At 46.6% G+C, this 57,671-nt stretch carries 51 protein-coding genes, 3 rRNA genes and 1 riboswitch (2 of these 55 cut by a window edge); of the genes, 24 read left to right on the top strand and 30 right to left on the bottom strand.

Annotated features, from left to right (window positions below; genetic code table 11):
- The 6 genes from AC3ITG_RS04580 to AC3ITG_RS04555 form a co-directional block, all read right to left on the bottom strand.
- Positions 1-528: the beginning of an outer membrane protein assembly factor BamB family protein gene (locus AC3ITG_RS04580; RefSeq protein WP_489252947.1), read on the bottom strand. 1,761 nt of this gene lie to the left of the window's left edge; the window shows 528 of its 2,289 coding nt (coding positions 1-528); the start codon lies at positions 526-528; its stop codon lies beyond the left edge, outside the window.
- A gap of 109 nt (positions 529-637) precedes the next feature.
- Complete coding sequence (locus AC3ITG_RS04575) at positions 638-1,432, bottom strand: energy-coupling factor transporter transmembrane component T family protein (protein WP_489252946.1); 795 nt, start codon at positions 1,430-1,432, stop codon at positions 638-640.
- Positions 1,407-2,915, bottom strand: a complete 1,509-nt coding sequence (locus tag AC3ITG_RS04570) for an ABC transporter ATP-binding protein (RefSeq protein ID WP_489252945.1) — start codon at positions 2,913-2,915, stop codon at positions 1,407-1,409. Before AC3ITG_RS04570 ends, AC3ITG_RS04575 begins: the two co-directional genes overlap by 26 nt.
- Positions 2,916-3,509 (bottom strand): ECF transporter S component, encoded by a 594-nt coding sequence (locus AC3ITG_RS04565; RefSeq protein ID WP_053784146.1) that lies wholly within the window; start codon positions 3,507-3,509, stop codon positions 2,916-2,918.
- A gap of 595 nt (positions 3,510-4,104) precedes the next feature.
- Entirely contained in the window at positions 4,105-4,773 is a 669-nt protein-coding gene (locus AC3ITG_RS04560) for a pectate lyase (protein ID WP_489252944.1), read from the bottom strand.
- Positions 4,774-5,135: 362 nt separating this feature from the next.
- Positions 5,136-6,011 carry a radical SAM/SPASM domain-containing protein gene (locus AC3ITG_RS04555; protein ID WP_413375436.1) on the bottom strand — a complete coding sequence of 292 codons (876 nt, stop codon included), beginning with the start codon at positions 6,009-6,011 and terminating at the stop codon, positions 5,136-5,138.
- A 293-nt stretch (positions 6,012-6,304) separates the two neighbouring features.
- Here AC3ITG_RS04555 and AC3ITG_RS04550 point away from each other — a divergent pair, with 293 nt between their 5' ends.
- The 12 genes from AC3ITG_RS04550 to AC3ITG_RS04495 all read left to right on the top strand — a co-directional run bounded on the left by AC3ITG_RS04550 (position 6,305) and on the right by AC3ITG_RS04495 (position 17,596).
- Positions 6,305-7,447 carry an iron-containing alcohol dehydrogenase family protein gene (locus AC3ITG_RS04550; RefSeq protein WP_489252943.1) on the top strand — a complete coding sequence of 381 codons (1,143 nt, stop codon included), beginning with the start codon at positions 6,305-6,307 and terminating at the stop codon, positions 7,445-7,447.
- Entirely contained in the window at positions 7,444-8,499 is a 1,056-nt protein-coding gene (locus tag AC3ITG_RS04545) for an ABC transporter substrate-binding protein (protein WP_413375432.1), read from the top strand. The genes AC3ITG_RS04550 and AC3ITG_RS04545 overlap by 4 nt, the downstream gene beginning before the upstream one ends.
- A 27-nt stretch (positions 8,500-8,526) precedes the next feature.
- The gene (locus AC3ITG_RS04540) at positions 8,527-9,312 is read left to right on the top strand and encodes an ABC transporter permease subunit (RefSeq protein WP_379449086.1); all 786 of its coding nucleotides are present in this window, start codon (positions 8,527-8,529) and stop codon (positions 9,310-9,312) included.
- 23 nt (positions 9,313-9,335) lie between these two features.
- Positions 9,336-10,112 (top strand): ATP-binding cassette domain-containing protein, encoded by a 777-nt coding sequence (locus tag AC3ITG_RS04535; protein WP_489252942.1) that lies wholly within the window; start codon positions 9,336-9,338, stop codon positions 10,110-10,112.
- Between the two features lie 24 nt (positions 10,113-10,136).
- Complete coding sequence (gene hisC / locus AC3ITG_RS04530; RefSeq protein ID WP_489252941.1) at positions 10,137-11,258, top strand: histidinol-phosphate transaminase; 1,122 nt, start codon at positions 10,137-10,139, stop codon at positions 11,256-11,258.
- 105 nt (positions 11,259-11,363) lie between these two features.
- A riboswitch (TPP riboswitch) is annotated at positions 11,364-11,466 on the top strand.
- Between the two features lie 176 nt (positions 11,467-11,642).
- Positions 11,643-12,410 carry an ABC transporter ATP-binding protein gene (locus AC3ITG_RS04525; protein WP_413375425.1) on the top strand — a complete coding sequence of 256 codons (768 nt, stop codon included), beginning with the start codon at positions 11,643-11,645 and terminating at the stop codon, positions 12,408-12,410.
- The gene (locus AC3ITG_RS04520) at positions 12,397-13,209 is read left to right on the top strand and encodes an ABC transporter permease (protein ID WP_413375423.1); all 813 of its coding nucleotides are present in this window, start codon (positions 12,397-12,399) and stop codon (positions 13,207-13,209) included. Before AC3ITG_RS04525 ends, AC3ITG_RS04520 begins: the two co-directional genes overlap by 14 nt.
- A 48-nt stretch (positions 13,210-13,257) precedes the next feature.
- Complete coding sequence (locus AC3ITG_RS04515) at positions 13,258-14,325, top strand: ABC transporter substrate-binding protein (protein WP_489252940.1); 1,068 nt, start codon at positions 13,258-13,260, stop codon at positions 14,323-14,325.
- 77 nt (positions 14,326-14,402) lie between these two features.
- Positions 14,403-15,212 carry a hydroxyethylthiazole kinase gene (thiM, locus tag AC3ITG_RS04510; protein ID WP_489252939.1) on the top strand — a complete coding sequence of 270 codons (810 nt, stop codon included), beginning with the start codon at positions 14,403-14,405 and terminating at the stop codon, positions 15,210-15,212.
- On the top strand, positions 15,212-16,024 hold the full coding sequence (gene thiD, locus AC3ITG_RS04505) for a bifunctional hydroxymethylpyrimidine kinase/phosphomethylpyrimidine kinase (RefSeq protein WP_489252938.1): 813 nt from the start codon (positions 15,212-15,214) through the stop codon (positions 16,022-16,024). The genes thiM and thiD overlap by 1 nt, the downstream gene beginning before the upstream one ends.
- Positions 16,024-16,689 (top strand): thiamine phosphate synthase, encoded by a 666-nt coding sequence (gene thiE, locus AC3ITG_RS04500; RefSeq protein WP_489252937.1) that lies wholly within the window; start codon positions 16,024-16,026, stop codon positions 16,687-16,689. Before thiD ends, thiE begins: the two co-directional genes overlap by 1 nt.
- 163 nt (positions 16,690-16,852) lie before the next feature.
- Positions 16,853-17,596: a MerR family transcriptional regulator gene (locus AC3ITG_RS04495; protein WP_489252936.1), complete on the top strand. Its 744-nt coding sequence runs from the start codon at positions 16,853-16,855 to the stop codon at positions 17,594-17,596.
- 281 nt (positions 17,597-17,877) lie between these two features.
- Here the strand turns inward: AC3ITG_RS04495 and AC3ITG_RS04490 are convergent, their stop codons facing one another.
- The 5 genes from AC3ITG_RS04490 to AC3ITG_RS04470 form a co-directional block, all read right to left on the bottom strand.
- The gene (locus tag AC3ITG_RS04490; RefSeq protein ID WP_489252935.1) at positions 17,878-18,534 is read right to left on the bottom strand and encodes a deoxynucleoside kinase; all 657 of its coding nucleotides are present in this window, start codon (positions 18,532-18,534) and stop codon (positions 17,878-17,880) included.
- Positions 18,531-19,154, bottom strand: coding sequence for a deoxynucleoside kinase (locus AC3ITG_RS04485; RefSeq protein WP_413375410.1), 624 nt, complete (start codon positions 19,152-19,154; stop codon positions 18,531-18,533). Before AC3ITG_RS04485 ends, AC3ITG_RS04490 begins: the two co-directional genes overlap by 4 nt.
- A 224-nt stretch (positions 19,155-19,378) precedes the next feature.
- A 5S ribosomal RNA gene (rrf, locus tag AC3ITG_RS04480) occupies positions 19,379-19,495 on the bottom strand.
- Between the two features lie 80 nt (positions 19,496-19,575).
- Positions 19,576-22,501, bottom strand: a 23S ribosomal RNA gene (locus tag AC3ITG_RS04475).
- Between the two features lie 307 nt (positions 22,502-22,808).
- Positions 22,809-24,360 (bottom strand): 16S ribosomal RNA (locus AC3ITG_RS04470).
- The 16S, 23S and 5S rRNA genes sit together here, the layout of an rRNA operon.
- 1,009 nt (positions 24,361-25,369) lie before the next feature.
- Between AC3ITG_RS04470 and AC3ITG_RS04465 the strand changes: the two genes are divergently transcribed.
- Positions 25,370-27,136 (top strand): methyl-accepting chemotaxis protein, encoded by a 1,767-nt coding sequence (locus tag AC3ITG_RS04465; RefSeq protein WP_489252934.1) that lies wholly within the window; start codon positions 25,370-25,372, stop codon positions 27,134-27,136.
- A 176-nt stretch (positions 27,137-27,312) separates the two neighbouring features.
- On the opposite strand, the gene AC3ITG_RS04460 is transcribed toward AC3ITG_RS04465, so the two are convergent.
- Positions 27,313-27,480 carry a DUF3934 family protein gene (locus AC3ITG_RS04460; protein ID WP_064642109.1) on the bottom strand — a complete coding sequence of 56 codons (168 nt, stop codon included), beginning with the start codon at positions 27,478-27,480 and terminating at the stop codon, positions 27,313-27,315.
- 311 nt (positions 27,481-27,791) lie between these two features.
- On the opposite strand from AC3ITG_RS04460, the gene licT reads away from it, so the two are divergent.
- From licT to AC3ITG_RS04445, 3 genes are all read left to right on the top strand, one after another.
- Positions 27,792-28,652 carry a BglG family transcription antiterminator LicT gene (gene licT / locus AC3ITG_RS04455; RefSeq protein ID WP_413375405.1) on the top strand — a complete coding sequence of 287 codons (861 nt, stop codon included), beginning with the start codon at positions 27,792-27,794 and terminating at the stop codon, positions 28,650-28,652.
- Between the two features lie 184 nt (positions 28,653-28,836).
- The gene (locus tag AC3ITG_RS04450) at positions 28,837-30,738 is read left to right on the top strand and encodes a beta-glucoside-specific PTS transporter subunit IIABC (RefSeq protein ID WP_489252933.1); all 1,902 of its coding nucleotides are present in this window, start codon (positions 28,837-28,839) and stop codon (positions 30,736-30,738) included.
- A 53-nt stretch (positions 30,739-30,791) separates the two neighbouring features.
- Positions 30,792-32,201 (top strand): glycoside hydrolase family 1 protein, encoded by a 1,410-nt coding sequence (locus tag AC3ITG_RS04445; protein WP_489252932.1) that lies wholly within the window; start codon positions 30,792-30,794, stop codon positions 32,199-32,201.
- 97 nt (positions 32,202-32,298) lie between these two features.
- On the opposite strand, the gene AC3ITG_RS04440 is transcribed toward AC3ITG_RS04445, so the two are convergent.
- The 5 genes from AC3ITG_RS04440 to AC3ITG_RS04420 form a co-directional block, all read right to left on the bottom strand.
- Positions 32,299-33,519, bottom strand: coding sequence for an MFS transporter (locus AC3ITG_RS04440; protein ID WP_413375399.1), 1,221 nt, complete (start codon positions 33,517-33,519; stop codon positions 32,299-32,301).
- 33 nt (positions 33,520-33,552) lie between these two features.
- Positions 33,553-34,152, bottom strand: a complete 600-nt coding sequence (locus tag AC3ITG_RS04435; RefSeq protein ID WP_063567182.1) for a TetR/AcrR family transcriptional regulator — start codon at positions 34,150-34,152, stop codon at positions 33,553-33,555.
- 120 nt (positions 34,153-34,272) lie between these two features.
- Entirely contained in the window at positions 34,273-35,424 is a 1,152-nt protein-coding gene (locus AC3ITG_RS04430) for a S1C family serine protease (RefSeq protein WP_489252931.1), read from the bottom strand.
- Between the two features lie 14 nt (positions 35,425-35,438).
- Positions 35,439-36,683, bottom strand: coding sequence for an FxLYD domain-containing protein (locus tag AC3ITG_RS04425; RefSeq protein ID WP_489252930.1), 1,245 nt, complete (start codon positions 36,681-36,683; stop codon positions 35,439-35,441).
- A gap of 159 nt (positions 36,684-36,842) precedes the next feature.
- Entirely contained in the window at positions 36,843-37,262 is a 420-nt protein-coding gene (locus tag AC3ITG_RS04420) for a VOC family protein (protein ID WP_413379438.1), read from the bottom strand.
- Between the two features lie 273 nt (positions 37,263-37,535).
- Here AC3ITG_RS04420 and AC3ITG_RS04415 point away from each other — a divergent pair, with 273 nt between their 5' ends.
- Positions 37,536-38,291, top strand: a complete 756-nt coding sequence (locus AC3ITG_RS04415) for a class I SAM-dependent methyltransferase (RefSeq protein WP_489252929.1) — start codon at positions 37,536-37,538, stop codon at positions 38,289-38,291.
- Positions 38,292-38,385: 94 nt separating this feature from the next.
- Here AC3ITG_RS04415 and AC3ITG_RS04410 read toward each other — a convergent pair whose 3' ends face one another.
- From AC3ITG_RS04410 to pbp4, 3 genes are read right to left on the bottom strand one after another with little or no spacing between them, the layout of a single operon-like run.
- Entirely contained in the window at positions 38,386-38,985 is a 600-nt protein-coding gene (locus AC3ITG_RS04410) for an ATPase (RefSeq protein ID WP_489252928.1), read from the bottom strand.
- Positions 38,986-39,165, bottom strand: coding sequence for a hypothetical protein (locus AC3ITG_RS04405; RefSeq protein ID WP_489252927.1), 180 nt, complete (start codon positions 39,163-39,165; stop codon positions 38,986-38,988). It abuts the gene before it with no gap.
- Positions 39,166-39,225: 60 nt separating this feature from the next.
- On the bottom strand, positions 39,226-41,316 hold the full coding sequence (gene pbp4, locus AC3ITG_RS04400; protein WP_489252926.1) for a penicillin-binding protein PBP4(5): 2,091 nt from the start codon (positions 41,314-41,316) through the stop codon (positions 39,226-39,228).
- A 147-nt stretch (positions 41,317-41,463) separates the two neighbouring features.
- On the opposite strand from pbp4, the gene AC3ITG_RS04395 reads away from it, so the two are divergent.
- From AC3ITG_RS04395 to AC3ITG_RS04375, 5 genes are all read left to right on the top strand, one after another.
- Positions 41,464-41,868, top strand: coding sequence for a CBS domain-containing protein (locus tag AC3ITG_RS04395; RefSeq protein WP_024631266.1), 405 nt, complete (start codon positions 41,464-41,466; stop codon positions 41,866-41,868).
- A 387-nt stretch (positions 41,869-42,255) separates the two neighbouring features.
- Entirely contained in the window at positions 42,256-44,535 is a 2,280-nt protein-coding gene (locus AC3ITG_RS04390; protein ID WP_489252925.1) for a glycosyltransferase, read from the top strand.
- Positions 44,536-44,552: 17 nt separating this feature from the next.
- The gene (locus AC3ITG_RS04385) at positions 44,553-45,704 is read left to right on the top strand and encodes a CIA30 family protein (protein WP_489252924.1); all 1,152 of its coding nucleotides are present in this window, start codon (positions 44,553-44,555) and stop codon (positions 45,702-45,704) included.
- Positions 45,705-45,821: 117 nt separating this feature from the next.
- Positions 45,822-47,243: an MBOAT family O-acyltransferase gene (locus AC3ITG_RS04380; protein WP_489252923.1), complete on the top strand. Its 1,422-nt coding sequence runs from the start codon at positions 45,822-45,824 to the stop codon at positions 47,241-47,243.
- A 14-nt stretch (positions 47,244-47,257) separates the two neighbouring features.
- Positions 47,258-48,469, top strand: a complete 1,212-nt coding sequence (locus AC3ITG_RS04375) for an alginate O-acetyltransferase AlgX-related protein (RefSeq protein ID WP_489252922.1) — start codon at positions 47,258-47,260, stop codon at positions 48,467-48,469.
- 285 nt (positions 48,470-48,754) lie between these two features.
- On the opposite strand, the gene AC3ITG_RS04370 is transcribed toward AC3ITG_RS04375, so the two are convergent.
- From AC3ITG_RS04370 to AC3ITG_RS04340, 7 genes are all read right to left on the bottom strand, one after another.
- Positions 48,755-49,201, bottom strand: coding sequence for a hypothetical protein (locus AC3ITG_RS04370; protein WP_489252921.1), 447 nt, complete (start codon positions 49,199-49,201; stop codon positions 48,755-48,757).
- The gene (locus tag AC3ITG_RS04365; protein ID WP_489252920.1) at positions 49,198-49,647 is read right to left on the bottom strand and encodes a hypothetical protein; all 450 of its coding nucleotides are present in this window, start codon (positions 49,645-49,647) and stop codon (positions 49,198-49,200) included. The genes AC3ITG_RS04370 and AC3ITG_RS04365 overlap by 4 nt, the downstream gene beginning before the upstream one ends.
- A gap of 109 nt (positions 49,648-49,756) precedes the next feature.
- Positions 49,757-50,905, bottom strand: a complete 1,149-nt coding sequence (locus AC3ITG_RS04360; protein ID WP_489252919.1) for an effector binding domain-containing protein — start codon at positions 50,903-50,905, stop codon at positions 49,757-49,759.
- A 147-nt stretch (positions 50,906-51,052) separates the two neighbouring features.
- Positions 51,053-52,120, bottom strand: a complete 1,068-nt coding sequence (locus AC3ITG_RS04355) for a hypothetical protein (RefSeq protein ID WP_489252918.1) — start codon at positions 52,118-52,120, stop codon at positions 51,053-51,055.
- Complete coding sequence (locus tag AC3ITG_RS04350; protein ID WP_489252917.1) at positions 52,117-52,992, bottom strand: ABC transporter ATP-binding protein; 876 nt, start codon at positions 52,990-52,992, stop codon at positions 52,117-52,119. Before AC3ITG_RS04350 ends, AC3ITG_RS04355 begins: the two co-directional genes overlap by 4 nt.
- Positions 52,973-53,818 carry a hypothetical protein gene (locus AC3ITG_RS04345; protein WP_489252916.1) on the bottom strand — a complete coding sequence of 282 codons (846 nt, stop codon included), beginning with the start codon at positions 53,816-53,818 and terminating at the stop codon, positions 52,973-52,975. Before AC3ITG_RS04345 ends, AC3ITG_RS04350 begins: the two co-directional genes overlap by 20 nt.
- Positions 53,793-54,365 carry an RNA polymerase sigma factor gene (locus tag AC3ITG_RS04340; protein ID WP_240343070.1) on the bottom strand — a complete coding sequence of 191 codons (573 nt, stop codon included), beginning with the start codon at positions 54,363-54,365 and terminating at the stop codon, positions 53,793-53,795. Before AC3ITG_RS04340 ends, AC3ITG_RS04345 begins: the two co-directional genes overlap by 26 nt.
- A 314-nt stretch (positions 54,366-54,679) precedes the next feature.
- On the opposite strand from AC3ITG_RS04340, the gene AC3ITG_RS04335 reads away from it, so the two are divergent.
- Positions 54,680-55,285: a hypothetical protein gene (locus AC3ITG_RS04335; protein ID WP_489252915.1), complete on the top strand. Its 606-nt coding sequence runs from the start codon at positions 54,680-54,682 to the stop codon at positions 55,283-55,285.
- Positions 55,286-55,406: 121 nt separating this feature from the next.
- Complete coding sequence (locus AC3ITG_RS04330; protein WP_064642138.1) at positions 55,407-55,619, top strand: DUF6366 family protein; 213 nt, start codon at positions 55,407-55,409, stop codon at positions 55,617-55,619.
- A 104-nt stretch (positions 55,620-55,723) separates the two neighbouring features.
- On the opposite strand, the gene AC3ITG_RS04325 is transcribed toward AC3ITG_RS04330, so the two are convergent.
- From AC3ITG_RS04325 to AC3ITG_RS04315, 3 genes are all read right to left on the bottom strand, one after another.
- Positions 55,724-56,227, bottom strand: coding sequence for an MgtC/SapB family protein (locus AC3ITG_RS04325; protein WP_489252914.1), 504 nt, complete (start codon positions 56,225-56,227; stop codon positions 55,724-55,726).
- Positions 56,228-56,260: 33 nt separating this feature from the next.
- Positions 56,261-57,292, bottom strand: coding sequence for a LacI family DNA-binding transcriptional regulator (locus AC3ITG_RS04320; RefSeq protein WP_489252913.1), 1,032 nt, complete (start codon positions 57,290-57,292; stop codon positions 56,261-56,263).
- An 87-nt stretch (positions 57,293-57,379) separates the two neighbouring features.
- Positions 57,380-57,671, bottom strand: the final stretch of a protein-coding gene (locus AC3ITG_RS04315; RefSeq protein WP_489252912.1) for an ABC transporter ATP-binding protein. Its footprint extends 755 nt past the window's final position; the window shows 292 of its 1,047 coding nt (coding positions 756-1,047); the start codon falls outside the window, past its right edge; it ends in the stop codon at positions 57,380-57,382.

Here is a 57,671-nt window from a genome sequence, read left to right as displayed (position 1 = left end):
ATCCTTCGTCGCTGCAACAATCAACGCCTGGTCTGTGAGCGTTGGGCTTGGAGTCCAACTTGTCGTACTTCCAGGAGCCAGATACAGCTTACTTCCAGGACGAAGACTGAACGTTTGGGGAGTTACAGTCTTTAGGCTTCGACTTTCTTTGGATGCGTACCAGCCGGGAATCCAGAGTTCACCTCTGCTGTAATCCTGGAATTTGATCCATTCGCCGCGAGCGGCTTGTACTTTAATTTTCTCATTGCTGGAAGTGTAGTACTGTATTCCCATCAGATCAACGGGCACTTTGTTACCTATTACTTGGGTGTACAGGGGCATACCTGCCTCCAAATTTAAAATATCTCCCGGTTTATAAGTCGTTTTTGCTTGTGCAGATAAGGCTTGAGTTGTCGAACCGGAGCCCTGTGCTGCCCTTGTTTCCGTATTCGTATCCAGCAGCATGAACCCCGTAAGCAGCACGGCCGATATTCCAGTTACAGTGATCCATAGGTACCCCGTCTTTTGCCACTTCGACCCTGTCTTCACACTCGTTCACCTCATCTATTTGAAGTTATTTCCATTAAAGACGTTTTGAACAAGGAAAAGTTACTGTTACTCCCAAATATATTTACAAGGTACAAAATAATTACAAGTCTCACCTTACATCCACTAGCATTGAATTATAAGGGAGTGTGGTTCCCAATATATAAGCAGCCGTCAACATGATGATAAAATAACCCATAAACCATACATCCGCTCGGGAATACCCGATTTGAATGTAATAGGTCCGGCTCCCGCCTTCCTTGAATCCTTTCGCTTCCATCGCCACCGCCATACGCTGCGCACGGCGAATACTCTGAGCAAGTAGTGGAATAGCATATCGTTTCAGTATGCCGTATACATTCCAGCGGGAACCGTGCTGCCTCGTTCCCCGAATGCGGATGGCATAACGCAGCGTCTGGAATTCATCCAGCAAAATCGGAATCATACGCATAGCCGCCAGAAAGCTATAGGCATACTTGGGTGGGAGCCTCCACTGCTGCATGAGGGAATAAAAGAGACGAACAGGCTTGGTCGTCAGGCCGAATAACAATCCAGCCGCCGCCATACTTAGCGAACGAAATCCCAGATGCAACCCACGATAGAAGCTCTCTTCGGTAATATGAATCAATCCCCACTGAAACCAGGTGGTCTCGCCTTTACCAAACATGATCATACCTGTGGAAGTTGATATAAATACCAGAATGAACGGAGACGCATACAGCAATAATCTGAGCCATGGGTGACCTGTCCAGCCCAGTAATAACAGCATGACGACTGCCACATTAGCCATAACATTCAGGTTGTGAACAAGAATGACGAAGACAAATAACATTGTCAGGAAAATCATTTTCAACCCCGGATTCACCGCGTGAAGCCATGTCTCACGATGAGGAAACGAGAGCTGCATCCGTTAGCCTCCCCTCATCCACCGTCCAAATCCTGGTGCAATAACGTTTCACGATTTCCCGGTCATGTGTAACCATTACAATGGCTGTCCCTTCACGCCGCAACCGCTCCAGCTGTGATAACATGGCAAAGGTATTCCGCGCATCCTGTCCAAAGGTAGGTTCATCCAGTAACAGAATACGCTGTTCCCGTACCAGAGCTGATGCTACACTCAGCCGTCGTTTCTGTCCCGTCGACAATTGGTATGGATGCCTACCGGACAGCTCACTCAGTCCGAATTGCTCCAGCATATGATCGGTTCGGATACCTCTTTCTTCGGCAGTTAGCTTTCCGCTCAGCAAGGAAAATCCCACTTCATCCCGAACCGTATTCGTCACGAATTGGAATTCAGGATTCTGGAATACAAAGGCGATGTGATCTGCAAGCTGCTCGGTTTTTCCGGCCGATTGTCCTTCCACAACATAATGACCTGTCGTTTTTAGAATATTCATCATGGACAGCAATAACGAACTTTTACCTGCTCCGTTAGCCCCGACAATCCCCACCCAATCTCCGTGCCATACCTCGGCCTGTTCCACCTGAATGAACGGTGTTTTTCCGCGCAATCCGGTGAATTGTTGCATTTCCAGGGCTGGTTGGGGCAGCGCAGAAGCTCGCCCCTCCTTGTTATCCATACTTTCAGTTTCTGTTGCCCCATAACGAATAAACTCTCCTGTGACCAACGTCTGTGCTTTCGTCTGCCCTCGTTCTTCCCAAACCCCTGGATACCAGATTCCGTATTCCCTGAGCATATTCCGCTCATCTGTAAACACTTGATTCGCCGGGCCATCTGCCACAATATTTCCTTCAGGCGACAATACGATGATTCGGTCTACCCACTCGACAATTTCATTAATTTTATGTTCTACGATAATGAGTGTTTTGTCCTGTGCAATCTGTTTCACCGTTTCCCACACCTGAGAGGTTCCTTCATCATCCAGCAGTGCCGTTGGTTCATCCAAAAAGAGTACGTCTGGCTCCATGGCCAGAATCGAAGCCATCGCAAGACGCTGCTTCATTCCCTGAGACATGGATTGAATGAGTGTTCGATTATGTTCAAAACATAACCCGACCTGTTCCAGGTATTGATGGATAAGAGCAGGCATCTGCTCGCGTGGAATATTCCGGTTCTCTAATACAAAAGCAATCTCTTCATCCGTATATGACATACAGAACTGGGTATCCGGATCTTGAAAAACAATGCCGGGTTGCTCAGGCACCTGAATATCATCACATTTCATCGGAATCTCCACAGATCGCGGAATCAGACCGCTCAGAATTTGCAGCAAGGTTGATTTGCCAGAGCCGCTTGGTCCAAGCAACAACACTTTCTCCCCTTGACGCACAGAGAGAGACAAGCCTTGAAACACCAAGGCCTTCTCTCCCGGGAACTTGCATCTTAGATTCGTAACACCTACCACCTGCGCATTCCCCACTTCATTCATCTAGTCCAGCGCCTCATAATCCTGCTTCGACACCGGTCTAAGAGATCGTGTTACACCTGTAAGCTCCAACGCTTTGGCAAGATAATAGGCGAATACACCCGCAATCAGAATACTGCCAATGAAGCGGAAACCGATAAACAGCGTGTAGTTCCAAGCCGAGAGGGAATCAATGTACCCGTACTGATAATCCAGTACAAGTGAAGCCGCCGCTGCACCAATAGCCGCAAGGCAGGTGACGAACAGATTGCTTTTCCGATACAGAAATGCGGCGAAGAAGATCTCTGCACCCAGCCCTTGCAACAGCCCATACACCAGTGTCGACATGCCCCACTCACTTCCGAGAAAAGCACTCACCGTTGATGCCGCAACTTCAGCCAGAATGGCTACACCCGGCTTACGAATGATTACAAAGGCAAAGGTTCCCGCCATGAACCACATGCCGTAAATCATCTGCTCCGCATGAACGCCGAATGGCTTCATCAGATCATATGTAGGTCCCCATATTTTGTAGATCACCCCAAATACCACTGCAATCACAATTGTTACCAAAATATCGGTTAACTTCAATCTGTTGCTGCCTACTGCTGTTGACATGTTCTCTACTTCCTTCCTCTGTTTCCCTTGAATTATAAAATAAACAATAAAACAAACAAAAAAAGCCTCCCCGGTTCACAGGCAGGCCATACGCACAGTTTACAATTCTCACGATGCTACGCATTAGGCAGTTATAGAGAAAGAAGAAAACAAACGACACCATCCCCGTCACATCAGAAAAAATCCCGTTGCATCCAAGAAACGCTGACATTTATTATCTATCCCTTATCGCTTACCATTGCTCATCGCAAATTCATGTTCTCTACGCTGGCATTACCCAGATCAGATATACGGTCAGCAGCACAAGGCCGCTCTCTCAGCCCAACTTCATTGAGCACCCGGTTCACTTATTTCATTGCTTCTACTGTACAACACATGGGTATTTGTGACAATCCCGATAAGGAAAAATCGGTTTAACCTAGAAGAAAGAGTGATTAACTATATGTTCAATTTGTGCGGGGTATGCCTCTTCTTCAAGCTGTATTTCTTGCAGTCCATATTTAGAACTACATGACCAAAAAGGCCTCCCGAAGGATACCTTTTGGTGTATTTCCGTATCAATGGAACATTCCATGCAAGCAGGTACGCTCCGCTTTTAATATTGTGTATTCCCGGATTGACTTGTTTTGCCCGATGCAAAGCCTTTAAACAAGGTCGGTACTTTCGAGTAACGGGTATTTGTAATTTTCCCTTGCGATGTACTGCTATCCGTACGCATAATGGAATCTTTGACATTGGAAATGTCCGAGTTGTCGAGCGTCATGTTCACGGCGAAGGTTGTTCCGCCATTCTGACGCACCAGCTTGCCAATGTCGTCTGCACGGAAATTTTTAATGTTGATCGTTCCGGCTGCATTCATTTGAAATACTTTATCATAGGCCTTGTAAGCTGCCCCGCCAGTAATGTTAACTGTTCCTGCTGATTTCAGAGTCAGAGCGTCCTCGCCGACATCCTCCCAAATCACATTTGATATCGTGCAGTTACCGTAACAATGAACACCGTCAGCTGCAGGTGAACCGATAATCACATTTTTGAGTGTCGCGCCTGCCTCCAACCGAAATACCGGCTTCTGATCTTCCGCTTGAGATCCATCTCCCAGTGTGGAAGGATTGGCTACATAGGTTTGGCCTTTGCCGTCAAAAGTTTCACCCTTAGTAACAATAATCGTTGAGTTCACAACAGTAGGTGCAGCAAAAGCTGGAATTGCACCGAATAATGAAGCGACCAGACCGGCGGACAGCAACAACGTCAACATTTTTTTCATAACTTAAATCCTCCCTTATTCTAATGAATTGGCGTACAAGCATAAGCTTGTCCCCAAGGAACCTATAGAGGTGCACCTCTGGTTCGGAACCTACCCTGATCCTACCAAAAAAGGAATGTTACGATAATAATCATTAGCTTAGATATAGATACGACAGCATTATGCCTGTGTCCTCGGCATTTTTTGCACGTACTCCATTGTGTAATGTGCCGATCTCAACTTCGGGTATGCTTCTTTTACAACTTGTAATCTATGGCTATATGCTCCTTTATCGTTCTAGAAAAAAACGAAAGACCACTTCATCTGTTTCCAGACAACGTGATCTCTATTATTTTGAATCTCATTTTATTTTAAATTACGCTTTAAGCGCCAAACCGCTGACGATATCCGCACTTCCGACATAATTCCTCCACTGCTTCCCGTTTGGAGAAACCATAGAACAGATTGTTGGCTCGTTCACCATCCACAATCTCCGAGAACGATTTTTCATGAACGTTGCCCAAGTTAATCACACCCTCACCATCGAGACAGCATGGAACCACAGTTCCATCGACAAGCACGGCTGCCTGACTACGAAGCGCATGGCAGAAGCCTTTGCCGTCATCTTCCGGTGCATCCAAACTCGGCCACTGAAATTCATGATCCTGATTCAGATACACATTCGGGGCAATTTTGACACCGCTACCCGGCATCACCTTTTCCTCAATGCGGAAATCCAGATTGAACTCCCGTTCAAGAACCTCCAGCGTCTCCCGGTTTCGGTTCATCTGGGCATTCGTGAAGTTATCCTGTGTCAGATTCCAGAGTCGGAATGAAATAATGACATTGTGCTTCACTGCTTCCCGGACAAATGACAATACATTGCCCAGATAGCCCTCACGGTCTGTGGACCCTTCGTGACCATCAAAGCTGTGCAGAGAGAAGTTCATTTGACGCAGTGCCGGTTTGCCGAGCAGTTTATGTTGAGTCTTGGGCAGTAGCGTACCGTTCGTCGTAATATTGACCTTAAATCCCTTTTCATGCGCTGAATCCAGTAACAGATCAATTTTAGGATGAAGCAACGGCTCACCTTTGACATGTAAATAAATATGTTTGGTATGGGGTTTGATCTGATCCAATATATTGTTGAAGACTTCAGGGTCAATGAAATTTTTGGCACGTTTGGTCTGTGGACAGAAGCTGCATGCCAGATTACATATACTTGTGATCTCAATATATACTTTCTTGAACGTTTTCAACTCGGGGTCCCCATTCTGCTAGAGGGAGAACAGTCCCACCCTCATTTGTGATCCGGCCCATATGTGCCACCACTATTATATCGGGTTCGGGAGCCGAGGTAAATCAAACAGCATGTTAATTCCCTTTTCTCCTCGAATCCATTAACTACGTCCACCTATAGATTCTTTCAATCGAAGTATAGGATCTATTGATTGTCCGGGTTATTGTGGTTGCTGAAACGCGATGCTAGAATCTAAAGAAATTAAAACCTAGTTAAAACGTAAGAATAATAAGCTATAAAGGGAGTGTATTCATGATTACTGTTAAGGCACCCGCAGTATATGTACACGAGGCTAACATTCTTGAGCAAAGTGGTTCGCGAATTGCACAGCTTGGGCAACATGTTCTGATCATCGCCGGTGAGTCTGCATTAAAAGCCGTAAAGCCTTACCTTCTTCCTTCACTGGAGGAGCATAAGATCAAGTTCCATGTGCAATTGTTTCACGGTGAGGTTACAACAGGCCAGATTGATACTTTTACGCAACAAGCTTTCGATCTGGATGTTGATCTGATTATCGGCGTCGGTGGCGGCAGAGTACTTGATCTGTCCAAAGCGGTGGCCGAGCAAGCCCAATTGCCCATTGTAACGGTCCCAACGATTGCCGCAACCTGCGCTGCCTGGTCCGCCTTAACCGTGCTCTATGATGAACAGGGCCAATCTGCAGGATATCGTCCCCTGCGCCGTTCGCCTAATCTCGTTCTGGCTGATCCTCATATTCTGGCGAGTGCACCAAGGCGGTATTTGGCCGCAGGGATCGGTGACACGCTCGTAAAATGGCATGAGTTCGCCGTTAATCTGAGTGGTAACGCCACCAGCCTCACTCTCCGAAACAGTGTCAGCACTGCCAAGCTTGCACTCGATATTCTTGAAGCGCACGCCATCGATGTCTATGAATCCACCGATACAACCGGTAGTACGCCTCAATTCCGTGATGTTGCCGATGCCATTATTGTGCTCGCAGGCCTTGTGGGCAGCATTAGCGATGGATCACTTCATGCCGCGATTGCTCATGGGCTACATGATAGCCTCACCAAATTACCCGAAACACACGCTTCACTACATGGAGAAAAGGTAGCTTTTGGACTGTTCACCCAGTGGATTCTTGAAGGCAAAGCAGGGGATGAGCTTCATGAGCTAACCACTCTGTTACATAAGTTAAATCTGCCTATCACTCTTGCCCAACTAGGCATACAACAACAGTCTAAGGAAGCTGCTGCGCGCATTGCAGCAGGACTACAGCTGCGGGAAGGCAGTGCGGCACATCTCTCCTTCGGAGTTAGCACGGCGCAGGTAACCGAAGCCATTCTTCAGGCAGACCGTATCGGCCAAACATTCATAGAATCCAGTCAGTCCAGTGAAAGCAGTACATACACCAAGGAGGTTTCCTCCCTATGATCCGTCCAAACCGCCATTACACTCTTCCCTTAACTGCCTTTCTGAGCGCGCTTCTGTTGTTGCTGATTTCCGGCTGCTCTGCCGGAGCTGACAATCAGGACGCGGGTACAGGCTCAACACCGACAGCGGCATCAGCTGCTTCGAATAATGACGTTACTATTCGTGTTGGTCAGACCGGATGGGGCAATCTCGAATTGGGGCTAAAAGCCGCCGGACTCGATGACACCCCCTATAAAGTCACTTATAACGTATTTCAGGGAGGTAACCTGATCCTCGAAGCCATGGCTGCAAATCAATTGGACTTTGGTGTTACCAGTGAAATTCCGCCCATTTTTGCATCTCAGGCTGCCAATGGTGGAAGCTTCAAAATTATTGCGGTACAACAAGGCAGCACATTAAATCAGGAGGTCGTTGTTCCTAAAGGTTCATCGATCAAATCAGTTGCTGACCTGAAAGGCAAGAAAGTTGCTTTCGTAAAAAATACAACGGCCCACTATTTCCTGCTCAAAATACTGGAGGAAGCCGGATTAACCTGGAGTGACATCAGTCCGGTCGAACTTTCAACAGCCGATGGACTCAGCGCCCTGATTAGCGGGAAAGTGGATGCCCTTGCCAGTTACGGCAATGCCATCATCTCCGCACATCTGAATGAAGCAACAACGCTCGCCAGCGCCAAAGATATCCTCTCAGGCAGCTTCCTTGTAGCCGCCTCCGATCAGGCTATTGCAAATGCGGAACAGAAAGAGGTCCTTGCCGATTATCTGGAGCGAATCAACAAATTCAATGATTGGGCTCGTGCCAATAAGGATGCGTGGGCTCAAATTACAGCAGACAACACCCACCAGCCGGTGGAACAAGCCCTTAAAACCTACACGGATGGAGAAGCACAACGCCCATCACGTATTGTTGCCATTTCTGACGAGGCCATCAAGTCCGAACAGGACGTAGCGGATACGTTTCAGCAAGCGGGAATTTTTGAGCAGGCAGTCGATGTGAGCACATTCTGGAGTGATGAACTTCAAGATCAACTTCCAGCTCCAGGTAGCCAATAACGAAGGAAGCAAGGAGGTAGGCATAACGTGCGGTCCAACACCTTTAACCGGGCATGGTTTAACCAATTCATTCCTTTTGTTGTCCCACTACTCATTCTGGCTTTGTGGCAATGGCTTACTGCATCTGGAGTTGTTGCAGCCAATATTTTGCCCCGTCCCGCTCAGGTACTGGAGGCCTTCATTCGTTTGCTTCGAAACGGTGAGTTATTGAACAATATCAGTATCAGCGCCAGGCGGGCTTTGGGAGGATTTCTCATTGGTGGGGGTCTGGGCTTCCTGCTGGGTGTGCTGAATGGCATCTCCTCCCTTGCGGAAAAGATCGCCGACTCCTCGGTGCAGATGATCCGCAACATTCCGCATCTGTCCTTGATCCCCCTCGTTATTGTGTGGTTCGGGATCGGTGAAGAAGCAAAATTATTCCTCGTTTCCCTAGGTGTATTCTTTCCGGTATATCTGAATACGTTTCACGGCATACGATCGGTCGATCCCGGTCTGATTGAAATGGGCAAAGTATATGGCCTCAGCCGTTGGTCCCTTTATAAGGACATTATCCTGCCTGGTGCACTGCCTTCCATTCTGGTGGGCATTCGTTATGCACTTGGCATTATGTGGCTGACACTTATCGTAGCCGAGACGGTTGCGGCGGATGCGGGGATTGGGTACATGGCGATGAACGCGCGGGAATTCATGCAGATGGACGTAATCGTCTTAAGCATTCTGCTATATGCCCTGCTGGGCAAGCTGTCCGATACCATCGCCAAATGGCTGGAAAGGCGCTGGCTGCGCTGGAACCCGGCTCTATCCCGCAAGTAAAGCAAAGGAGTGTGAATTAATCCATGAGCACAAGTCAGATCAGTCCTTTTCTTCAAGTAGATGGGGTTCAGAAATCGTATGATCAGCGGACGATTCTATCCGACATCAACGTCAATGTAAGACAAGGGGAATTTGTAGCCATCGTTGGACGAAGCGGCTGTGGCAAAAGTACTTTGCTGCGTCTGATCGCCGGGCTGGAACCCCCCTCTTCCGGGAGCATTATGCTGGGCAACAGAAAGCTTGGCAGTACAGCACCCGAGACACGATTTCTGTTTCAGGAAGCCCGGCTGCTGCCTTGGAAATCCGTGCTCGACAATGTACGACTGGGCATCCCCGACAAGAACAAGGAAGATGCACGCCAGTCGCTTCGCAATGTAGGACTTGGAGAGCGTGAAGGTGACTGGCCGGGGGTATTATCTGGCGGACAAAAACAACGTGTCGCCTTGGCACGGGCACTCGCAAGTCATCCACGCTTACTGCTGCTGGATGAACCGCTGGGTGCACTGGATGCATTAACCCAAATTGAGATGCAGCAATTAATCGAACGCTTGTGGGTAGAAGAAGGCCTGACCGTCATTCTGGTCACTCATGATGTCAGTGAGGCGGTTGCGCTGGCAGACAGGGTGCTGTTAATCGAAGATGGTCATATAACGATGGATACCCGAATTACGCTGGAGCGGCCACGCGTTCGGGATAGCGGGTTTGCTCATTTTGAAAACCTGATTCTGAATCGGTTGCTGACTCCTCAACAAGAGACAGCACAGCAGATTGCCCAGAAACAGATATCATTCTCGATCTAATTCCACTGGAAAGAAGGCATGATTATGCAATCCCTTTCACCCGTACCCTCTCCTCCTGTTAAAGACCTGTTAAATCAAATTCCGGCTTATACGCCTGCCAAATCCATGGAACAAATCCGGCGGGAGCTGGGACTGGAAAGTGTGGATCGACTTGCAGCGAACGAGAATCCGTTTGGTTCTTCTCCCCTGGCTGCGGATGCAGTCAGATCGCTGGGTTCCGATCTTTTGGCTCAATACCCCGACGGCTCCAGCCAATTGCTGCGTGACAAACTTGCGGAGCGACTGGGTGTGCGTACCTCCCAACTGGTATTTGGCAGTGGATCATTCGAACTCCTAACCCTTACCGCCCAAGCCTATCTTAATCCCGGCGAGGAATCACTCATTCCGGTGCCCTCCTTTAACTGGTATAAGGGCGCTACGCTGCTGGCAGGCGGGGTCATTCATGAAGTGCCTTTGGTCAACCATTCACTGGACCTGGAGCAATTCCGGCAACGGATCAATGCTTCTACCCGAATCATCTGGCTGTGCAATCCGAATAATCCGACCGGAACCATTTTCACGGCAGATGCCTTACTTGGTTTACTCGAACATGTTCCCTCCCATGTTGTGGTTGTCCTGGACGAAGCGTATTATGAATTTGCGGAAAGTGAAGATTACCCTGATACGGTTAAGCTGCTGGAGCAGTACAATAATCTGATTATTTTGCGGACCTTCTCCAAAATATATGGACTTGCCGGCCTGCGAATTGGATATGGCATCGGGAATGAAAGCATCATTGAAGGCATTAACCGGGTCAAGCTGCCCATCAGTCTGACAGCCACTTCCCAAACCGCTGCTTCGGCCAGCCTGGATGATCATGAATTTGTCTCTCATTGCCTGCACTACAATCGTCAGGGACGGGAAACTTTAATTCAGTCCTTTGATCAGTGGAAATTACCCTACATCCCTTCCGAAACGAATTTCATCATGGTTGATCTGTTACAGGATAGTGGCCCGATTACCAAAGAATTGTTGAACAGAGGCATCTCTGTCCGCGGCGGTGCCGAATTCGGTATGCCTACCTGGCTTCGGATTACGATTGGTACACCTGCGCAGATTGTCCGTCTGATCGGTGAGCTTGATTCACTGTTACATTCAAACGATTAGAATAGGTTACTTTCTCAAGTCACATTACGCACACTTCTTTTAAGCCGCCCTCTTTACATTCCACTTGCATGTGATATATGCTGAACACACAACTGCATATCTTAAACATTGCACTAGGGGAGCCTTGCGGCTGAGACGAATCGAACGATTCGGACCCTTTGAACCTGATCTGGATCATACCAGCGGAGGGAAGTGGAGCGGCCTCTCAGTAAGCGGATTTTTTCATGTTGATGATGAAATTTAATGTGAATTGAACTTACAGACCCACTCATTTCTCCGGAAATGGGTGGGTCTTTTTCGCGTTCTGCGAGCAGATCAGAAGGTGTAATTAAAGATCCCGCGGTTTGAAGTTGAATTATGAATAACAAGGGGGGACGGAACGAGATGGATAACGATATAACCATTCACAACATGAGCTACGCTTTCCCGGGAAAAAGGGATTCCCCCGTGCTCTCCAATGTGTCGATGCGTGTAGCCAAAGGCGAATTTGTCTCGCTCATCGGTTCCAGCGGCTCCGGTAAAAGTACCCTTTTCAAGCTGCTGGCAGGCTTGCTTGAGCCAACACACGGAACCATTGAAATTCCTTGGGTTCAAGAAGGAAAGCGACTGGGGCAGGTGGCCTACATGCCACAAAAGGACCTCCTGTTACCCTGGAGAACCGTCATGGAAAATTGCATGCTCCCCTCTGAACTTGCTGCAGGTCGGCAGGATAAGGTAAGGATTCGAGCAGATATCCTGGCTGGCCTCGACAGATTTGGCTTATCCGGCCACGCGCATGCTTACCCGGACGAGCTGTCAGGTGGCATGCGCCAGCGTGTCGCGCTGCTTCGTACTTTGCTGACAGGTGGCCAACTCATGCTGCTGGATGAACCATTCGGCGCACTCGATGCCCTGACCAAACGGGAGATGCATCGCTGGCTGCTGGAGCTATGGGAAGGCCTTGGCAAAACCGTGTTGTTCATCACACATGACATTGAAGAAGCCCTGCTGCTCAGTGATCGGATTATCCTGTTAACTCCGGGGGGCCAAGGTCAACAGCTGCAGGATCTGACGGTACCTTTGCCACGTCCAAGACATTCGGACATGATCTACGAACCGGCTCTCGTCCAGATGAGACGACTACTGGAGGAACAATTGCATGCGAGACGGTAACTTGAGAGACAGCATGAAGGATAGCGTAAGAGGTTGGCTTGCCCGTTATGGTCTGTTTCTTTTGCTCATGATCTTGCTGCTTGTCATCTGGGAGTGGATTGTGCGTATGGGATGGGTGCCTTCCTTCATCATTCCAGCCCCGACGGCGATTGCCAGTTCGCTGTATGAATATCGCCGCCTCCTGTTGGCTACACATCTGCCCGCTACCTTGATGGAGGTTATCGTTGGTTTTGGCTTGTCCATTGGTGCCGGAATTGTATTTGCAACTGGTATGCATATGAATCGGTCGATTGAAAAAGCGTTATATCCCTTCATCGTGATCAGTCAGACGATCCCACTGATTGCCCTGTCCCCCGTCTTCATCCTTTGGTTTGGCTACACCTTGTGGAGTAAAGTCGCGGTGGTATTCTTGATCGCATTTTTCCCAATTGTGGTGAGCACCTACGATGGCCTGCGCCAAGGTGATCCGGAGCAGCGTGAACTGCTGCTGACGATGGGGGCCAGCAAGTGGGATATTTTTCGCAAACTCCAGATTCCACTTGCCCTTCCCTCCTTCTTTTCGGGACTGAAAATGTCTGTGGTGTATTGTGTGGTCGGTGCAACGATCGGGGAATGGCTTGGCGGAAGCAAGGGTCTTGGTTATTTCAGCCGCAGAATGTCGAGCAATATGAACACGGATGCGATGTTCGCCGCCATTGTGCTGTTATCCCTGCTCGGTATCGCCCTGTTTGTACTCATTGCATGGATGGAGAGAAGATTCGGTACACCACGTCATGCAGGTAGAAGAAAAACTGGATAACTTTCGGATTTCAAAAACAGAAAACAAGGAAACGAGGAACTTTACGTTATGAATAAAAAGCATATATATTCCCTGATCCCCATTCTGCTCATAACCCTGTTGCTGATCATCAGCGGATGCGGAAATACGGGTACCACTACGCCTGCCACAGATTCAACTTCCAATGCAAAAGATACAGAATCATCTTCGGCCGAAAGGTTATCGGAATCCAAAGACAAGCTGTCCATCATGCTCGATTGGTACCCGAATGCAGTGCATTCCTTCATCTATGTTGCTCAGGAGAATGGTTACTTCGCGGATCAAGGTCTGGATGTCGATATCCAGATGCCTGCCGATACGAATGATGCACTCAAACTTGTTGCCGCCGGGAAAATCGATCTTGCACTAAGCTACCAGCCGCAAATTTTGCTCGCGCGTGGGGAGAACATTCCTGTACGTTCGATTGCAGCCGTCGTTCGTCATCCGCTCGTGCATCTGTTGACTGAAGCTGAAGGTAAAGTGAAGTCGCCAAAAGATCTTGAAGGGAGGACGGTCGGCTATTCCTCAATCCCTCTGTATGAAGCGATGGTGCGTACCATGATCAGCCAGGATGGCGGTAATCCCGATAAGATGAATCTGGTCGATGTAGGATTTGACCTGATCCCTTCCCTGGCCTCCGGACAGGCAGATGCCATTATGGGTGGTTTTATTAACCATGAACAATTGATTCTGGAAAAAGAAGGCCACGCCATGAAATCGATCAATCCCGTCGATTACGGCGTACCTGATTATTATGAACTGGTCCTCACTGCAAGTGATGCGGGCATTGAAGCGAAAAAAGATCAGCTTACCCGCCTCATCAAAGCGATGCAGGAAGGACAGAAATATGTGACAGAGCACCCCGAGGACGCACTGAACATTCTGCTTGCGCATGAGAACGAAACATCTCCACTTGACCCGGAGATCGAAACCAAAAGTCTGAATATTTTACTGCCACTGATGAATGAAAAAGGTCAGCCGTTTGGCAGGCAGGACGCCTCTTCTTGGGAAAACGTACGCGCATGGTTGGTTCAAAGTGAACTGATTCCGGATTCCGTGAAGGCTGAGGATGCTTTTATCAACTTGCAGGGTGAGTAAGTAAGGAAAATCGGTTGTTGGACGAGATCAAGGGAAATTTGAAAGTTGTCATTGCTTATTTATAAGGAGGAACTCATATGTCTTATCTGGAACGTGTTCGTACGCAAAATCCACTCGTTCATAACATTACTAATATTGTCGTCGCTCCGTTTACGGCCAACGGTTTGCTCGCACTAGGTGCATCTCCCTTTATGGCCTATGCGCATGAAGAAGTCGCTGATGTTGCCAAGATGTCGGGAGCGGTTGTACTGAACATTGGCACTCTGGACGAAAAGGTGGTTAAGGCGATCCGTTTGGCTGGTCAATCAGCTAATTCAAATAACGTACCTGTTGTACTCGATCCGGTTGGAGCCGGCGCAACCGCCTATCGTACGGAAACCGTTCAGATGCTCGTTCGTGAGCTTCGCCTCACGGTGTTGCGGGGCAATGTGGCAGAAGTCGCCAATGTCATCGGCGAGCGTTGGAGCATCAAAGGTGTAGATGCAGGTCACGGCGAAGGGGATCGAATCGGAATAGCGGAACGGGCAGCACAAAAACTCGGCTGTGTGGTCGTCATTACCGGAAGAGAGGATGTCATTACGGATGGGCAAACGACATTCCTGACGAGTAATGGACATGCCTTGCTTACCCAAGTGACTGGTGCAGGCTGCTTACTCAGCTCTGTGATTGGTGCTTTTGCAGCCATAGCGAAACCGGGAGACGACTTGCTGGGCAGTGTTGTGGAGGCACTCGCTTTCTATGGCGTTGCAGCAGAGATTGCGGCGGAACGTACCGCTGACCTGGGACCGGGCAGCTTCCAGATCGAACTGCTGAATCAACTGGCCCAAGTGACACCTGACGTTCTTGCACAGCGGGCACAGGTTCGCCAGTTTAATGGAGGTGCGTAATGAGTATTGCGCAGGCTTTGACGATTGCTGGTTCCGATAATGGTGGCGGCGCCGGAATTCAAGCTGATCTGAAGACCTTTCAGGAGCTTGGTGTGTACGGCATGACTATAATTACAGCTATCGCTGCCCAAAATACAACAGGTGTGCAGGGCGTCTTCCCTATTTCATATGAAGGTATTGCTCAACAGTTGGATTCGACCGGTGATGATTTTCAGCCTACAGCCGTGAAAACGGGCATGCTCTATAGTGCTGAGATAATTAAACTGGTTGCCGAGAAATGGCAGCAATATGGATGGTCCAATTTGGTCATCGATCCGGTTATGGTTGCCAAAGGTGGCGCTCCCCTGCTACAGCAGGAGGCCGTTCAAGCGTTAATTACAGAGCTGCTGCCTCATGCACTGATCACGACACCGAACATTCCGGAAGCAGAGCTTCTTACTGGAATGTCCATTTTGAATTTGAGTCAGCGCGAAGAAGCCGCAAGACGAATCGTGCAGATGGGCTCCACGTATGCTTTGGTAAAAGGCGGTCATGATGAGGGAAGTGGCATGATTGTCGATGTGCTTTATGATGGGCAATCTTTTCACTATCTGGAGAACGTTCGGGTAGTGACAAGGCATACCCATGGAACGGGATGTACGTATTCTGCAGCCATTACTGCCGAATTGGCGAAGGGCTCAACTGTACTGGCTGCCGTCACCACCGCGCGAGCATTCATTCAGGCAGCCATCGAAGATGAGCTGGGGATTGGGGCCGGACATGGGCCGACGAATCATTTTGCGTATCAGCGCAGACAGCGGGGTGAGCAGTGATGCGCCATCTGGATGCAGAAGCGATACGGCATGCGATGCAGGTGTATTTGGTAATGGGCAGCGTGAATACGACGCTTGACCCGGTGGAGGTGCTACGCCAAGCCATCGCTGGCGGCATTACGCTGTTCCAGTTCCGGGAAAAAGGAACTGGCGCTCTAGTTGGCGAAGCACGCATTACGCTTGCGATGCGGCTTCGCGAGGTGTGCAGCCAGCACGGGATACCGTTCATCGTGAACGATGATGTGGAGCTGGCTGTGGCGGTGGAGGCCGATGGCATACATGTCGGCCAGGATGATGCGGACGCGGCGCTGGTACGCGCCCGCATCGGAGAAGGGCGGATGCTTGGCGTATCCGCCCACTCCGCGCTGGAAGCCCGCCGTGCAGTGCAGGCGGGCGCCGACTATCTTGGCGTCGGGCCAATGTACCCGACGCGGTCCAAAGCGGATGCCCATGCTGTGCTGGGCCCCGCTGGGGTAGCCGAACTGCGCGCCGCAGGCATCGCAGTTCCGGTGGTGGGTATCGGCGGCATTACGCCCGATACCACGGCCGCCGTGATGGCGGCAGGAGCCGACGGCGTAGCCGTCATCTCCGCCATCGCTGGCGCGGCCGATGTGCGCGCAGCGGCTGCGCAGTTCGCTGCGTCGGTGCGCGGGATGCAGGCGTAGCCATGCGCTCCCTGCACCGCCAGCCCATGTGCTGCACCAGATAGATGGTGCAGCACATTCTCAAGATGCAGCTTCGGTGCCTGCATCTTATTTTATTATTTTCACTAGTTGACTCTCACGTAACGTGACGCTGTACAATCGGTGGTGTAAGGAGGTTTCCATCATGGCCATGAAAGTAAAAGAAGTGGCCGAACTTGTCGGGATCAGTGTGCGCACACTGCATCACTATGATGAGATCGGACTGTTAACACCGGACGAAGTGACTTCTGCCGGATATCGACTGTATTCAGATGCCAATCTGGAAATGCTTCAGCAGATTTTATTTTTTAAAGAACTCGATTTCTCTCTGAAAGATATCAAGGAGATTATAAACAATCCATCTTTCGATCGAAAAGAAGCCCTGAATATGCATCGCCGTATTTTGCTGGAGAAACGCCAGCGGTTGGACCAAATGATCGCCACCATTGATAAATCAGTTCAACACGTGAGAGGAGAAATTAAGATGACAGCCAAAGAACAATTTGAAGGGTTTAATTTCAGTCATAATCCGTATGAGCAGGAAGCGCGGGACCGTTGGGGAGACCAAGCGGTGGATCAGGCTAACCAAAAGATTCAGAACCAGTCTCCTGGGGAGCAAAAAGCTCTATCCGATCAAATGAATTCAATCTACACCCGTCTTGCAGCAATTCGTCACACGGACCCAAACTCTGCCGAAGCTCAAGCCGGAATCTCGGAATGGTACAGCTATCTGAACAACATAGGCAATTATTCTCCTGAAGTCTTCAGAGGGTTGGGCCAAATGTACGTGGACGACGAACGTTTCACACGTAATATTGATCAATTCGGTGAAGGCTTGGCTGTATTTATGAGGGATGCCATGGCTGTGTTTGCTGACCAAAACAGCTAATCAGGCGTTAAGTTAGATACCATTTTGTATCATCCAACGTCAACTGCCATTAAGTGTTCATATGCTTTCTTAAGCTATTAGGACATCACTCGAACCCACCTATTGCTATATGCATACTCCTTTTATTCAACAAATTTCTACTATCTTATAATCATTAAAATAGATTCTGTGCCCATGCTTTTATCTCAAAATAACGCAAAAAATCCCCTCTATTAGCCTTGAATTGGCAGAGAGGGGATCTCATTTTAACCTATGAATAACATACTTAGATAAATTAATGTTTATAATTGCGTCGCGTTGGAAGGATTAATGACAGCAGCAATCTGCGCCAAAATGGCATCCACCGATGCTGGATCATTCACATCGTACTCATCGATGTTCAAACGCAGTACCGGACAGGCAGTAAATTGATTAATCCATACCGAATAGCGCTCATACATATGTTCCCAGTAGGAACGGTCGGTCTGAATCTCCATCTCCCTTCCGCGTTCCGTAATCCGATTTAGAATGGATGGCAGGCTGCCTTCCAGGTAAATCAGTACGTCCGGATGAGGGAAATACGGTGTCATCACCATAGCTTCAAACAAACTGCTGTACGTCTCGAAATCCGTAGCCGACATTGTGCCCTGATCCGCATGCATTTGCGCAAAGATACCTGTATCTTCATAGATGGAACGATCCTGTACAAATCCACCGCCCAGTTCAAAGATTTTCTTCTGTTCCTTGAAACGCTCTGCCAGGAAATAAATCTGCAAATGGAAGCTCCAGCGTTCAAAGTCATGATAGAACTTCTCCAGATATGGATTGTGGTCGACTTGCTCGAGCGAAGTCTTGAAACTCAAACGCTCTGCCAGTGCCGCTGTTAGAGTGGATTTGCCCACCCCAACGGTACCTGCTACCGTAATTAATGCATTGGCCGGAATGCCATAGTTGTTCATGTGATATACTCCTTTACCTGATTAACAATCTGTTTGAAATGTTCGGGATGTTCTACAAAATCGAGCTGCTCCGCATTGACCTTAATGATCATCGGTGGATTCGGGCTGCTAGCCAGGTAATCCATGCCTGTTTTATAATCTGCAATTAACTGCTCCATATAAGCCGGGTCCATATCCTGCTCAAAAGACCGACCACGTTTGTTGATACGGTTCATCAATGTATCGAGTTCAGCCTCAATATAGAGCACCAGATTGGGTTTCGGCAGATCATCCGTTAAGAGATGATAGATTTGACGGTATTTGTCCCGTTTCGTTCCCTTTAAGGTACGATCCGCAAAAATCATATTTTTATAGATATGATAGTCCGAAATGACGGGTGTATTCTTCTTAATATAGTGCACGCCTGTATCTTCCAGTTGCTTGAACCGGTTACACAGAAAAAACATTTCAAGCTGGAAGCTCCACTCATCTATATCCTGATAGAAGGAAGCCAAAAAGGGATTCTCTTCTACAATTTCCTTGACCAGCGGAAGGTTCAATTCCTGAGAAAGCATCGTTGCTAACGTTGTTTTCCCCGCACCAATCGGACCCTCCACGGCAATAAACGGGGCTGATTTCATCGTGATTCAGTTCCTCCTCGTACTCATGCGTGTTTCCGTTTCTATATAGACCCCACCTATTGTATCACAGCTTGGATGATGGGAAGGCCAGTATTTTATGTATAAAATGAGTTTTATCTCTAAGACGAAGATATATAAAACAGTCTACAGTAGTTATATTCATTCCCCAAATCATAATAACAGAAAAAGACACGATCGCTTATGTCCGATCGTGTCTTTTGATTGCTTGGCGGCGTCCTACTCTCCCAGGACCCTGCGGTCCAAGTACCATCGGCGCTAGAGGGCTTAACGGTCGTGTTCGGGATGGGTACGTGTGGAACCCCTCCGCCATCGCCACCAAACGCATAGCTTAGCTTACATCTCAGAGATCATTCTCTGAAAACTAGATCCGAAACGAAATTTGCGATTTACAACTTGCATATTGGATAAGCCCTCGACCGATTAGTACTGGTCAGCTCCATGCATTGCTGCACTTCCACCCCCAGCCTATCTACCTCGTCGTCTTCAAGGGGTCTTACATACTGGGAAATCTCATCTTGAGGGGGGCTTCACGCTTAGATGCTTTCAGCGCTTATCCCTTCCGTACATAGCTACCCAGCGGTGCTCCTGGCGGAACAACTGGTACACCAGCGGTACGTCCATCCCGGTCCTCTCGTACTAAGGACAGCTCCTCTCAAATTTCCTACGCCCACGACAGATAGGGACCGAACTGTCTCACGACGTTCTGAACCCAGCTCGCGTACCGCTTTAATGGGCGAACAGCCCAACCCTTGGGACCTACTTCAGCCCCAGGATGCGATGAGCCGACATCGAGGTGCCAAACCTCCCCGTCGATGTGGACTCTTGGGGGAGATAAGCCTGTTATCCCCAGGGTAGCTTTTATCCGTTGAGCGATGGCCCTTCCATGCGGTACCACCGGATCACTAAGCCCGACTTTCGTCCCTGCTCGACTTGTAGGTCTCGCAGTCAAGCTCCCTTATGCCTTTGCACTCTTCGAATGATTTCCAACCATTCTGAGGGAACCTTTGGGCGCCTCCGTTACTCTTTAGGAGGCGACCGCCCCAGTCAAACTGCCCACCTGACACTGTCCCCGCACCGGATTACGGTACCAGGTTAGAACCTAGATACGATCAGGGTGGTATCCCAACGGTGCCTCCACGCAAGCTGGCGCTCACGTTTCAAAGGCTCCCACCTATCCTGTACAGATCGTACCCAAATTCAATATCAAGCTGCAGTAAAGCTCCATGGGGTCTTTCCGTCTTGTCGCGGGTAACCTGCATCTTCACAGGTATTAAAATTTCACCGGATCTCTCGTTGAGACAGCGCCCAAGTCGTTACGCCATTCGTGCGGGTCAGAATTTACCTGACAAGGAATTTCGCTACCTTAGGACCGTTATAGTTACGGCCGCCGTTTACTGGGGCTTCGGTTCACAGCTTCGGATTGCTCCTAACCGCTCCCCTTAACCTTCCAGCACCGGGCAGGCGTCAGCCCGTATACTTCGCCTTACGGCTTCGCACAGACCTGTGTTTTTGCTAAACAGTCGCTTGGGCCTTTTCACTGCGGCCCCCTCGTGCTATTCACACTACCGGGGCACCCCTTCTCCCGAAGTTACGGGGTCATTTTGCCGAGTTCCTTAACGAGAGTTCTTCCGCGCGCCTTAGAATTCTCTTCTCGCCTACCTGTGTCGGTTTGCGGTACGGGCACCATCACCTGGCTAGAGGCTTTTCTTGGCAGTGTGAGATCATGACCTTCGCTACTATAATTTTCGCTCCCCATCACAGCTCAGCCTTACGATGTGCGGATTTGCCTACACATCAGCCTCACTGCTTAGACGGACATCCATCAGTCCGCGTCACTACCCTGCTGCGTCCCCCCATTGCTCATAACGGCTTACGGTGGTACAGGAATTTCGACCTGTTGTCCTTCGACTACGCCTTTCGGCCTCGCCTTAGGTCCCGACTTACCCTGAGCGGACGAGCCTTCCTCAGGAACCCTTAGGCTTTCGGCGGATCAGATTCTCACTGATCTTTTCGTTACTCATACCGGCATTCTCACTTGTATAATGTCCAGCGCTCCTTACGGTACACCTTCAACCCTTATACAACGCTCCCCTACCCCTGATGCAAAGCATCAAGCCATAGCTTCGGTGGTGTGTTTAGCCCCGTTACATTTTCGGCGCAGAGTCACTCGACCAGTGAGCTATTACGCACTCTTTCAATGGTGGCTGCTTCTAAGCCAACATCCTGGTTGTCTGTGCAACTCCACATCCTTTCCCACTTAACACACACTTGGGGACCTTAGCTGATGGTCTGGGCTGTTTCCCTTTTGACAATGGATCTTAGCACTCACTGTCTGACTCCCGGAAGTAAGTCTATGGCATTCGGAGTTTGACTGAGCTTGGTAACCCTTGCGGGCCCCGCACCCAATCAGTGCTCTACCTCCACGACTCTGTTTTCCGAGGCTAGCCCTAAAGCTATTTCGGGGAGAACCAGCTATCTCCGAGTTCGATTGGAATTTCTCCGCTACCCCCACCTCATCCCCGCATTTTTCAACATGCGTGGGTTCGGGCCTCCAGTGCGTGTTACCGCACCTTCACCCTGGACAGGGGTAGATCACCCGGTTTCGGGTCTACGTCCACGTACTAAGTCGCCCTATTCAGACTCGCTTTCGCTGCGGCTCCGGCTCTTCACCTTAACCTTGCACGGGAACGTAACTCGCCGGTTCATTCTACAAAAGGCACGCCATCACCCCTAAAACGGGCTCTGACTTTTTGTAAGCACACGGTTTCAGGTTCTATTTCACTCCCCTTCCGGGGTGCTTTTCACCTTTCCCTCACGGTACTGCTTCACTATCGGTCGCTAGGAAGTATTTAGCCTTGGCAGATGGTCCTGCCGGATTCATACGGGGTTTCACGTGCCCCGCACTACTCGGGATACATCTCGGAGGGAACAGACTTTCAAGTACAGGGCTTTTACCTTCTTTGGCGGGCCTTTCCAGACCTCTTCGCTTAACCGGTTCCTTTGTAACTCCATGTGAGATGTCCCACAACCCCAAAGAGCAAGCTCTCTGGTTTGGGCTTCTCCGCGTTCGCTCGCCGCTACTGACGGAATCACTATTGTTTTCTCTTCCTCAAGGTACTTAGATGTTTCAGTTCCCCTGGTATGCCTCTACATAACCTATGTATTCAGTTATGAGTAACTGGAAATTACCCCAGCTGGGTTTCCCCATTCGGACACCCCCGGATCAAAGCTTGCTTACAGCTCCCCGAGGCAGTTTCGTTGTTCGCCACGTCCTTCATCGGCTCCTAGCGCCTAGGCATCCTCCGTGTGCTCTTAGTAGCTTAACCATATTTGCTCCGGTTTCGACTGCTCGCTTCCCTTGTTTTGCTTGCGCAAATCCAAAAGTCGCTCTCACTCTATACCATCGCAATGCAGTTTTCACTATTTATTGAAACTTGTTTAACACAAGTTCAGCTTAAAAAGGAATGTTCTAAATCGCAAAATTTCGTTTCGATATCTAGTTTTCAAAGAACAAGCTCCATGCAAAAGCAAGCTGTTTGAGAGTTTGAGCTCTCAAAACTGAGCAACGAGTGAGTAGTTTTGCAGCTAAGCTGCGTATTTGAATGTTTCCACGCGGGAAACGATTCTCCATAGAAAGGAGGTGATCCAGCCGCACCTTCCGATACGGCTACCTTGTTACGACTTCACCCCAATCATCTATCCCACCTTCGGCGGCTGGCTCCTTGCGGTTACCCCACCGACTTCGGGTGTTATAAACTCTCGTGGTGTGACGGGCGGTGTGTACAAGACCCGGGAACGTATTCACCGCGGCATGCTGATCCGCGATTACTAGCAATTCCGACTTCATGCAGGCGAGTTGCAGCCTGCAATCCGAACTGAGACCGGCTTTTTAGGATTCGTTCCACCTCGCGGCTTCACAGCCCGTTGTACCGGCCATTGTAGTACGTGTGTAGCCCAGGTCATAAGGGGCATGATGATTTGACGTCATCCCCACCTTCCTCCGGTTTGTCACCGGCAGTCACCTTAGAGTGCCCATCCGAAATGCTGGCAACTAAGATCAAGGGTTGCGCTCGTTGCGGGACTTAACCCAACATCTCACGACACGAGCTGACGACAACCATGCACCACCTGTCTCCTCTGTCCCGAAGGAAAGATACATCTCTGTACCGATCAGAGGGATGTCAAGACCTGGTAAGGTTCTTCGCGTTGCTTCGAATTAAACCACATACTCCACTGCTTGTGCGGGTCCCCGTCAATTCCTTTGAGTTTCAGTCTTGCGACCGTACTCCCCAGGCGGAGTGCTTAATGTGTTAACTTCGGCACCAAGGGTATCGAAACCCCTAACACCTAGCACTCATCGTTTACGGCGTGGACTACCAGGGTATCTAATCCTGTTTGCTCCCCACGCTTTCGCGCCTCAGCGTCAGTTACAGCCCAGAGAGTCGCCTTCGCCACTGGTGTTCCTCCACATATCTACGCATTTCACCGCTACACGTGGAATTCCACTCTCCTCTTCTGCACTCAAGTCACCCAGTTTCCAGTGCGATCCGGGGTTGAGCCCCGGGATTAAACACCAGACTTAAATGACCGCCTGCGCGCGCTTTACGCCCAATAATTCCGGACAACGCTTGCCCCCTACGTATTACCGCGGCTGCTGGCACGTAGTTAGCCGGGGCTTTCTTCTCAGGTACCGTCACCTTGAGAGCAGTTACTCTCCCAAGCGTTCTTCCCTGGCAACAGAGCTTTACGATCCGAAAACCTTCATCACTCACGCGGCATTGCTCCGTCAGGCTTTCGCCCATTGCGGAAGATTCCCTACTGCTGCCTCCCGTAGGAGTCTGGGCCGTGTCTCAGTCCCAGTGTGGCCGATCACCCTCTCAGGTCGGCTACGCATCGTCGCCTTGGTGAGCCGTTACCCCACCAACTAGCTAATGCGCCGCAGGCCCATCCCCAAGTGACAGATTGCTCCGTCTTTCCAGTTCTCTTCAGGAGAAGAAAACAACTATTCGGTATTAGCTACCGTTTCCGGTAGTTGTCCCAAACTTGAGGGCAGGTTGCCTACGTGTTACTCACCCGTCCGCCGCTAACTATTAGAGAAGCAAGCTTCTCTTCAAGTCCGCTCGACTTGCATGTATTAGGCATGCCGCCAGCGTTCGTCCTGAGCCAGGATCAAACTCTCCAATAAAGTATTGAAAAGAGCGATATGCTCATTTTGAAACTGACGAGATTAAAAATCTCATTTGTGCTCCAGTCGATTCAAGCCAAGGCTTGTCTCCAACTTTCGCGTTCATTCTGCAAGCAGAATGTTTACTCACTCGTTGTTCAGTTTTCAAAGATCAAACTCATTTCAATTGCCGTCGTCGTTCTCTTCAGCAACTCTTATATATTATCACGTCCGAACCAACTTTGCAAGCACTTTTTTTAAGTTTCTTTCGAAGCTTAATTCATTCGCTTGCCGCACCGTGTTTCTCGTGTTTTCTTGGCCGGATTAATAATATATCATGTTCTAATACTAATTACAACCCATATTATAAATTAATTTTATTCACTACATTGAGTCGATCTACTCTCCTATTATAATTGCACTCCAGCGGTTGTTAAGCTAACGGAATCTAGGGAACCGCTCTATGAGTTCTATGGGATAGCCTATATTGGCTGTAATCCCAACGTCTAAGCTCTAATGAACAGTTTGTCTCGTAGGGCCGAGAAAACTTTTCTTCATTAATGTCACTACTTATTAAGTTAGCTTCATCTATATACTGCTGTCTTTCATTACAGTAATAGGATATCGTTCAGTGATCTTTCGATATTCGCCACTTCTCGTTTAGAGTCATTTTTGCGTATTAATGTATTTCATATTTGCGCATATCTTTATTTCAACATAAATCCCTCTCCCCTTTATGTATATACATGTTAGGCACAATTCACACCTCAAAATGAAGGGGCCATATGCTTCTTGGCAATCAATTCTCTCAATCTTTAATGAAATTCCCCTTATGAATTTGCGCATTTTTTAATAATGAACACAATAATGAAAGAAATGAGAAGTATTCTGAAAACCTTGGTACTAAAGCATCATTTTCATTCAAAAACTAACATTAGTCTAACCCTATTACGATATATCACATGGATACGAAGCACCATAGGTAGAGCGAACACGCATCCAGATGGTCAATTTGAAAAAGGAGTGAACTATGTTGTTAGATAAGATAAGGTGGAGTACTCTTCCCTTCTTTGCTAAAAATCTCGTTATTTCATTCGGTAGCATTATGTTGATTGGGGTTATCCTCATTACTGCGGGATATCAACTGCAAAAGAATATTTTGAGTCAACAATTGTACGAGCAGGCTGAAGTTACAACACAGAAATGGTTTGATGATCTGGATACAGACAAAGTACTTGAAGCAGTAAAAGAGAAAAGTTATTCTGGACCTGTTCAGAAAGAATTAAGAGAATACCTGGATTCCATCCACGAGCTATACCCCAATATTGCACAAGCCTATATCTTCGGCACTGAACTGAAGGAAGGAAATCAGACGTCCATCATCGCGATTCCTACTAATTTGTTGGGGCCTTTTGAAGAAAGCAATATGGCAGCAGGTTCAATGTATCCATTACCACAGAAAAATGTTATAGCTCTTGAAGGTATGAAAAACGACGAGGAACCTGCATTAAGCAGCTTTTATACGGACGAATACGGTACTTGGACTACGATTATGTACCCTATTAAAAATGCCGAAGGAAAAATGTACGCCGCACTTTACTTCGACGTTGATGCAAACGCAGTTCCAAAAGGACTTCATAAGCTGATTACATACAGTAGTATTTTCCTTATCGGTTTCCTGATCCTGTTTATGGTACTGCAGTATATCCTATTGAAGAAAACACTTAAGCCAATCCGTGACCTTATGAAGGGGATTGAGACTGCAAGCGCAGGCAATCTGGATGTAACCATCCAAACCGGACGGGATGATCTGGGAATTATCAATGAAAAATTCAATACGATGATTCAGCGATTCAATGACACGATGTTCAAAGTCCAAACGACATCCTATCACCTCTCTGACTCATCCAAGAAATTACTAGATATTTCTGAGAAAAATAATGATAATATCCAGATGATCAGCAGCAATATTCGGGACATCTCTCACGGCCTTCGCTCCCAGGATCAGGCGAGCGTGGAAAGTGCCCGAGCAATGACAGAAATGTCTACCGTTGTGCAGACGATTGCCAGCAGTTCTGCAGATGTTGCGGATGAGGCATTAAACATGGAACAACGTTCTAATACAGGTCATGAGATTATGCAACAAGTGGTTGAGCAGATGAGACTCATCTCTGGTGCGGTGCAGCACACTTCGGAATCGATACAGTCTCTGGAAAGCCGCTCCAACGAAATTAGCAGCATCGTAAATATGATTACGCAAATTGCAGATCAGACTAATTTGCTCGCCCTGAATGCTTCCATTGAGGCGGCTCGTGTTGGTGAGGAAGGAAAAGGGTTCGCGGTGGTTGCAGGGGAAGTACGCAAACTCGCTGAACAGTCCCAGGATTCTGCTAAACAGATCCGTACCTTGATTGACGGAATTCAACGCGATATCCTTCAATCTGCCGAAGCTATGCAGCTAGGCTCCCAAGAAGTGGAGAAGGGATCTCAAGTAACTATGGAGACGGGTCAATTCTTTGAAGATATTCTGACAGCTACGAACAAAGTCGCTAACCAAATTCAGGATATCTCCAGCTCAACCGAAGAAATATCCGCCAGCACACAGGAAATGTCCGCTACTGCGGATGAGTTGTCTGCGAGCGTCAGCAAAGCAGCACATAGCAGCAAACAGATTGAGCAATCCATTGCCGAACAGGAATCATCCATGGCTTCCATTGTTGCTGCCTCTGATGAACTCTCGGCTGTATCGGGCCAATTGCAAGAACTGATCTCCTTCTTCAAAGTAAGAGCTAACTAGAGCTGAATACCAAGTAAACAATAAGAACGTTAATAACAAAAAACCAAGATGCTTGAGGGTACTCCTGCGTCTTGGTTTTTTGTTATTCGTTTAATATGATGCGCTTGCGATGAAATAAAAAAGAGACCATCCCTGTATTCAGGTCAGATCTCTTCTCTACTCTATCTCGTGCCCATTTACACGGACTTGTCACTTGGCGTTTCGGCATCGGTTTTATTCTTTGTGCCTTTACTTTTATAAGGCTTCGGGGCACTTTTCGCCCGGTTAGCGGCGGCTTGCCAACGGTTCCAGCCTTTTTTGCCAGTACCACGGCCGGTGCCGCCTTTTCCTTTTGCTTTGCTCATGTTATCACTCCAATAATCCTGTATATGCTTAAAAATGACCGTCCTCGGTAACTTATTATGCAACCCAGCCCATCTTCTTCACTTCCAGCTTTCTTATTATAACAAAAATTGACGTCTTTACGTTCATTTCCATAAATCATTGTATTGTTATTCTGTTATGAAAGCGGTATAGTGGACATAATTGAAAGAGGAAGCTGCGTCTTCTTCGGGATTGTTACTGGTAAGCAGGCGATACCCAAACAAAAGGCTGTCTAATAAGCCTTTGTTTGGGTTTTTTGTTATTATTACGAGCTATTGAGGTGAACACATATATGATCATCCGACAGATTTTCAACAACAACGTCATTCGCGCCGAGAATCAGGTAGGCCAAGAGTTTGTTGTCATCGGCAACGGTCTGGGTTTCAAGAAGAAAAATGGACAGCCCGTGGATGAGGATAAAATCGAGAAAACCTTTGTGCTGAAATCGGATAAAATACCGCAAAAATTGATTGACCTGATCGGTGAAACATCGGTTGAATATTTAAAATTGGCAGACGAAATTGTAGGGTATGCCAAACAGGAAATGGGCGATATTTTTAGTGATAATATCTATATTTCGTTGATTGATCATATTCAATTCGCCATTACAAGGTACCGTAAATCCGTCGGACTGAAGAACTCCCTTTTGTGGCAAATCAAGAAGTTTTACAAAAAGGAATTTTGGATTGGCATGAATGCCGTGCATCTGATTCAGGAACAATTCGGCATCCAAATGGATGAGCATGAGGCCAGCTTTATTGCCATGCATTTTGTCAACGCCCGACAAGATGGTCAGGGTATGAAACAAACGGTTGAAATTACCGAGGTTATTGATGATATTTTCAACATTGTCACCAATCATTACCACATTGCCCTGGATGAAAATTCATTTAATTATTCCAGGTTTATTACCCATCTGCAATACTTTGTTCAGAGAATGCTGAGTAATGAACAGGAGCAATTTGCATCGGGTGATAACTTCCTGTATGAGCAGGTTAAAGACAAATATGCCAAGGCTTTTCAGTGTACACAATTGATTAATCAATACCTTGAAGAGAAGTTTGAAAGCGCCATGTCCATTGATGAAAAAGTGTATTTGACGATCCATATTCACCGTGTCACTTCCCGTAACGAAATGCTGGACGCTGAATAAAAAAAGCTTGCAAACGATTTCGGCGTCATTTATAGTAGGTCTCACAACTTAACGACAAGGATTGTTACTGGTAAAGCAGGCGATACCTAAATGATTGGCAACAGGTCATCTTTCCGATGATCATAGCCATTCGTTTAGGTATTTTTTTGTTTTCAGGCAATCTTAACAACAAAGGAGAATGAACATGGATCATAAAAAAATGGGGGATGACATCGTTCGCCTCGTCGGCGGAGAAGCCAATATCAACGGGCTTGTCCACTGTGCAACCCGGCTGAGATTCGATCTGAAGGATTCGAAAAAGGCAGAACGCGAAACGCTGGAGAAACACGAAGGTATCATTACCGTTGTCGAAAGCGGCGGCCAATTCCAGGTCGTTATTGGCAGCAATGTGGCTCATGTATATGCAGAGATCGTGAAGAACAGAGATTTTGGAGGGGATTCTTCCTCATCCGCTGAGTCCACGGGAGAAAAAACCTCGGTATTATCCAAAGTTTTTGAGATTATTTCCGGAAGTTTCTCACCGTTAATCCCGGCCATGGCAGGATCAGGTATGTTAAAAGCTTTGCTGACTGTCCTGACCATGTTTGGATGGATGTCTGATACAAGTGACACGTACCTGATTCTATCCGCTGCCGGCAACGCCGTCTTTTATTTCTTGCCTATCTTCCTCGGTATCACACTCGGTATGAAACTGAAAGCCAATCCTTATGTAGCCGGTGTGATTGGTGCCGCTCTGATGGAGCCGAATTTCACTGGACTGATGGATAAAGGCTCGGATGTATCGTTCCTGGGCATACCCGTTGTCATGATGAATTATTCAGCCAGCGTGTTCCCGATTTTCATATCGATCAGCATCTACGCTGTACTCGACAAACTACTGAAGAAAATCATTTTGAAAGATCTGCAATTGTTCCTGGTACCGATGATTGCTCTGATGATTATGGTTCCTTTGTCCGCAATGGCCTTCGGCCCTTTCGGCACCACGGTAGGTGACTGGATCTCCTCCGGGGTAACTTGGCTTATTGGCGTCAGCGGCATTTTGTCAGGAATTGTACTGGGTGGATTCATGACCTTCATGGTTGTCTTCGGACTCCACTGGGGTTTCACACCAATCACGATTCAGAATATCGGGGTTGGCGGCGATCCGATTGAAGCCATGGCAGCTGCAGCTGTGTTTGCACAAATCGGTGTAGCATTTGGTATTTTCCTGAAAGCCAAAAAGAACAAAACTCTGAGAACCCTTGCAGGCTCCACCAGCCTTACCGGTTTACTTGCAGGTGTCACTGAACCGATCGTATACGGTCTGATCTTGCGTTATAAACGAGTTATTCCTATCGTTGTCATTGCAGGTGCGATCGGCGGTGCCATTAATGGTCACTTTGGCGTTAAAATGACTGCTTATGTGTTCCACAATATATTTGCCATTCCTGTCTATACACCAACGGTTGTCTACGTGATTGCGATTGCCTGCTCCTTTGCTGTAGCAGCGATATTGACCGTGATGTTCGGATATGAAAGCAAAACCAAAGACACAGCTTCTTCCGAAAAAAATGAATCTGTTTCCAATACATTGACTGAAAGTACACCGGAAGAACTTCCTGTCGTACCTGAGGCAAAAACAACTGAAATCAAAAAAGAACAAATTTATAGTCCTCTTACAGGTAAAGCTGTAGCCTTAAGCACCATTAACGATCCTGCTTTCTCAACAGGTGCCATGGGCAAAGGATTGGCAATTGTTCCTGAGATTGGTGAAGTCGTCGCTCCCGTGGATGGCGTTGTAACTTCCCTCTTCCCAACTGGACATGCCATTGGATTAACGACCAACGTAGGTACCGAGATTTTGATTCATATTGGTATTAACACGGTGGCGCTGAAGGGGAAACATTTTAATCCTGTCGTTCAGGAAGGCGATATCGTAAGACAAGGCGATCTGTTGATCCAATTTGAAATCGATAAAATTAAAGAGGCTGGATACGAAACCGTGACTCCTGTCATTGTTACTCTCACGCAGCAGGAAGTGGATGTATTCGAAACGACTCAAGAGCATGTACAGAAAAACGATGTCCTGCTGACTTTGGTTGTCTAACTCTTGTCTAACTCAACTTATATCATATGTATTCAATTTAGGAGGAACTAACAATGAAGCATACTCAACTTAAACCATTTCCTAAAGATTTCTTCTGGGGAGGATCAACCTCCGCCTATCAAATTGAGGGAGCCTGGGATGAAGATGGCAAAGGCCCTTCTGTCATCGACATGGGCAATCATGTGGAAGGCGTAACCGACTTCAAGGTAACAAGTGATCACTATCATATGTACAAAGAAGATGTGGCCCTGATGGCCGAAATGGGCTTCAAAGCCTACCGTTTCTCCATCGCCTGGACTCGCATCTATCCGCAAGGCGCAGGGGAAGTAAATCCAAAGGGACTGGCATTTTATGATTCCTTGATTGATGAGTTGATTAAATACGGTATTGAGCCCATCGTGACCATGTATCACTTTGATCTTCCTTATGCGCTCGAAGAAAACGGGGGCTGGTCCAACCGTGCAACGATTGATGCCTTTGAACAATATGCCAAAACACTTTATGAGAACTACGGTGACCGGGTTAAATATTGGCTGACCATCAACGAACAAAATATGCTGATCCTGCATCCCGGCTCTCTGGGTACACTGGATACAACGCTTGTTGATCCGCAAAAAACACTGTATCAACAAAATCACCACATGCTGGTCGCTCAAGCCAAAGCCATGGTTCTGTGTCACGAGATGCTGCCTGAAGCCAAAATAGGCCCAGCTCCCAATATCGGTGTAATCTATCCCGCGAGCTCCAAACCGGAAGATACGCTCGCTGCTGATAACTATGCCGCCATTCGCAACTGGCTCTATCTCGATATGGCAGTATACGGACGCTACAATCATATTGCCTGGAGTTATCTCGAAGAAAAAGGATATACTCCCGTCATTGAAGACGGAGACATGGACATCCTGGCTCAAGGAAACCCTGATTTTATTGCTTTTAACTACTATACATCACAGACCGTTGGTGAAAGCCTGAATGATGGCAATGACTTCTCCCATACAGGAGACCAGCATGAAATCGTCGGGGAGCCAGGAGCTTACAGAGGATCTGTAAATCCAAATCTGCAAAAGACTGAATTTGGTTGGGAAATTGATCCCGTTGGCTTCCGTTCAACGCTGCGCCAGATCTATTCCCGTTACCATCTGCCATTGATCGTTACCGAGAATGGTCTGGGTGCATTTGATAAACTGGAGAAAGGCGACGTGGTCAACGACCCTTACCGCATCGATTTTTTCAATAAACATATCGAGCAGATTCAACTGGCTATTACAGACGGTGTAGATGTATTCGGCTTCTGCCCTTGGTCTGCGATTGATCTGGTTAGTACACATCAAGGATCAAGCAAACGTTATGGATTCATCTACGTGGATCGGGAAGAATTCGATATCAAGGAATTAAGACGTATCCGCAAACAGAGCTTCCACTGGTATCAAAAACTGATTGAAACCAATGGAAAACTCCGTTAATATTGTAAAATAAAAAGCCAGTCGTTTACACATGGTTCATGTGTAGCCGACTGGCTTTTTGTGTAGGTTCACTCACGCATTATTATTCAAATCAGGATTACATTTCTGCTTTGGCGTTACCTGTGGAGTTAACTCCTCTTAACACCCGCAGAGATAACAGGAAACAGATTGCCAGAACAACAGCTGCTGAAACGTAAGGATAGTTGATATTCACATCAAACAGTGCTCCCGCTACAATTGGACCTGCGATATTCCCCAAACTTGTATAGGCTGAGTTCAATCCGGCCACAAAGCCTTGCTGTTCTTCCGCCAGTTTGGACATCTGCGTACTGATAGCCGGACGCAATATATCCATACCAAGGAAGACGATAAACGTTACGACAAGAATCATCCAGTAGGTGTTTACAAACAAGGTTAACAGTACAAATACGGCTACAAAAAGCAAGCAGACCGAAATGACTTTTTTCTCACCAAACCGGTTTAACAGCCAGCCAATCATTGAGACCTGCACCACGGCTCCCGCAATGGAACCAAACGTAATAATGAATGCAATATCCTTGGTGGTGAAGCCAAATTTGTGATCCACAAACAAAGAAAAGACTGTCTCATAGTTAGCCAGACCAAACGCCATGACAAATACAATAATTAAACTGAAAAAGTAAGGCTCCCGGTACGAATGCAGCAACTGGGATACCATGCCCGGGCTTTTGACCTTCGGTGCACCCGCAACAGGTTTGGTTTGCTCTCCGGTAATTCTGGTCGATTCCGGCAAAATAATTAACGTAATGATGGATGCCAGCAAACCTGCAATACCTGCGGCATAGAAAGGAATCCGAATACCAAAGTCAGCGATATATCCGCCGATCCCCGGTCCAATGATAAATCCTGTAGTAATTGCCGCATTGATTAATCCCATGCCTCTACCGCGTTCTTCATCTGTCGTAATATCTGCGGTATACGCCATAACTGCCGGGAAGATCATCGCTGCACCGATTCCGCCAAGCATCCGGGCCGCGAAGAGCAGCGATGGTGCATTCACAGCACCAAACATAAACTCCGATACAGCAAAGATTAACATGCCGCCAACAATAATTTTTTTACGTCCCAAGATGTCAGACCAACGGCCCGCAACTGGAGAAAACAGAAACTGTGTGAAGGAGAATGCTGCTACCAGCAAACCAACCGTGAACCCGGTGATATGCAGTAGATCCATGTACGCAGGCATAATAGGTACCACAAGACCTATACCTGTAAAAACGAGAAAAATATTAAACATTAACAGCAGCAATGCGCCCCTGTTCCGTGTAAGTAATGCCATGATTCCATCCTCCGTAGTTGTCAAAATGTTGCCTTAAGCTTTATCTTTTGCTATTCCATACAAGAATACGCTAGCCGCTTGGCGGTATAAGGCAAGAGCCTGTTCTGGCTCCATTCCGCGCGACAGCTGACTAAGTCCAATAATGGTACTTTCCAGAATGAGCGCAAGATTGTCTGCGTTGTCCGCCTTGAACTCTCCGCTCTCAATCCCCTGTTCCACCAATTGTTTGTTAAATTGAATATGGCGCTCAAACATCAAAGATATTCGTTCTTCAATATCATTTTCTTTCTTTTCCCCCGTAAAGAACTCATCTGCCGCCTTTGTCAGCGGGTGATTCATATCGTCGAGGATTAATTGTTCTGCCAAGCCGTATATCTTCTCCGTAGAAGTATGATACAGATGTTCCTTGGCCGCCCAATTCTCTTCCCATTCCCGATCCCACTCATCAATCAGATACAGAAAGAGGCCTTCCTTACTTTTAAAATGGTAATAGATATTTCCCTTGCTGCTGCCTGTCGCAGCCACAATATCTTCAATAGAAGTTGCTTTATACCCTTTTTGCACAAAAAGAGCTCTTGAGGCATCCGCAAGTTTCTTCTTGGTCTGCTCGGTTTGAATTTGCTTTTTATTCATACTCATACATTTCACTCCACCTCTTGCATACTGAACGTTCGTTCTGTATTTTAACAGAACCATCAAACTTAAGCAATCAAAAAGGAGAATCGGCTTGGCGCCCATTCTCCCTCCACAACTTTATTTCACTTTTTTCCCTTGGCCATGAAGTATTTTCAGTTGTCCATTTTCATAACCGACTTGATACGTAACTTTATATTTCGTGGTGACCAATTCACCGTCTTTTCGTTCATCCGCTGTAATAACCGCAGCGACCTCTATTTCATCATTTGACTTATCTGAGGACGAAACTTCGGCAATGGTAACATAACTGGTGTTGATGTAACCTTCACGGAACTTGGCATAACTTATACCGCTCTGCCACTCACTGCCAAGCAAGGCATAGGCGGTAACATAGTCATTCAGATTCAGGTTCATATAAAATTCGGTCACCAGTCCCTCTGCTTCCAAAGAAGCTGAGTTTGCTCCCGCTCCCTGACTACCACTCGTCTGAACCACCGTTTTAGACGATGATGGTTTCTCAGACCAGGCCTGGACCTGCTTCAATACGCTGGTGATAGGAATGCTGAACCCGATTCCGCCTTCCTGCTCGACAACGGCTGAATTAATGCCCAATACTTCACCGGTGTCCGCACTGATCAGTGGGCCACCACTGTTGCCGTGTGTAATTGGCGCCGAGATTTGATACAGATTACTATAGATATACGGGGCAATTTCGAAGCTGCGGCCAACACCGCTGATAATGCCTGTAGTTACGGTGTTCTCCAGACCTAGCGGACTGCCCAAAGCGAGAATTTCATCTCCCGTCTCCGCTTTGGATTTGGCGATAGGCAACGGTTTAACTTTTTTCAGATCAGGCACCCTGACGACAGCGACATCCGTCTCTTCTCCAATCCCGATAACGGTTCCCTTATACTCCTCATGATTCAGGGTTCGAATCGTTACTTCTTTCGAGCCCTCCACCACGTGGGCATTGGTTACCACATCCCCCTGATCATTGTAGAGAAAACCGGAACCCAGTCCGCTGCTGCTCTCAATCGTAACTACTTTCTTCTGACTCTCTTCAATAATCTGTTTACGTGTTTTCTTCACGGCTGTCTGGGAGGACGGTTTAGACGCTGTGGTTGCCGTTTCCTTTGTAGTGACAACAGCCAGTCTTGGTCCATCCTGCAGTTGATCTGCTGAATACTGATGAATCCAGAATACCCCTCCTGCTCCCGCTCCAATAATGATTGCACTGGAGATAATCGTACTCCATGTTCGTTTGGCCATTCCAACCTGTCCTCCTATTCCAGATACCACGTTGCGTTCACTACAGAAACTTCAGCTTCCTCGTACACACCGTAATAATATGTTTCAAAAAATCCTTGATCCCCTACATCAAGCCAGCTTGGATACACATCCGCATAAGTTTGACCGAGATATGCCCCGTCTGAGCTGTAGATGTCCAACATAACCGTTACGGAAGAGATAGGACGAGTGGCATTATTCACGATTGAGCCACTTATATACAGGTCGCCATACATATCAAGCGTCGCTTCTACTCCTACAATGCTCACCGCTGCTGTGCGGTTTTTCAGGTCTTCTTCTGCTGCTTGTTGCTCAGCAAGTTGAATTCGTTCGGCTTCTGCTTTTTCAAAAGCCTTCTTCTCACTCAGCACCCGTTCGCGATATGCTGTCAGTTTGTCATCCTCGGGCGCGTAGGACAGTCCCTGATCAACGGTTTGCAATGCAGCCGTAAAATCCTTTGTCTTCACTTGCTGTTCAGCTTGCTTATAGCTAAGTCCAGCCAGCTTGTCGATAATTTGTTTCTGAACCGCCTCTGCTTCCTTGCCTTTCAATTTCGATACAGTGTCCAATTTCTCGGCAAGTGCCTGTACGGTTGTCAAACTATCGATTTCTTTCTTCACCTTCAGGACAGCCAGTGTCACCTTGTTGTTGTTTAGAGTCGTACGCACCTTGGCAAATACCGGTTCTTCTCGCTCTTTCAACACTTTCGCTACAGCCTGGAGTGTCTTGTCACCTGCAGCAAGTTTTCCAGTTTTCAAACTCGTCGCAGCTTCGTTCAGCTGATTCATCAGATTGAAGGCTTTGGCTGTAATTTGGCGATCCTGCACAAGTCCATCAACGTTTGGCCGTTTCGTAAGAGCCGAATCCAGAAGTTGAAGCGCCTCTTGATATTTTCCGTCCAAGGCCGCCTGCTCCGCCTGTTGATGCAGTGATTTTACTTCCGCATTGATACCCATCTCCTGCTTGTAATAATAAGTCAACAAGGCCCCCATCACCGCTGCTAGAAGCAGTGGAATAATCCAGCTAAATGCTCGGCCTTGTACTACGTTGCTCTGCTTCGGTGCAGACTGATGCTGTCTGGATAACTGATCTAATGCTTTGCCCGTTCCACTTTCCAGACCAACTGCTGTTTCTGCCCAAATCTGTTCATCTGTAGAGCTTGAATCTTTTAATTTCGTTCTACACTTTCTACATGTGCTGTCCCCTGGATTGCTTTTGGTCCCACATACGTGACAATACACCCTGATCCCTCCATCAAAAAGAACGTATGTATACTATGCTATTTTTACATGAATCGACACTTATCATATAGTAAAAAGGTAAATTACACCATATGTTACTGGGATAAATGAACGCAAAAAGTGCCTCCCTGTTAATAGGAAGGCACTGACAAATGTATTCTATTCTTGCGTAGGAAAGCTACTTAGATCCATATAGGAAACTTCCCATAGATGATCATCCGGGTCCTGAAAACTCCACCCATACATAAACCCATGATCTTGAGGATCGTTATAAGGCTTGGCGCCAGCATCCAGGGCAGCTTGTACAATCAGATCGACCTGTTCACGACTATCCACCGACAAGGCTACGATGACTTCCGCCGTGTCCGCTGCATTGGATATTTTTTTCGAAATAAAAGATTGAAAACGATCCTCCACCAGCAGCATCGCATAGATGTTGTCTCCAATGATCATGCAAGTCGTAGACTCGTCTGTAAAATTCACATTGAACTCAAAACCTACTTTGGTAAAAAAATCAACGGACCTCTTTAAATCCTTAACGGGCAAATTAACAAAAATCTGCTTAGCGCGAACAGCCACCATCGATCACCTCAATCTAATAGAATGGATTTCACCTCAAAATAACATCTCGCGTATACTCTGTCAATTCATTATAATAACGATACTCCAAACTGTGAGGTGAAACGGATGTTATTCCGAATCGTTCGAAGTAATTAGTCGTCGGGCTGGGTCAAAACGCGTACCAGCTAACATGGGATACGTCTGCCCTTTTGAGCCTGTTCGGTATTTAATCGTAACGATTTGGCACAACATCTGTCTAGAATCAAGAACTCACATTGGAGGAACCATATAATGAAGAAAAAGATGGACTATATTACTTTTTACGAACGTATTGGGCAATTAAATGGCTGGGACTTCAGCTCCCTGAAAGTGACTTCAGAGGGCATTGGATGGAACTTCTACGAGGAAGTTACACGCTGCACCGAACCGTCTGATTTATTGCTTGATATTGGCACAGGTGGGGGAGAAGCTGTTCTTTCCATCGCGGATGCCGCACTATTATTGGTTGGAATCGACCTTTCCCGGGGAATGGTTGAAACTGCCCAACGTAATCTTAAGGCATCTGGTTCCATGTCGAATGTCCGTTTTGTGCATATGAATGCAGATCAACTGACATTTCCAGATCAATTCTTTAATGTGGTATCCTCCAGACACTGCGACTTCTGCGCTACAGAAGTATTCAGGGTATTGGCCGATGGCGGTGTATTCCTTACCCAACAAGTCAGTGAACATGATAAATATAATCTTTCTAAGGCTTTTGACCGTGGACAATCGCTGGGCGTTCAACCTGGCACATTAATGGAACGATACAAACGTGAACTTCGCGAAGTGGGTTTTCGAGACATTGAGGCACACGAATATAATGCAACAGAATATTACGCCACGCCTGATGATCTGCTTTTCCTGCTGACCCATGCACCGATCATTCCCGGTTTTGGAGAGAAGGAATCTGACTTAGAGTGTTTCCAACAGTTTGTTGAGCAAAATCTCTGCGATAAAGGGATTCGAACGAACTCGGCACGTTTTATGCTGACTGCTCGGAAATAAACTGAATTTATATTATCCAACAATAAGCTACGAAAGAAAAAGCCCAGCCCCATTCACAAATCATTTGAATGGAGGCTGGGCCTTTTAAAAATTACTATCTGTTTTGATTATTGCTTCTATTATGAATTTGTTCTTTTATTTGTACAGCCCATTCAGGAAAATCTGACACATATTCTTGCAGGCCATCTTGATTAGCCTCCAATATAATTTCTCCCGTAAGTTTACTGTTATCAATAACTGTTAAAGTATCTATAAGATCCAAGTTCTCAAGTAAATTCCGAATTGAAGTTTCATGACGAATAAGAATATCTTTGTCCGAAATGTGATGACCTCCATTTCGGACTCTGATTGCAACCCGCTCCATATTCAACTCTGGATTCCCTAGGCCAACATAATACATAACGATTTGGAAGCCTCTTTCTCGGGCTTCTCGCATTAAACGTATTGCATACCCTCCGGATAAAGTAGTTTCCATAGAAAAATCCCATTTGTTTTCTATACATTCTCGGGCAAGAAGAATTGCCTGTTTACCAGCAGATACTCTAACCGTTTCAGGAAATTGAGAATTAATTCTTCTAGCTAGAGCGTCAGGATCAATATTAACGTTTGTACCAATACGATCAATGATTAAGTTCCTAATCGTACTTTTACCACTGCCGTTATTACCTGCAAAAACAAACATTGTAGATCCCATCTATGCATCATCCAAACTTGGTCCATGAGATATAGTTTCTTTTACTCCATCAGCATATTCTTTTATAATCTCTCCATCCGGAGTGCTGTAGACAACATATGTTCCATGTATTTTAGCGTCGAGCCGTGCTCTTTCACCTGTTAATTTAATGATTTTTTTTATATCCTCATTTGATGACATTAACAACACCTCCACAACATTTAACATATCACGATTAATGCATATTTGCATCTTGAATAATTACTGAATTGCTCCCTTTTTCTCCAGGAAAGGCTTTAATTTATCCAAAACATAATGACTGCCGCCTCTTCCGTTCACTTGTTCAATGACCGCGGCTATAAGGAAGGATGGTGATTCAGTATCAAACACCACGACAAAACCGTTCTCCTGTCCTTTCTCCCCCTTCTTGGCCTTCAGCTCCGCAGTCCCTGTCTTAGCCGCCAGTCCTTCAGGAAGTGAGTTCAAGGAATGGGCCGTTCCTCCCGATCGGGTCACGACCTCGCCCAAGGCATCCTTCACCGTATTTGCGACTTCAGGCGTAATCACAACTTCCGGTTCGGCGGTTTCCTTTTCCTCTATCAGTACAGGCTTCACCATTTTTCCTTCATTAATAAAAGGGGTGAAGGACGACGCCAGATGGATTGGCGACATCAACATTTCTCCCTGTCCATAGGATGTGTCAGCGAGCAGCACCTCGGATGACAGATCAAGATGAGCCTCGTTTGCATACTGACTTGGTTTCAAATATAGTTCGTCTAGTCCAAAGTTGTCTCCAAAACCGAACTTCTGGATGCCATCTATGAACTTGGCGCTGCCCATCTCAACAGCTTCCTTCGCAAAATAAATATTGTCCGAGTAGACCAGCGCATCTACCATGTTCACCGGGGATACACTTTTCACACGCTTCACATAGTAACCGCCCCAGCTCTCATCCTTACGCCATTGCAGACCAGAGATATCATGCGATTTATCAGCTGTGGTAACCTTCTCCATCAGACCTGCCGCTGCCGTAATGGCTTTGAAGGTTGAACCCGGTGCATAGCGATTCGTAAACCTATTGATAAAAGGAAGCTTCTCATCTGCTGAATAGGCATCCCACTCTGCCTGTGTCAGTCCCGTAACCATCTTGTTCGGATTATAGGCAGGCGCACTAACCAGTGCCAGCAGGTTACCATCTGTTGGGTTCATCAGCACCATCGCACCAGCGTCACCACCACTGGATAGTGTCTTATACAACTTGCGCTGTTGCTCGGAGCTGATCGTCAGTTGAATATTCTGTCCATCCACTGCATCCTTGCGAATAAGCTCAGAGCGCGTGTTTCCAGATTCATCGGTGATCTCGATCAGGCCACCTCGTTCGCCGCGAAGCTGTTTCTCCAGTGATTGCTCCAGTCCGGCTTTGCCAATCCAATCTTCCGCACGATAATAGCCTTCCGTATCTTTCTCCAAATCTTCCTTGGTGGCCTTGCGCACATAACCGATTAAATGAGCAGCAGCCTCACCAAGAGGATAATATCGTATTTCCTTGGATTGAACTTGCACACCAGCCAATGCTGTAGGCACCCGGGAGTCCTCTGTCGAAGCAATCGGAACAAAATATTCTGGCTTCACCCATTTCTGTGCAAGCGCGGTGTTGATCATAGCTTCTGTTACTTTGTAATGCTCCGCGATCCGGGCGATCATCGCCTCCGGATTTTCTCCCAGCTTCTCAGGTATGATGCCCCATTCATATATATTTCCCTTTGTTGCGAGGGGCATCCCTTCACGATCAACAATGTCTCCACGTTCCGGGAAAAGGGTTCTCACCCGAACTTTGCTTCCCTTGACCATGTCAGTCAGAATCATGGATGGCTTCCAGTTGATCCGCCAGACTTTGCCACCCTCCTCAAGCTCTTCACGCACCAGTTTCAGTGTATGTGTCTCGTCCACTTCCCCCAGGAAGGTCGTTAACTGCAGACTGTAGTCCACTTCATAGGCATCCGGGTTTTGGTTTTGGTTTTTATTTTCATTACCAGTGCCGTCCGTGGTCTCTTCGTTTACTTTCGGTTCCAATTCTGCCTTAATCGCAGAAACCTCCATACCCGAATAGATTGCGTTGTATTTTTCCACAAATTGCTCACGGTTCATGCCGGACTCTTTCAATGAAGCAGGCGTCATCAAGGTATACAGTTGATCGAATTCTTTCTTTTGCAAATGCTCTATGTACTGATTAGCGGTTACCTCGGGCTTTACTTCCTCTGTTTTGCTATTCTGCATGTATAAGTACATTCCGATTCCACCGGCAAATAAGATGGGAAGCAGTCCATAAATAATTTTACGTTTCGATTTCATGATCATATCACCTCTAATATACACTATAGATTTCCAGCCTCAATTAAACAATGGAACAAATCTGACGAATTTATCATTAAAAATAGCCGAAAGCTCACATAATATGTTTAAATAAGGAGAGTGAGATTACAGTAAAGGAGCCCGATGATGGAAATCAGCTATTTTTTACTCCCCAAAGCCGAAGTGGCCTATATCAAGTCTTCCGCTTCCATGAAAGATGCGATCGAGCAGCTTGAATTGCAGCATTATACCGCCATTCCCGTGATTGACCAGGATGGAAAATATGTTGCCACCCTGTCCGAAGGCGATTTGTTATGGAAAATGCGGAGCACCCCCGGACTGACATTTGAGACGATGGATCAGGTCCAGGTGCACGAGATCGACAACCGTGTATATAATGAATGTGTCTTTATTAAGGCCGAAATGGAGGATATGCTGACGTTGGCAGCAGATCAAAACTTTGTGCCTGTGGTGGATGTGGACCGTGTCTTCCTAGGTATTATCCGTCGCAAGGATATTATTGAGTATTATACGCGCAACATCTCCGACTAAATTTGAAATGAATATATGCCTTTTGCTGATCACAATGGCAGAAGACTGAAACAGAAATGACGAGTCCTTGGGGCAATATCACTAAGTTACTTAACTTAATGACATTGCACATTGGGCTCGTCATTTTTGTGTTTTCAGATAACATCTGGCCCCACTTTCATCTTTGCGAAAAAAATAAATAAACATATTGCGCAAATTTCGACAAATAACTACAATAATTATTGTGATACGACAAAATTAACCATCAAAAATTGAACCAATGGCTCTATATTTTTCGAGGTCCTATCTCTTTTTTCAGAATTTGTTCAGAATCGTTTAGTACAATGATCACATTCTTTTTATTCCGATAGGCGGCACTACTCAGAAAAATCAGGAAGAGGTATTCACTTGAACTACTTAAGTACACGCAACAAGATACTTGTCACAGCTACTGTGATTATGTCTTGTATTTACGTCATTTGGCGTACATTTTTCACCATTCCTTTCGGACATGGCCCTCTCGCCGTAACCGCAGGTCTTGCCCTCCTAATTGTCGAACTTATAGGTATGTTCGAACTGGCCGTCCATTTTTACAATATGACCCGGCTCGAATATCCCGAACTTCCCGTTGTTGACGAAGCCTTATATCCGGATGTGGATGTATTTATCGCAACTTATAATGAACCCACTTCGCTTCTGTTCAAAACGATTAATGGCTGCCTGAATATGGATTATCCTGATCGCTCCAAAGTACATATCCATCTGTGTGATGACTCCAATCGTCCCGAGATGCGGGAACTGGCTGCTCATCTGGGCATCAACTACCTTACGCGAACAGAGCATGTACATGCCAAGGCGGGTAACCTAAACAATGCCATGAAGCATACGTCTTCCCCGCTAATCGTCACCTTTGATGCAGACATGATTCCGAAACATGATTTTCTGACGTCGTGCGTTCCCTATTTTCTGACCGGAGAAAAAATTGGTTTTGTGCAGACACCACAGAGTTTCTATAATCCCGATCAGTTCCAGTACAATCTGTACTCCGAGAACCGGATACCGAATGAACAGGATTATTTCTATCGAGACGTACAAGTGGGTCGCAACAAATCCAACTCCGTCATCTATGGCGGAACAAATACTGTACTCTCCAGACAGGCACTGGAAGACGTCGGCGGTTTCTATACCGGTTCCATTACAGAGGATTTTGCCACTGGTATTGAAATGCAGAGCAAAGGGTATCGCTGCTTCGCTACCAATAAAGTACTGGCCTCCGGACTTGCTCCCGGTGATCTGAAAAGTCTGATCAAACAGCGTCAGCGCTGGGCGCGCGGTTGTATCCAGACAGGTAAAAAAATGAACCTTCTCTTCAAAAAAGGACTTAGTTTTGCGCAAAAACTGAACTACATTTCTTCCATTACCTACTGGTACTCCGGGTTAAAACGACTGCTGTACATCATGTCACCCATACTGTTTGCCGTGTTCGGCGTTCTGGTTGTGAAATGTACCATTCTGGAGATTCTCTTGTTCTGGTTGCCGATGTATCTGTTGACCAACACCTGCCTGCGGATGTTATCCGGCAATATTCGAACCACCAAATGGACCAATGTATATGAAACCATTTTGTTCCCTTCCCTTCTGCCCGCCGTCATTCTGGAAACTCTGGGCATCACGATGAACAAATTCATCGTTACCCGCAAAGACGGTGCGCAAAATGATGATCGGAACTATCAGATTAAACAGATGATTCCTCATCTGATTCTGGCGGTACTATCCATTATCGGAATCGTGAATTGCATCCACTGGACATTTAGCCAGGGAACAATTGGTTTCCTCGTTGTACTGTATTGGTTATTGATTAATTTCTACAACATCATGATGTCGATCTTCTTTCTGGCTGGACGCAAAGTGTTCCGCAATCACGAGCGCTCAATGGCTGCTGTGGATTGCGCGCTCACAACGGAAGGGGAGATCATCTCCTGCATCACTCACGATCTCTCGGAAGGCGGCATTTCCGTCATGCTGGATACACCGAAGTACATTCCAAGTGATATGGAGATTGGCATTAAACTGGTAAATGACCGGTATTCAAGCGAGTTTACAGGCAAGGTGGCACATGTCGCTTCGATCGGAAACCGTTGGAAATATGCTTTTACCGTTAAGGATATCACGGAACAAGAGCAGCGCCAGCTGCTGCACATCATCTATGATCGCGAACCTACGCTGCCTCAGAAGCTGGACAAGGATATCAGTACATTTGAAGATATTCGTCTGAATTTTGTACGTCGGGGTCAGAGTGAGTTCATGTCCAACCGGAAGCTGGCACGAATTGCGCTAAATCGCGAATTGCCAACGGCAGATCATGGAACCGTGACATTGATGGATTTCAACTATGAATTCGTCTTGGTGGAGATGGAGCCTCATGATTTGGTCAATGAGATCCAACTTCCGCTTAGCGAAGACATCTCACTGGAATGCGTGTGGGTGCAGTCCCTGCGTGACAAACGAGGCGATCTGTACCGTGTGACCAATATTCGAGATATTGCTCGCAACCATCAGATGCCAACCTTGGAAGCACTGCTGAAACAGTGGAATAAGGAACTTATCCAGTTGGGTAAAACAGGCCCTGCATCCCAGGGCAAGAACAACATCTCTCCAGACGAACTGAACGAGATGGCTTATCTATAGAGCGGAGGCAAGAAAGCATGATCAAGAAATGGAAACAACTGACGCTTGTCGCCAGTCTTGTTGTGTTATGGAACATGTATCCCATACAGGCTGTTCAGGCAGAGCAGCTCAAGGTAAGTGGGAATACACTCCATGAATGGAACAACGGAGCCAAGGTAGACGCCAGCGTTGATAACAAAGGCAGTATTCAGATTAAGACCTCCACGCAGGGGTTCAAAAAAGGATACTATTCGGCCTACGTCTATGAGCTGCAGAATCGAGACTGGTCAGGCTATGGGGCTTTGACCTTCTCCATCCGCAATGAATCGGACCGAAAATTGCCTCTTAATATCTTACTGACCCGAGCGGATAAAATCTCCCTTACTGTGTCTGATGATCGAAACGTCATCGTAGTCGAGAAATCAACCGGACAGGCTGAACTGGTTCGCCCGGTCTCCGGCCTGATTGCGTTGGAACCGGGATTTGTCGGACAGATCCGCATCCCCTTTTCCAGCCTAATGGTCCAGGACAAGGCCAGCACGGCAGGCCAGGTGAATTTGGGTAAAGTCATTGGCTGGGGCATTACAACCACAACTCCCGAAAACGCCAAGCTAAGCTTCCGCATCGGCAATATCAAGCCGTTATCCAAGAAGCAAGCTGTGGTGGAGAACGGGCTCACCACCTTGCAAATGACTGGTGACGAACGTGTGGTGAAGCCTGTAGCTGGGGAATCCATTGTCCAATACGGTGTTCAATCTTCCTCAGAAGAAAAGCCCAATGTAAAATTCCAGCTCGACACCCCCGTGCAGGGAGTATCCATTACACCGGATGGACTGCTGACGCTTCATACGGATGTCGATGCTGAGCAGGCCACCATACGTGCACTTGTGAATGACAAATGGAATCTGACAACGACCGTGATGCTGGATCGCTCTTCGGCCATGAATGTTCAGGAGAAAGACGGGACGCCACGTTCTATTCCTGACCCATCTGAAGTTACCAAGGTGCTCAGCCCTGCGGACCCACTGATGAAAACATCGGTGGGATGGTTTATTCGACTCTTGTTAACAGCTGCCGGAATCCATGGACTCGTCCTCTACTGGATGTGGAGAAGACAACGGAATACCCATGGCGCCAGAAAGCGACGTTCCCGGGATGATCGACAAGCACGGCGACCTTTTCGCATGTAAACGACCCTTGCAGACCAACTCGCATCCTGAGATGCGGGTGTCTGTCTGTTTTACTTGAGCATGTTGCATCAATAGATACAACGTGCTCCCTTATATGATCCTCAAGGAGGAAAGGCAGTGCTCTTTTCCAGTGTAATCTTTCTATTTTATTTTCTGCCGCTTGTGCTGGGGCTGTATTACATACTGAGATTCTCGGTTACGGCCAAAAACATGCTGCTGCTGGTTGCCAGCCTCTTCTTCTATGCATGGGGTGAACCGTGGTTTGTCCTCATCATGCTGGCCTCCATCTGTTTCAACTATATCTTCGCCCTGCTTGTGGACAAGTTCAGAGAACGACGGAATGCCGCTTACACCATCATTACATTGATGCTTATCGTCAATCTAGGTATGTTGTTCGTCTTTAAATACATGGCTTTTGCACTGCGTATTATGAATGAAAATACCGGCTTTGGATTAAATATTCCGAATATTGCGTTACCGCTAGGAATCTCGTTCTTCACCTTCCACGGAATTTCCTACGTCATCGATGTGTATCGTGGACATGGTGCCGTGCAGAAAAACCTCTTTTATGTGGCGCTTTATATTTCCTTCTTCCCTCAGCTCGTTGCCGGACCGATTCTGCGCTATAACACAATTGCGGATCAGATGGTCAACCGTAAGGAGAGTTGGGACAAGTTCGCACTGGGCTGCTGCCGCTTCATTGTCGGTCTGGGGAAAAAGGTGCTGTTATCCAACAGCATGGCGATTGTCGCCGATCACATCTTTAGTATGGGTGGCACCTCGGATATTCCGGCAAGTCTGGCATGGCTTGGAGCCATCGCCTATACGTTGCAGATTTATTTTGATTTCTCAGGATACTCCGATATGGCGATTGGTCTCGCCCTCATGTTCGGGTTCAAGTTTGAAGAGAACTTCAGATATCCGTACATCTCCCGGTCCATCACTGAATTTTGGCGCCGCTGGCATATCTCGCTGGGCACCTGGTTCAAGGAATATGTCTATTTCCCGCTCGGGGGATCACGTGTCACTAACAAGGATAAAATGATTCGCAATCTGCTCATCGTCTGGGGATTGACTGGCGTGTGGCATGGTGCGGAGTGGACATTTGTAGTCTGGGGATTAATTAACTTCGCATTCATTGCGCTGGAGAAAATCTCTAACTTTGATAAAGGTACACGCTTCAACCCGCTGCGGCATCTCTATGCCATGTTCATTGTGGTCATCGGGTGGGTGATCTTTCGTTCACCGGATTTGCTGCAAGCTGGCAACTATCTGGGCAACATGTTTGGACTGTACGGTAATGGATTCTGGAGCGAAACGACTTGGATGTTCCTGAAGGAATACGCGCTCTTCTTCATTCTGGGCATTCTGTTCTGTATGCCGATTGCCACGCGAATGAACAAACTGATGGTCGACGGCGCACGTTTCAGCAAACCATTGGAACTGGTGTACCCGGTCACGATCATCGTTTTATTTCTGGTCTGTGTATCGTATCTGGTCAAAGGTACATACAATCCGTTTATATATTTCAATTTCTGAGAGAAGGCACAAGCATGCACAACTTTTTTGCCAAAAAGAGAATCACGGCTTTCCTCTTCATTCTCGTGCTCGTGACATTCTCTGTTCTGAATATTATCCAGTCCTTCGGGCCGATCCAAAAGACGCTGGCTTCAGCGGACTATCATTATTCTGAAGCCAAAGAACTGATTCACGAACTGGATGACGACATTAATGAACATGTTTTTGAGAAATTCGGCTTCGTCGAAGCGTACGGATATATGCAGTCACTCATGTGGAAGAACGAGGAGAACAACTTCGAGGTCGTAAAAGACATGGAGGGCAAGCTGCACTATACCTACTTTGCTACAGAGCCGACGGATACGAAAGAACTGTCGGATCGGGTTGCTGCGCTGGGAGCACAATTGGGCCCCAAAACGAAGCTGACCTATGTGATGACACCAGACAAATACGTACGTGGGTATACGCAGTTCCCGGAAGGCATTCCTTACAATTATAACAACGAAACAGCCGATGGCTTTCTGGCCAATCTCCAGCAGGATGGCATCGATACGGTGGATCTGCGTGAAGGTCTGTTGGAAAGTGGCATTCCGGCAAAGGATCTCTTTTTCACTACAGATCACCACTGGAAAATCAAGACCGCGTTCTGGGCCTTTGGCCAACTCGTGAATCATCTGGACGGCATGTACGACAAGTCGCTGGACCCGGAACATTATTTCACGGACTTAAATAACTATAATGTGGTTCCGTATCAGGATATTTTCATTGGATCACAGGGTCGAAAAGCCGGGAAATACTTTGCTGGTGACGATGACTTTGACCTGATTTATCCGAAGTTCAAAACGGACTATTCCTTCTATTTCAAGACCGGCGAGACGAAAGCCACTTTGAACGGCCGTTTCGAGGATGCTCTGCTTACGACCTATCCGCTGAATGTGCAAGGAGCTACCTATGATCTGACCGCTGACAAGTACTTTACGTACCTGTACGGAAATCAGGGAATCGTTCATGTGGTGAATAAAGACAAACCGAACGGACTCAAAGTACTGTTCATCAAGGACTCTCTCGCAGTGCCGATGATCTCCTTCTTGTCGACCGTCGTGTCTGAGATTTACCTGATTGATCCACGGTATTATACGGGAGACATCATGGATTTCGCCAGCAAAACCGACCTAGATCACGTCTTTGTGTCCATATCGCCGCAGGATCTCGTAGATGAATTTTTCCCTTACGGATCGAAAGATTAACCATATAAGGAACTAAAGATTATTTACACAAGCACTCCGATGACAGAATAACCTTCCAATCGCTGTTATCCCCAGATTTTTTTTATCCCTTTTCTCAAAGGGGAAATCCGGGGATAAAGGCGAACGCTTCGCTTTTTCAGGTTTTTTCTGTCCTCTCCGTTTCTGTGTAAATGTTTAGTTCAACCTATATAGAGGATGGACCATTCATCTATATAAAGTCGAAAGAAAGGGTACTCCACAGCCAATGATCTGGCAGACCGGGTACCTTTTTTTAATCCAATAGAATCAGTTTCGTTCACGCTTCGCCTTCTGTTCCTTATAATATTGCAAAACGTCACGCGGGCTGCCTTGAAACGCTCTTTCCTTGCCATATGCATACGCCAGGTCCAAATTAGCAAAAGCTTCATCATGCTGCTCTAGCCTCATGCAGACTATACCCAGCTCAATCCACGGGCCGGTATTAATATCCGAACCTCGCGTTTGCAGTGCTATTTCAGCCCAAGGCTTCGCCAGCGAGTACTGCCCCATGTCCATATGTGCATTCACGTGACAGGAAGCGATCCAGCTTGCCATTTCCCAGTCCGTCTTCGGCTCGGGCAGCATCCCCCAAGCCTGATCATAATAGATCAGGGCTTGCTCATGCTGCTGCGTTTCATCCAGAACATTGCCTGCTTCTACCGTTTCGATAATTTGTCTCTCCAGTTCGGGATGTTCCGGCGTCAAATCTTTCACTCCGTAACCTCCTCCTCCAGTTCGAAATACCATTCCAGAAAGTTATTGAAGTTCGCCCATTGTGGTGTACTTTCACCGCTCAGGAAACGTTCGATCGATTCGCCAAGCTCCACCAGAGCCACATCTCCCGTTTGGCGGTTATAAAAGAATCCACCCTCGCCCTCAAAGCTATCCAGCGGGATGTAGGCTTCTGGCAATCCCAATGTGAGTTGAGCCACCGTCATGTCCTCCAAATATACGGTGTTTTCCATAACCCAGCAGATCTGATAGATTTCCTGATGTCTACTGTAAAAGGTCGGACCATCATCAGCATGCAAATAAAAATGTGCAAAATCAGTTGCAAGATCAATACCCAGTTTACGTAAAGCTTCTTCATACTCTGCTGGCACATCTTCATGCCACCAGCCCTGATTTTGACAATAATCAATCACTTTATTGGATAACATATTAAGCCTCCTAATGAATCGAACATGATGCAGCCATGATGAGTAAAGCCTCTGGTACTAGTTTATCTGTACCTATATAACGATATAACCTAGCCCGTTATGCGTTAAATCACGACAAAGGTTTAACAGGTATCCATACTTGAGGAGGAAGACCCTGACCAGGGTATACCTCAAGTTCCGGAATTCCCGCATGCTTGTAAGGGGTGGCTCCGAACCATTCACTCATAATATACTTCCACAACCTCTGTATTGCTTCTGGCGCCAATTCATCGGCTTCAAACACCATCCAGTGGGACGCGGGAATCTCTATTGAGAACAAACCCTCAGGCACTTCCCCGGAGTGTGAAGTTGCGATCCAGTATTCCATTTGACCGCTGTGTAATTCCCTCTGATCTATACAAATGCCGACCAAACCGGACACGGTCCCGTTATTAAACTCGTTTAAACGATCTTCTATTCCGTCCGCCAAAGCTTCCTGCCACATCTTTGGAATCTCTCTCAAATTCTCGCCATCCACACAAGAGAACGTTCTTTTGATGCCTACGAAAGTTAGGGACTGCTGTTCAATCAAGTTATCTTTCACATTCATGGAATGGGCTCCTTTCAGATCAAGTGCAGAACGATATGGAGTGTGGTTGCCCATCACCCATTCATGAAATAATTGGTGGGCGCTGCTGGCATCCGGAGCCATGAAGAGATACGTTCCCTCCACCTCTCGGCGGCTCAGCTTGGAATCAAAAAGCTCCCTATCCTCTTCTTCATTCAAAACAATTCGGTACGTCCCATCTTCCTCTCGGAAACCGATCGCGTGCACATTCGTATTTTGTTTATAATAACCCAGCTGCAGAATGGCTGGTTGTTCTTCTGCCATTTCCCCTGTGGAGATCGGATTAGGAAACTCCTCGTCAAATCTCTCTTCTTCCAGCACGATGCCCTTAAAGAAACCATCAACCACTCTGCCCAGACGATCCACCATGAGATTCGCATGTTCATAGGGAAACTGTTGGATCTCGTACACGTCCCGATCCGAATGATGCCATTGCAGATGCTCCATGATTTTGGAATACGTGAAGCTAACGGCGCTCGCCATTTCCCGATCCAACGGCTGGTTCGCGGTGAGACGGGTCAATTCCACAATACTGTTCACATACTTCCAGAATAACAACTGGTCGACGCGCGCTTCTTCGTGCAGCATGTACAAAAAGGTATTCTCCTCCGCACGCGCATTGCGCAGGAGTTCCTGAAGCGATTGTTCCATATACAATATATCCTCCCGGGTTTTGCTATAGATACTTTATCAAAAGAGCAAGACGATTGGAAATATCACTTCATTTCCTCCATCTAAAAAAGCCCGCAGGAACTGCGGACCTCCATTTCTCAAAAAATTTATCAATTATATACCCACTCAACCAAACACTTCACGACTACGAAATATACGGTATGTGGCAAATACAGCCCCCACAGTAATGAGCAACATTACGATTGTATATAAGCTTAAATAGGATAACTCCAATCCGAATATGGAATAGGTTGTTGGAGTTTGAAAAAGTTTCGTTACCCGAACCACCGTACTGAATGAAAATTTCTTTATCCACATCATTGAACCTGGGTTTAAATTCAACACATCAAATGCTAGGTAAGGCACACCCACAATCGCAACATTTACGATCATTGCAACAAACGACGTTGAACTGAGAGCGGATACCATCAACACAATAAACCCAAAGATAAGGGCTCCTATTAAGTGGGTAACTAACTGAACCATGTAATATTGAATTGCAGTGAATCTATAAGGTGAAAACTCATAGTCAAAGCTATAAAAATACATCCCTACACTCTGGATAGATGTATCTGCCCCAGCCAAGTTACCAAACCTAAGCCAATAAACAAGCAAGTTAACACCAGTGAACAATACAACACACACCACAATATATAACATGGAAGCCATCAATTTTGCCGATACGAGCTGGCCTTTACCATGTTTGCTGCTGCGCAGTAAGACCGCTGTTCCCAATGCATATTCCTCTGCAAATACCGGAGCCAATCCCAGCAATATCATAATGATCATAAAGACTACACCAAATTGATCAATGTATTCTAGCAGGTAGCCCCACGGTTTATTGTAGTAAATTCCCAATACATTTACCGTTCGCTCCTTGATGTTACCACGATCGTCATAACTCGTGGTGTTCTTGATCTCTTCTGGCGAAAAAACAGCAATATCATAGAGGACACCATATTTATACTCATTTTCCTCTCTGTACTTTAAGTTATCCAATTGATCATGTGCGATTTTCACTTTCTCGGTTGTAATGGGGCCTTCATAAGGCTTGTAATAGTTAGTACCGTCCATTAATCCAGGATGTCTTAAAAAAGCGTATAGTATAAGAAAAACAAGTAGTACAGCGATTGCAATAAAAATACTTTTACGCATCATAATTTTGTAAAATTCAAATTGGGTTAAACGAATCACATTGTCGCCTCCTCGTCGAAATAGTGCATATATACGTCTTCGAGTCGAGGTGTCTCTGGCACTGCTTGTGGAACAGGTTGTTCTTTGGAGAGAATTCTGGCTACAATTCCATTAGACTGATAGGACAATCCACTTACTTTGAAATGAGATGTAAGCTCGGCAAGCTGCTGCTCTGTTAAGTTCGCTTTCCACACCTTTCCCTCCAAACTTTTTATAATCTCTGTCGGTGTGTTCCGGACAAGCACCTGGCCCTCGTTCATGAGGATCATCTCCTTACACGAAAACTCCAAATCAGAAATGATGTGGGTAGATAACAATACGATACGATTTCTTCCCAACTCACCGATAATGTTACGGAATCGAATACGCTCTTTAGGGTCCAGTCCAGTTGTGGGTTCGTCAAGAATCAGAATATGTGGATCATTCAGCAATGCTTGTGCAATCCCAAGTCGCTGTTTCATCCCTCCAGAAAACGTACTGATTTTATGTTCTGCTTGCTTCTCCAGGCCTACCATACGTAATGTCTCCTCTACACGGACAGCAGCTTGCTTCACATTCAGTCCTTTCAAAGAGGACATATACATAAGAAATTTATAAGCGGTAAATCGATTATAAAATCCAAAGCGTTGTGGCATGTAGCCCAATATACTGCGGTAACGGTCTCCCATCTGTTCGATAGACTGCCCATCCAGCAAAATTTGTCCAGAAGTTGGCTTCGATATATCTACCAACATACGAAGTAACGTTGTTTTTCCAGCTCCGTTCGGCCCGAGTAAACCATATACACCACCACTAGTCAGCTCCAGCGAGAGCGATTGTACGGCCAACTTTTTTCTATACTTCTTGGATACGTTATCCATGGTCAATATCAAAGGAATAACCTCTTTCCGTTTGTGATGTATATTTTCGCGCCATCTGGTAGACCTGACTGATCAGTAACAGCACTCCACATAATGCGATCATTATAAGAAACGAAGGCCGGATCTGTTGAAATAAAAAAACTAATCTTGGATTACTTAATGCAAGCCACACCAGTCCAAACCACACTATCAAAAAGATACTGACGGCAACCCCACCCCGAACACGCATAGCCAACCACAAACTAGTCCCTGCCGCAATCATAAGCTGGGTAGACCACAGACCGAGGGCACTCCATGAAATTAAATTTCCTGTTCCACCGGATGTAACTAACATAAGTAGCAATATAAATACCATGTTCCCAACCAATACTATGATCAGGCGTGTAAGCATCAGCTGCTGGGCTGTAACTTTGCATGTCAGTTCTATTTCCATCAGTCCCTGATCGCGACCTTTGAATACTTCCAGTAATCCTAGTACAAAAGGGATAGGTACAAAAATAAACGAATTCATGTAAGGATTAAGCTTAGACTGGGTTCCTAGCCAGAAGCCAACAAACAGGAGTATTAAACAAATTAGAAAATAGGATTTGCGAAAAATGGCAACTTCACCCCAAACCAGTTGAAACAATTCTCTTATTGATTTCGCCTTTAAATGTTTCAAATGAGTTCTCTTCTGAGCTGGCATATGGACATTCAAAGCTTTGATCGTCTTTTCGATCTCCAATTCTGATGGAAAGTTAACCGTATATTCATCCAGATAAGAAACAATCTCGTTATACTCCTCCATCTCAAGCTCAGAAACCCAATTCCTTTTATCGCTGTTTTCTGTACGTTTCATCCCGTTCACCTCCTACAATTATCTCCCTTAATTTCGATATGCCTAAGCGGATTCGTGATTTCACTGTCGATTCATTTGTCCCCGTCAGCTCGGCTACCTCTCTGATTTTAAGTCCGTTATAATAATTGAGGATAACCGCATCTCGCTGGTGCTCAGGCAAACTTATAACTGCCTGCCTAACTTGTTCATTCTGAAGCCGTTTATGAAAGATGTTCCACACATTGTGTTGGTCACTGGCAGGAAGCGCCTCTTCCGTTAATTCACTTTCTCTATGTTGTTGTTTAAATCGGCGTCCCCTAAAATAATCCGTACTGTGATTAACAGCAATTTTCAGCAGCCAGTGACTGAATTTCCCAGTGTCCCGATACTGATCCAAAGAATTCATCATTTTTATAAATACCTCTTGGGTTAGATCATAAGCGGTATGGTACTCTCCAGTTTTTCGATACACGTAAGCAAATATCGATTTATAATGCCGCTTTACCAGCACTTCCATGGCAGCACGGCTACCTTCACGAATCTCCTGAATAAGCTCTTCATCATTCAACGCTCCCTCACCCCCTCTAAAACATTTAACGAAACCTAGACTATAAAAGATCAAAAGTATTTATATTTTTCTGAATATAACAAAATGCCCCAAACAAGAGTAAGAATTCATCTCCACTATACTATCCCTTGCATGAAAAAAAGCCCGCAATGAACGCGGGCTTGAAATGGTCGTTCCATAGTTCGTAAGCTGGTTAACACGAAATTAACAAATCTAAATTCTAATCGATATGACTCTTATGCCTTTCCTTATTCTGGAGCAACTTTACCTTCATTCTTTCGTCTAATGATTAACTAACAACGAAGGAGATGACTATGCGAATAAGTTGCAGTCCCGGTTTCCCCGGGAGCATGATTGGATCAATTAACCTTCAGCCTAACAAGTTGAATACGGGCGTTTCCAGCAACAGCGAGATTTCTCATCATGTTGACCCTAAACTCATTGCCATTCCCTACATCGTAGATCCTGGATTCGGTTCTTACTTTGATGCAATGAAGATGATGAAGGGAACGTACAAGGAAGAGTTTCACGTAAGCTATGATGTGGAATTTACGATTGATGTGGATAAAAAGGGGTATATCACCCAGTTCGAGCATACCTTTGCACTGGAGCGTTATCTCGATCTTATACAGACTCAGTCCTATAAAGTGATTAAGACGAATTGGAAAGGTCGTTCCTTCCATGTCATGACCTACAGTTATATGGAGGAAGTGTGTAATCCGAACAACGTAATCTTCAAATGTAATAATGCAGAGGATGTTTTCGTCGTAGCTGAACTTGTCCCCTATTCTATCGGTGGTGTTGTGGTGCAACCCCATAATCGTTACCTGCACCTTCGTGCATTAATCTCCGCGCGGGATGATCTCTACCCGATCGACTATATGTGTGAGCCTGATTTCGATCTAAGCATCGAACCATAAGTCCTACATCATTTGAATACAGCAAAGAGCACAAAGCGTTCCTGACTTACTTCGGACCACCTGTGCTCTTATTGAATATAGGTTCAGTTCACCAAAAAAATCAAATCTCAGGGGTGGTTACATGGATTTTCGAGAAGAAACACCCGAAGAAAAAAGAGAACGTTTGAGACAAGAAGAATTAAAGGGAAATCCTATGGGTACGTTCGGTGATGGCATAAATCGTGCTCAATTTGGAAGCTTCGCAGATTTAGTTGGCGGTTTGGGATGGAAAGGCACTGGAATCCTCATTATATTATTGGTCATAGGGTATGTAATTTATAAATTAGTGTTTTAAATAAGGATAGGGATAACTATGCATTCTTCGCTACTTGAATAAATAAGCGTATTCAAAACTTACCATCGAATACGCTTATTCGTTTGCAGAAAATACTCAACCATTTAAGCACTCAAATCCTTCTTATCTTCCTTTGCCACCAGCTTCTTGTGCTCCCGCTTCTCAATCCAACCCCCAACCCGGATGAAAAAGAAAGCCACCGCCATAGAAAAGGTCACAATTCCGTAGAAACCGGCGCCCGTACCAATACCGACCCCACCTGCAAATAGAATCATCGCTGCAGATGTCAAACCTTTCACTTCAAATCCGGCCTTCATAATGAGTCCTGCTCCGAGAAAGCCCAGACCCGATACGATTTGAGCCGCCAGACGCATCGGATCCATCATCGTACGGTTATGCAGCTGTCCGTACACTTCAACGCTCTCAATGGATACGATTGTAATTAATGCAGAAGCGACCGTGACAAATGTATACGTCTTTACGCCCGCCGGTTTGTTTTTATGGGTCCGATCGAATCCGATTAACAGCCCGAGCACAGCACTGATCAGAATTCGAACATAATATTCAAAAGGTACAGAATTGCCCATCCAGGATGTAAACGTTATCATGTTTAACCTCACTACATCCGAAACTCATTCTTGCTAATTCTTGATCGAGGAACAAGAGTTTCTTTCTATGATTTTGCTAGGCACGATCCTGTTATTCTCATACGTTCCTTCCAAAATACCTAGCTTATTCATGAGCAGCCTTACCGACTGAACACCCAGCTCAGATGGTTGCAGATCCATTCCCGTCAAAGAAGGCCTTACCTGGTGCATCATGGATTGATCACCGCAGATTACAAACAAAGAGATATCTTCTGGCACACGAAGACCCGCGTCGTTGATGGCATTAAGGGCGCTAAATGCAGTACGGTCGTCGTCTGCGATAATGGCCGTAACCCTCCCCATGGTATTCTTCACATTATGAAGTGTCTCGTCATAGCCGTATTTAATATACTTGTCTGAATGAATACCCGGTTTATAATGAATCATTCCAGGCTGGATCATCACACCATGCTCCTGCAGCACACGGACGAATTCTTCCGTACGTTCAATGGAAACAGTCATCTGCTCCCCGGCGTTCAGGAACATGATGTTCCGATGCCCCAGTCCAAGCAAATAATCGCAAATATCGCGGATAACCTGTTTATTATCGTTATTGACCGTCGAAACACCCTGGAGTCCCTTGTTAATGATTTTGCCGATCGTGACGAACGGAATGTCATGCTGATACAGCAGATTGATCCGGTCATCGTCTTCTGTAGGCCCCAGCACAATGGCACCGTCAATAGGATAGCTCGCAAGTGAAGGTGTCTTCACCTCTTCGGCAGCAATCATGTCCAGAAGCACCCGATATCCGTAATTGGAAGCTTCCAGAATCACACCATTGATAAACTGATTATGGAACACGCTGAAAAAGAATTTGCCGTGCGGAATCGTAAGCCCGATCGCCATTGTTTTCTTGGTGACCAAGCTTCTTGCAATATGATTCGGCACGTAATTCAATTCCTTCGAGATTTGCATCACTTTCTCGGTTACCTTTTTGCTCGTCGGCCTTTTCTGGCTGAATACGTTGGATACCGTTCCCTTGGATACACCCGCCAGACGGGCTACATCATCAATCTTTGCCATTAGGAACAACCTCTCCTCAACACTAGTTCGATTTCGTCCTCGCGAGTTCAAAGATGACTGATGGTATCGTCAGGTTCATGTCGTTGGTTAGGATGTCCTGGATTGAATCTCATCCTCAGTCTCGATTGGAACGCCGCGAAGCTGAAGCTGCTCTGCATAATGACAGGCAGCAAAATGATTATATCCTACTTCACGGAGTTCAGGAACGTGCTGGATACATTTATCCGTCTTATACGAGCATCGGGGATGAAAATGACAACCGCTTGGCGGATTGGCCGGATTCGGTACTTCCCCCTCCAGTATAATTCGTTCTTTTTTAAAATCCGGATTCGGTTGGGGCACGGCTGACATTAGCGCCTCCGTATAGGGATGCTGAGGA

Source organism: Paenibacillus sp. GL_099_B (genome assembly GCF_057835695.1).
This window is presented reverse-complemented; position numbering and strand designations above follow the sequence as displayed.

What these genes read in the sequence shown, in the direction of transcription:
- AC3ITG_RS04575 (WP_489252946.1), bottom strand. Translation starts at nt 1,432, where the DNA reads ATGCAGCTCTCGTTTCCTCATCGTGAGACATGGCTTCACGCGGTGAAT.
- AC3ITG_RS04570 (WP_489252945.1), bottom strand. Translation starts at nt 2,915, where the DNA reads ATGAATGAAGTGGGGAATGCGCAGGTGGTAGGTGTTACGAATCTAAGA.
- AC3ITG_RS04565 (WP_053784146.1), bottom strand. Translation starts at nt 3,509, where the DNA reads ATGTCAACAGCAGTAGGCAGCAACAGATTGAAGTTAACCGATATTTTG.
- AC3ITG_RS04560 (WP_489252944.1), bottom strand. Translation starts at nt 4,773, where the DNA reads ATGAAAAAAATGTTGACGTTGTTGCTGTCCGCCGGTCTGGTCGCTTCA.
- AC3ITG_RS04550 (WP_489252943.1), top strand. Translation starts at nt 6,305, where the DNA reads ATGATTACTGTTAAGGCACCCGCAGTATATGTACACGAGGCTAACATT.
- AC3ITG_RS04545 (WP_413375432.1), top strand. Translation starts at nt 7,444, where the DNA reads ATGATCCGTCCAAACCGCCATTACACTCTTCCCTTAACTGCCTTTCTG.
- AC3ITG_RS04535 (WP_489252942.1), top strand. Translation starts at nt 9,336, where the DNA reads ATGAGCACAAGTCAGATCAGTCCTTTTCTTCAAGTAGATGGGGTTCAG.
- hisC (WP_489252941.1), top strand. Translation starts at nt 10,137, where the DNA reads ATGCAATCCCTTTCACCCGTACCCTCTCCTCCTGTTAAAGACCTGTTA.
- AC3ITG_RS04525 (WP_413375425.1), top strand. Translation starts at nt 11,643, where the DNA reads ATGGATAACGATATAACCATTCACAACATGAGCTACGCTTTCCCGGGA.
- AC3ITG_RS04520 (WP_413375423.1), top strand. Translation starts at nt 12,397, where the DNA reads ATGCGAGACGGTAACTTGAGAGACAGCATGAAGGATAGCGTAAGAGGT.
- AC3ITG_RS04515 (WP_489252940.1), top strand. Translation starts at nt 13,258, where the DNA reads ATGAATAAAAAGCATATATATTCCCTGATCCCCATTCTGCTCATAACC.
- thiM (WP_489252939.1), top strand. Translation starts at nt 14,403, where the DNA reads ATGTCTTATCTGGAACGTGTTCGTACGCAAAATCCACTCGTTCATAAC.
- thiD (WP_489252938.1), top strand. Translation starts at nt 15,212, where the DNA reads ATGAGTATTGCGCAGGCTTTGACGATTGCTGGTTCCGATAATGGTGGC.
- thiE (WP_489252937.1), top strand. Translation starts at nt 16,024, where the DNA reads ATGCGCCATCTGGATGCAGAAGCGATACGGCATGCGATGCAGGTGTAT.
- AC3ITG_RS04495 (WP_489252936.1), top strand. Translation starts at nt 16,853, where the DNA reads ATGGCCATGAAAGTAAAAGAAGTGGCCGAACTTGTCGGGATCAGTGTG.
- AC3ITG_RS04490 (WP_489252935.1), bottom strand. Translation starts at nt 18,534, where the DNA reads ATGAACAACTATGGCATTCCGGCCAATGCATTAATTACGGTAGCAGGT.
- AC3ITG_RS04485 (WP_413375410.1), bottom strand. Translation starts at nt 19,154, where the DNA reads ATGAAATCAGCCCCGTTTATTGCCGTGGAGGGTCCGATTGGTGCGGGG.
- AC3ITG_RS04465 (WP_489252934.1), top strand. Translation starts at nt 25,370, where the DNA reads ATGTTGTTAGATAAGATAAGGTGGAGTACTCTTCCCTTCTTTGCTAAA.
- AC3ITG_RS04460 (WP_064642109.1), bottom strand. Translation starts at nt 27,480, where the DNA reads ATGAGCAAAGCAAAAGGAAAAGGCGGCACCGGCCGTGGTACTGGCAAA.
- licT (WP_413375405.1), top strand. Translation starts at nt 27,792, where the DNA reads ATGATCATCCGACAGATTTTCAACAACAACGTCATTCGCGCCGAGAAT.
- AC3ITG_RS04450 (WP_489252933.1), top strand. Translation starts at nt 28,837, where the DNA reads ATGGATCATAAAAAAATGGGGGATGACATCGTTCGCCTCGTCGGCGGA.
- AC3ITG_RS04445 (WP_489252932.1), top strand. Translation starts at nt 30,792, where the DNA reads ATGAAGCATACTCAACTTAAACCATTTCCTAAAGATTTCTTCTGGGGA.
- AC3ITG_RS04440 (WP_413375399.1), bottom strand. Translation starts at nt 33,519, where the DNA reads ATGGCATTACTTACACGGAACAGGGGCGCATTGCTGCTGTTAATGTTT.
- AC3ITG_RS04435 (WP_063567182.1), bottom strand. Translation starts at nt 34,152, where the DNA reads ATGAATAAAAAGCAAATTCAAACCGAGCAGACCAAGAAGAAACTTGCG.
- AC3ITG_RS04430 (WP_489252931.1), bottom strand. Translation starts at nt 35,424, where the DNA reads ATGGCCAAACGAACATGGAGTACGATTATCTCCAGTGCAATCATTATT.
- AC3ITG_RS04415 (WP_489252929.1), top strand. Translation starts at nt 37,536, where the DNA reads ATGAAGAAAAAGATGGACTATATTACTTTTTACGAACGTATTGGGCAA.
- AC3ITG_RS04410 (WP_489252928.1), bottom strand. Translation starts at nt 38,985, where the DNA reads ATGGGATCTACAATGTTTGTTTTTGCAGGTAATAACGGCAGTGGTAAA.
- AC3ITG_RS04405 (WP_489252927.1), bottom strand. Translation starts at nt 39,165, where the DNA reads ATGTCATCAAATGAGGATATAAAAAAAATCATTAAATTAACAGGTGAA.
- pbp4 (WP_489252926.1), bottom strand. Translation starts at nt 41,316, where the DNA reads ATGAAATCGAAACGTAAAATTATTTATGGACTGCTTCCCATCTTATTT.
- AC3ITG_RS04395 (WP_024631266.1), top strand. Translation starts at nt 41,464, where the DNA reads ATGGAAATCAGCTATTTTTTACTCCCCAAAGCCGAAGTGGCCTATATC.
- AC3ITG_RS04385 (WP_489252924.1), top strand. Translation starts at nt 44,553, where the DNA reads ATGATCAAGAAATGGAAACAACTGACGCTTGTCGCCAGTCTTGTTGTG.
- AC3ITG_RS04375 (WP_489252922.1), top strand. Translation starts at nt 47,258, where the DNA reads ATGCACAACTTTTTTGCCAAAAAGAGAATCACGGCTTTCCTCTTCATT.
- AC3ITG_RS04365 (WP_489252920.1), bottom strand. Translation starts at nt 49,647, where the DNA reads ATGTTATCCAATAAAGTGATTGATTATTGTCAAAATCAGGGCTGGTGG.
- AC3ITG_RS04360 (WP_489252919.1), bottom strand. Translation starts at nt 50,905, where the DNA reads ATGGAACAATCGCTTCAGGAACTCCTGCGCAATGCGCGTGCGGAGGAG.
- AC3ITG_RS04345 (WP_489252916.1), bottom strand. Translation starts at nt 53,818, where the DNA reads ATGAAACGTACAGAAAACAGCGATAAAAGGAATTGGGTTTCTGAGCTT.
- AC3ITG_RS04335 (WP_489252915.1), top strand. Translation starts at nt 54,680, where the DNA reads ATGCGAATAAGTTGCAGTCCCGGTTTCCCCGGGAGCATGATTGGATCA.
- AC3ITG_RS04330 (WP_064642138.1), top strand. Translation starts at nt 55,407, where the DNA reads ATGGATTTTCGAGAAGAAACACCCGAAGAAAAAAGAGAACGTTTGAGA.
- AC3ITG_RS04325 (WP_489252914.1), bottom strand. Translation starts at nt 56,227, where the DNA reads ATGATAACGTTTACATCCTGGATGGGCAATTCTGTACCTTTTGAATAT.
- AC3ITG_RS04320 (WP_489252913.1), bottom strand. Translation starts at nt 57,292, where the DNA reads ATGGCAAAGATTGATGATGTAGCCCGTCTGGCGGGTGTATCCAAGGGA.